Origin of the sequence: Streptomyces sp. NPDC051320 (genome assembly GCF_040682175.1) — a bacterium.
GTDB lineage: Bacteria > Actinomycetota > Actinomycetes > Streptomycetales > Streptomycetaceae > Streptomyces.
Window position 1 is genome coordinate 1 of the sequence record NZ_JBFBAL010000005.1, and the last position, 57,671, is coordinate 57,671.

Consider the following 57,671-nt stretch of genomic DNA (forward strand, 5'->3'; position numbering starts at 1 on the left):
CCCTTTTTTTTATTCACCCCCCCACCCCCTTTAAAAAAACCTAACATTAAAACCTCTCCCCCACCCCCCCCCTCTCCCGTTCCCCATCAACCTCCCCCCCCCCCGGGGCCCCGCCCCCCACGGGCGGGCCGGACACCGGTGCCGGTGCATGCCGGTGCCAGGGCATACCGGTACGCCGCCGCTCAGGCCGGGAGCTGCGCCTCGATGACCGCGACGACCTCCGGCGCGTCCGGCTCGGTACGCGGGCGAATGCGCGAGACGACCTCGCCCTGCGGGGAGATCACGAACTTCTCGAAATTCCACTGGACGTCCCCGGCCTCGCCCCCGGCGTCGGCCACCCGGGTCAGCTCCGCGTACAGCGGATGCCGCCGCTCGCCGTTGACCTCGGTCTTCTCCAGCATCGGGAAGGTCACCCCATAGGTGGCCGAGCAGAAGGTCTGGATGTCCTCCGCGCTGCCCGGCTCCTGGCCGGCGAACTGGTTGCAGGGCACGCCGAGGACGGTGAAGCCGCGGTCGCCGTACGTCTTCTGCAGTCGCTCGAGCCCTGCGTACTGCGGCGTGAGGCCGCACTTGGACGCGACGTTCACCAGCAGCACCGCCCGCCCCCGATAGTCGGCCAGCGAAGTCGGCTCACCGGTCAGGGTCCTCAGCGGGATGTCGTACAGGCTCATCGATGGCTCCTGTCATGGGTCACTGTTGCTCAGCAGTGTTCCAGGACGTGCCGGGCCGGTCGTCACCGGCCGGGCAGCTCGTCCGGCCAGCGACCGAGCGATTTCAGTATCCCGACGAAGGCCCGCTCGGCGGGAGACGGCAGCCGGTCCCGGCGGCGCACCAGATTGACCGGCCGGGACCGCGGCTCGGGTCCCACCGGCACGAGGACCAGCGTCCCGGCACGTACGTGGTCGGCCGCTGCGTGCTCGGAGATCAGCGAGACCCCGAGGCCGGCCGCCACGCACTGCTTGACGGCCTCGGGGCCCCACACATCACTGCGTGAGTAGTCCGTCAACTCCGAGTCCTGCAGCACCTGTTCCTGAAGTTCGCGGGTCTGCGAGCCCGGCTCGCGCAGCAGGAACCGCGAGCCGCGCAAGGCCGCCGGCTCCACCTGCTGCCCACCGGCCAGCGGATGGCCGGGGGCGGCGATCAGCACGAGCCGTTCGGAGAGGACCGTCTCCGAGACGAGCTGCTCGGCGCTGGGCGCGCCCGCGACGACGGCGATGCCGATGCCGCCGGCCAGCAGCCGTTCCAGTACGGCCTCGTTGTTGCCCACGTAGACGTCGCACTCGATTCCCGGATGGTGCTCCTGATAGCGGGCGAGCAACTGCGGCAACAGGTAGGTGCCGACCGTCGTCGTGCCGCCCACCAGCAGCCGTCCCGAGGTGAGTCCGCTGACTTGCTGCACGGCGGCGACCGCCTCGTCGGCGAGGAGGAACACCCGCTTGCCGTACTCGGCCAGGACCTCGCCCTCCGCCGTCGGCCGGATCCGGGCGCCGGAACGGTCGATCAGTGTGACGCGCAGTGACTGCTCGAGCCTGCGTACCTGATTGGAGACGGACGGCTGGCTCATGTAGAGCTTGTGCGCGGCTGCCGAGAACCCCTGGTGCTGGACGACCTGCATAAAGATCCACAAGCGGTGAAGGTTGAGTTCCACACTCCTCCTCCCAGGACCCGTCATGATCGGTTGTCGGGCGATCCTATCCGCGATCAGCCCTGGTGGGGAGGGGCGCGCGGCAGCGTGCATGCGGCTATGACCGCTATAGCAATCCAAGAGGTTCTGCGCCGGCGGCGCCGGGTGTTACCCCTTTGGTACGGGACGGAAGTGGCCGTCCTCGTCTTCAACCTCAAGGGGTGGATCCGTACATGAAGGACTCTCTTACCGGGCGAGCCGAGTACCTCTCCGTGAACGGGCGCGACTACGCATGGCCCCAGCGGCCCGTCGTCGTGGTCTGCATCGACGGCAGTGAGGACGCCTACCACGAACGGGCGGTGGCGGACGGCCGGATGCCTTTCCGGGAGCGGATGCTGGAGCGGGGCAGCGATCTGCGGGGCCACTGCACGATGCCGTCCTTCACCAACCCCAACAACATGTCCATCGCGACGGGTGTGCCGCCGGCCGTGCACGGCATCTGCGGCAACTACTTCTACGACACGGCGACCGGCACCGAGGTCATGATGAACGACCCGGAGCTGCTCCGCGCCCCGACCATCTTCTCGGTGTTCTCCCGGGCCGGCGCCAAGGTCGCGGTCATCACCGCCAAGGACAAACTGCGCCGGCTGCTGGGCAGCGGGCTGAAGGACGGCATGTGCTTCTCCGCGGAGAAGGCCGATCAGCTGATCGAGGAGAACAACGGCATCACCAAGGTGCTGGAGCGGGTCGGCATGGAGCTGCCGTCCGTCTACAGCGCAGAACTCAGTGAGCTGGTGATGGCGGCCGGCGTCGATGTGCTGGAGCAGGAACGGCCGGAGCTGATGTATCTGTCGCTGACCGACTACATCCAGCACAAGCACGCCCCCGGCTCGCCGGCCGCCAACGACTTCTACGCCATGCTCGACATGTACTTCGAGAAGATCGACGCTCTGGGAGCCGTCCTCGTCATCACCGCCGACCACGGCATGAACGCCAAGAGCGACGGCGGGGGCACGGCGCAGGTCGTGTTCCTGCAGGATCTGCTCGACGAGAGGCTCGGTGAGGGCGCGTCGAGGGTGGTCCTGCCGATCACCGATCCGTACACCGTGCACCATGGGGCGCTCGGGTCGTACGCCACCGTGCATCTGCCCGACAGCGCCGACGTACCCGCCGTCGTGGCCGGACTCGCCGCGGAGGACGGCGTGCAGACGGTCCTGACCCGCGCGGAGGCGTGCGAGCGCTTCGAGCTTCCCGGCGACCGGATCGGCGAGATCGTCGTCATCTCCGAGCGCAATGCGGTCCTCGGGACCACCCCGGCGCGCCATGACATCTCCGGCTTCAAGGAGCCCCTGCGCTCGCACGGCGGGTTGACGGAGCAGAAGGTGCCTTTCCTGGTGAACGCGGAGACCGGGGCGCTGCCCCCGGGGCACCGACTGCGGAACTTCGACGCTTTTTGGGTGGGCACTTCGCTCGCCGCGGGACGGTCGCTCACCGACTGACCTCTCGCATCCTGCCGCCGCCGAAGCGTGTACGGGGCCGGGCAGCGCCCGAAAGCCGAAAGGAAGACCGAACCCTGTGCCCGCACCACCCGAACTCTCCCTGTATGCCGAGGACAGGACACCACCATGGCCGACCTCGTACCACAGCAAGAACCGGACAGCCGGACCAGCGCCGCCGTCACCAGCCGCGAAGCGCTCAGTCAGGTTTCGCCCGTACCGCTCTCCGCCCGGGCCACGCACTGGCGTCGGCAGATTTTCGTCATCACCTGGCTCGCCTACGCGGGCTTCTACTCCGCACGCCAGACGTTCTCCGTCGCGAAGCTCGGGATTCTCGACGATCCCACGGTGAACACCATGCTCACCGAGCATGCGCTCGGGGCCATCGATGCCGTCTATCTCGCGGCATACGCGGCCGGCCAGTTCATGTGGGGCATGTGGGCCGACCGGTTCGGCCCCCGCGTCGTGGTGATCGGCGGCATGATCGGCGCCATCACCGCCGCCTGCCTGATGGGGCTGAGCAGCGCCCACCCGTCGTCGCGCGACGGACGGACGGAACTGACGCTCAGCCCCGAGGACGGCGTCACGATCGTCAACGGACTCGGCGGGGCCGGCATGACACTGTCCTTCGGTCTCGCACAGGAGGTCGTCGGCTCCTGACACGCACAGCGGCAGGGCCCGGCGGGAAATCCCGCCGGGCCCTGCCGCTGTTTCGCTGACGAGGGCCGTCAGTAACTGATGCAAGCCGAATGCCACTCGGTGTAGAAGTCCCACACCTCCGGGGAGCACTCCGGCGGCCCGTACTGTGATGCCTTGGAACCGACATGCGGCAGATGCGCGTACGCCCCGACACCCGGCCGGTTGACGTGCAGCATCCCTGCCTCGAAGCGGTCGATGGCCTCGAAGGCCCGCGACTGCGAAACGGTGAAGACGGTGCCCGACATCCCGTACTTCACCGAGTTCGCGATCGTCATCGCCTGGTCGAAACCATCCGCATCGACGACGGCGAGAACAGGACCGAAGACTTCCTCCTGGGCCAGTTCGCTGTCCCATGGGACGTCCCGGATCACCGTCGGCTGGACGTAGCAGCCCTCCGGCAGACCCTCCCGGGTTTCCCGCTCGCCACCGCACAGCACTTTCCCGCCGTCCCGCTGCGCCCTCGTGATCGCGGTCAGCGCCGCTTCCAGCCGGGCGGTGTTGACGACGGGACAGATCTCAGACGCCGGATCGTTGCCCGGACCGACCCGCAGATCCGACACCCGCGCCACGAGCCGGTCCAGGAACTCGTCCCGCACCCTGATGTCGACGACGGCCCGGCTGGTCGCGCTGCACCGCTGCCCGGCCTGCCCGAAGGCACCGAGCAGCACGGCTCCACGGCCCTGCCGATGTCGGCGTCGTCACAGACGATCAGCGCGTTCTTGCCGCCCAGTTCGAGTTGGGTACGCAGCAGCCGCCGCGCGCCGCCCACATGGATGGCGGTGCCCACCGGCAGCGATCCGGTGAAGCTGATCCCGGCGACCGCGGGATTGGCTACCAGCGCCTCGCCCGCCGCGACGTCGCCCTGCACGAGATTCAGCACGCCGTCCGGGACACCCGCCTGCTGCAACACCTCGACCAGCAGCGCCGACGTGAGAGGCGTCAGGGGCGACGGCTTGAGCACGGCCGTACAGCCGGACAGCAGCGCCGGAGCCACCTTCCACATCGGAATGGCCAGCGGGAAGTTCCACGGAGAGACCAGACCGACGACCCCGATCGGCTTACGGAAGGTATAGGCGAAGGTACGTTCCTCCTCGGCCGGCGCCGTCACTCCGCCGAGCAGCCGAGCCTGTCCTGCGGTGAAGTCGAGAATGGCGCGCGCCCGCGACACCTCGCCGCGGGCCTCCGACAGCAGCTTGCCCTGCTCGCGGGTGATGGCCGCGGCGACCTCCTCGGCGCGCTCACCGAGGATGCGGCTCGCCTCCGTCAGATGAGCTCCGCGCCTGATGGGGCCGAGCTGCCGCCAGGCGGGCAGCGCGACGGCTGCCGCGTCGACCGCGTGGTCGATGTCGACCCCACCGGACTCGGCGAACTCGCCGATCACGTCCGAGAAGTCGGCGGGGTTGACGTTCTCGCGGGTCTGTCCGGACTCGGCCGGTACCCACTTCCCGTCGATGAAGTTGAGCCGAAGGTGTGGTGCCATTTACTCCCCCTCGCTGGACTCGCCGGCCCGGTGCCGACTCTGTGGCCAGGCTCGCTCAGCAGGGGGGCCGTCACAATGCGCGATTCACGAATGCGACCGATAGCCGAACCTTATGCGGGAGGCCCGGCGGCCATCAGCCGCCCAGCTTGCGGAACAGCCCCTCCTGGACGACGGAGACCAGCAGCTGTCCCGCCCGGTCGAAGATCCGGCCGCGGGCCAGGCCCCGGCCGCCGGTGGCGATGGGGGACTCCTGGTCGTAGAGGAACCACTCGTCCGCACGGAAAGGCCGGTGGAACCACATGGCGTGGTCCAGCGACGCCATGTCGAAGCCGCGCGGCCCCCACAGCGGTTCGACGGGGATACGGACGGCGTCGAGCAGCGTCATGTCACTGGCGTAGGTGAGCGCACAGGTATGGACGAGCGGGTCGTCGCCGAGCGGCCCGACCGCGCGCATCCACACGGCGCTGCGTGGGTCGGCGCCCGCGATCTCGACCGGGGTCCAGCGCAGCCGGTCCACATAGCGGATGTCGAAGGGTTGCCGACGCGCCATACGCTGCAGCGTCTCCGGCATGGCCCCCAGATGTCCGCGGATCTCCTCGGCCACCGTCGGCAGCGTCTCCGGGTCCGGCGCAGGGTGTGACGGCGGCAACTGGTGCTCGAAGCTGCCCTCCTCGGGCCGGTGGAAGGAGGCCGTCAGATTGAAGATGGTGCGGCCCTGCTGCACGGCGGTGACCCGGCGGGTGGTGAAGGAGCGTCCGTCCCTGACCCGCTCGATCTGGTAGACGATCGGCACACCGGGAGTGCCGGGACGCAGGAAATACGCGTGCAGTGAGTGGACCGGCCGCTGTCCGTCCGTCGTACGGCCGGCGGCGACCAGGGCCTGACCGGCGACCTGCCCGCCGAAGACCCGCTGCAGAGACTCGTCCGGGCTGCGGCCGCGGAAGATGTCGACCTCGATCTGCTCCAGATCGAGCAGATCGATGAGCCGCTCGGCGGGGTTCGTCATGCGTTGTTCTCCTGGTTCACCTCGGCCACCTTCACCACGTGGCCACGTTCACAGCTTCGTCCCCCACGGCGGGGCCGCGTGCACGGATCGGCCCGCTCACAGCTGGCCGACAGCCGTCGTGCGGATCACCGCGCGGCCTTCTTCGTCGGAGGCAGCGAGGTCCACCTCCGCGCTGATGCCCCAGTCGTGATCGCCGTTCGGATCCGCGAAGATCTGCCGGACGCGCCACAGCCCGTGTTCCGCGTCCTCCTCGATGATCAGCAACTTCGGACCGCGGGCGTCCGGGCCCGTACCCAGCGTGTCGTACTCGTCCCAGTAGGCGTCCATGGCGTCGCCCCAGGCGTCCTCGTCCCAGCCGGCGTCAGCGTCGAGTTCGCCGAGCGCGGCCACCTGGTCGAGCGCCGCCAGCTCGACCCGGCGGAACATCGCATTGCGGACCAGCACCCGGAAGGCGCGCGCGTTGGCCGTGATCGGCTTCACCTGGTCGGCGCGCTCGGCGGCCTCCTCGGCGGTCTCCACCTCGGGGTTGGCGAGCTGCTCCCACTCGTCGAGCAGGCTGGAGTCGACCTGGCGGACCAGCTCGCCCAGCCAGGCGATGAGGTCCTGGAGGTCCTCGGACTTCAGATCGTCCGGAATGGTGTGGTCCAGCGCCTTGTAGGCCCCGGCGAGATACCGCAGCACGATGCCCTCGGTGCGCGCGAGCTCGTAGTGCGAGGTGAACTCGGTGAAGGTCATGGCGCGTTCGTACATGTCACGGATGACGGACTTCGGCGAGACCGGGTGGTCGCCGACCCACGGATGACTGGTGCGGTACACGTTGTACGCGTGCACCAGCAGCTCCTCGAGCGGCTTGGGGTACGTCACCTCCTGCAGCCGCTCCATGCGCTCCTCGTACTCCAGCCCGTCGGCCTTCATCTGGCCGATCGCCTCACCGCGCGCCTTGTTCTGCTGGGCGGCCAGGATCTGCCGGGGGTCGTCCAGCGTCGACTCGACGACGGAGACCATGTCCAGAGCGTAGGAAGGCGATTCGGCATCCAGCAGATCGAACGAGGCGAGCGCGAACGTCGACAGCGGCTGGTTGAGCGCGAAGTCCTGCTGCAGGTCCACGGTGAGCCGGATGATGCGGCCCTCCGCGTCCGGGGTGTCCAGCTGCTCCACCACTCCGCCGTCCAGAAGCGAACGGTAGATCGCGATGGCACGGCGGATGTGACGCAGCTGCGCCTTGCGCGGCTCGTGGTTGTCCTCGAGCAGATGGCGCATCGCGTTGAACGCGTTGCCGGGGCGGGCGATCACCGACAGCAGCATGGTGTGGGTGACGCGGAAGCGGGAGGTCAGCGGCTCGGGATCGGAGGCGATCAGCTTCTCGAAGGTGCTGTCGCTCCACGCGATGAAGCCCTCCGGAGCCTTCTTGCGGACCACCTTGCGGCGCTTCTTCGGGTCGTCCCCGGCCTTGGCGAGCGCCTTCTCGTTCTCGACCACGTGCTCGGGCGCCTGCGCGACGACGAAACCCGCGGTGTCGAAACCGGCCCGGCCGGCGCGGCCCGCGATCTGATGGAACTCCCGGGCCCGCAGAGTCCGCACCCGCGTCCCGTCGTACTTCGTCAGAGCCGTGAACAGCACCGTGCGGATGGGGACGTTGACCCCCACGCCGAGCGTGTCCGTACCGCAGATCACCTTCAGCAACCCGGCCTGCGCCAACTTCTCGACCAGGCGTCGGTACTTGGGGAGCATGCCGGCGTGGTGCACACCGATGCCGTGGCGCACATAGCGCGAAAGGTTCTGGCCGAACTTCGTGGTGAAGCGGAAGTTGCCGATCAGGTCGGCGATCCTGTCCTTCTCCTCGCGGGTGCACATGTTGATGCTCATCAGCGACTGCGCACGCTCGACGGCGGCGGCCTGCGTGAAATGCACGATGTAGACGGGTGACTGCTTCGTCTCGAGCAGCTCGGTCAGCGTCTCGGTGATCGGCGTCAGCCGGTACTCGTAGGAGAGGGGCACCGGGCGGCTGGCGGACCGGACGACGGAGGTGGGCAGGCGGGTACGCCGGGTCAGGTCCTCCTCGAAGCGTGAGACGTCGCCGAGGGTCGCTGACATGAGGATGAACTGCGCCTGCGGTAGCTCCAGGATCGGGATCTGCCAGGCCCAGCCGCGATCCGGCTCCGCGTAGAAGTGGAACTCGTCCATCACGACCTGGCCGATGTCCGCGTACTTGCCGTCGCGCAGCGCGATCGAGGCCAGCACCTCTGCCGTGCAGCAGATGACCGGGGCGTCCGCGTTCACCGAGGCGTCGCCGGTGAGCATGCCGACGTTCTCGGTGCCGAAGAGCTTGCACAGGTCGAAGAACTTCTCCGAGACCAGTGCCTTGATCGGAGCGGTGTAGAAGGTGACCTTGTCCTGAGCCAGCGCGGTGAAGTGTGCACCCGCCGCGACCAGGCTCTTCCCCGATCCGGTGGGGGTCGAGAGGATGACGTTCGCACCCGAGACCACCTCGATCAGCGCCTCCTCCTGAGCCGGATAGAGCGTGATGCCCTGATCCTCCGCCCACGACGAGAAAGCCTCGAACAGGGCATCGGGGTCGGCGGTCGGCGGGAGCTGATCGATAAGGGTCACACCCCCATCTTGCCTGCCTTCCGCCTCCAGAGGGGAACCGGCTGCCGCCAGGAAGATCACGGGAGATACGCTGCCCTCTCGACCAGGGCTCAACTGGCCTTCGGCACAAGCAAACGGGGCGGGAACGACCATGATGGGACCGGCACACTCACTGTCAGGGGCAGCAGCCTGGCTGGGGGTGGGTGCGGCGGCCGCGGCATACGGGCATCCCATGCCGTGGCCGGTCCTCGTCGTCGGCGCGCTCATCAGCGCGGGCGCCGCGCTGGCTCCGGACCTGGACCACAAAGCAGCGACCATCTCGACGGCGTTCGGCCCGCTGTCGCACGCGCTCTGCGCGATCGTCGACACGATCGCAGCCGCCGTCTACAAGGCGACCCGCGGCAAGGGGGACCCGCGCAGGTCGGGCGGACACCGCACGCTGACCCACACCTGGCTGTGGGCGGTGCTGCTCGGCGCGGGCGCCGCAGCGGCGGCGGTCTTCGGCGGCCGGTGGGCCGTGCTCGCCATACTCTTCGTCCACATGGTGCTCGCCATCGAGGGGCTGCTGTGGCGGGCGTCCCGCGGCACCAGCAGCGATGTCCTCGTGTGGCTGCTGGGCGCGGCCAGTGCGTGGATCCTGGCCGGCGTGCTGGACCAGCCGGGCAACGGTTCGGACTGGCTCTTCGACGCTCCCGGCCAGGCGTACATGTGGCTGGGACTGCCGATCGTGCTGGGCGCACTGGTCCATGACATCGGGGACGCGCTGACGGTGTCCGGCTGCCCGATACTCTGGCCGATCCCGCTCGGACGCCATCACTGGTATCCGCTGGGTCCGCCGAAGTTCATGCGGTTCCGGGCGGGGAGCTGGGTCGAACTGAAAGTGCTGATGCCGCTGTTCATGGTGGCCGGCGGGGTGGGGGCAGCCGCGGCGATGGGGGTCATCTGAGGTTCGGGTCTGCTGCGTGTCCGTCCCGTTCCCTGCTCGGGCCGGAGGGGCCGGGGGAGCAGGGAACGGAACAGTCCCGCGCCGGGCGCCCTACCCGTGCCATGACCTCCACAGCGCCGCATACGCCCCGTCCGCCGTCACCAGCTCGTCATGGCTGCCCAGCTCGCTGATCCGCCCGTCCTCCACCACCGCGATCACATCCGCATCGTGCGCGGTGTGCAGTCGGTGCGCGATCGCCACCACCGTCCGCCCGTCCAGCACCCGCGCCAGCGACCGCTCGAGATGCCGCGCCGCCCGCGGATCCAGCAGCGAAGTCGCCTCGTCCAGCACCAGCGTGTGCGGATCGGCCAGCACCAGCCGGGCCAGCGCGATCTGCTGGGCCTGCGCGGGCGTCAGGGCAAGGCCGCCCGAGCCGACCTCGGTGTCCAGGGCGTCGTCGAGGGCCCGCGCCCAGCCGTCCGCGTCGACCGCGCCGAGCGCCGCCCACAACTGGGCGTCGTCCGCGTCCGTCCGGGCCAGGAGCAGGTTGTCCCGCAGCGAGCCGACGAAGACGTGGTGTTCCTGATTGACCAGGGCCACGTGCTTGCGGACCTGTTCGGCCGGCATCCTGGCCAGCTCGGCACCGCCGAGCGTGATCTCGCCGGTCCGCGGACCGTAGATCCCCGCGAGCAGCCGGCCCAGTGTCGACTTGCCCGCGCCGGACGGGCCGACCAGTGCCATCCGGGTCCCGGGCGGCACGTCCAGCGTCACCCGATGAAGTACGTCGACGCCTTCGCGGTAGCCGAAGTGCACGTCGTCGGCGCGCACCTCGCGCCCGTCGGGACGCACCTGTTCGTCACCGGCGTCGGGCTCGATCTCCCGGACACCGACGAGCCGGGCCAGCGACACCTGGGCGACCTGCAGCTCGTCGTACCAGCGCAGGATGAGGCCGACGGGGTCGACCATCATCTGGGACAGCAGCGCGCCGGTCGTCAGTTGTCCGACGCTGAGCCAGCCCTGCAGTACGAAGACCCCGCCGAGTATCAGCACGGCGCCCAGGATCGTCACGTAGGTGACATTGATGACCGGGAAGAGCACCGAGCGCAGCCAGAGCGTGTACCGCTCCCAGGCCGTCCATTCCTTCACCCGGCGGTCGGAGAGGGCCACCCGGCGCGCGCCGAGGCGGTGTGCCTCGATGGTCCGCCCGGCGTCGACGGTTTCGGTGAGCATCGCGGCGACAGCCGCGTAGCCGGCGGCCTCCGAACGATACGCGGACGGCGCCCGGCGGAAGTACCAGCGGCAGCCCGTGATCAGCACCGGCAGCGCCACCAGCACGGCCAGCGCCAGGGGCGGCGCGGTGACGGTGAGCGCACCGATCAGCAAACCGGTCCAGACCACCCCGATCGCCAGTTGTGGCACGGCCTCACGCATCGCGTTGGCGAGCCGGTCGATGTCCGTGGTGATACGGGAGAGGAGATCTCCCGTACCGGCCCGCTCCAGGACGCCCGGCGGCAGCGCGACTGATCGTACGAGGAAGTCCTCGCGCAGATCGGCCAGCATCTGCTCGCCGAGCATGGCGCCCCGCAGCCCCATGACGCGGACGAAGACCGTCTGGACGAGCAGGGCCGCCGCGAACACCAGTGCGGTGCGCTCCAGATGGAGATGGTGCGCACCGTCCGAGAGGTCCTCCACCAGCCCGCCGAGCAGGTAGGGGCCGACCAGCGAAGCAATCACGGCGATGGCGTTCGCCCCGATCAGCACGGCGAACGCGCCGCGGTGGCGCTTCAGCAGCCGGCGGACATAGGCCCGTACGGTCGCGGGCGTACCGACGGGCAGGGTGGCCGCCGTCTCCGGTGCCGCCGGGTCGTACGCCGGTGGCGCGACGCCGATCATGCGCTCTCCTCGATGTCTGCGAACGCCTGCGCGTCGTCGGTCAGTTCCACGGTGCTCGACCCTGCTCCGGTCGGCGCTCCTACCGGCCCGGCTCCTACCGGACCGTCACCGGCCGGTTCCTCGTCGGCTTCACGTGTGACGACCGCCCGGTAGTGCGGATCGCTGCGCAGCAGTTCGCGGTGGGTACTGACGGCCGCGACGGCTCCGTCGTGCACGAAGACCACCCGATCGGCATGGTCGAGCAGCAGCGGAGACGAGGTGAAGACCACGGTCGTCCGCTCGGCGCGCAACTCCTTGACGCCCTGCGCGACCCGCGCCTCGGTGTGCGAGTCGACGGCGGATGTCGGCTCGTCGAGTACCAGCGCCTCCGGGTCGGTCACCAGGGAGCGGGCCAGCGCGAGCCGCTGCCGCTGCCCGCCGGACAGCGAACGCCCGCGTTCGGTGATACGGGTCCGCATCGGGTCGCCGTCGGCGTCGACGGACGCCTGGGCGAGCGCCTGCAGGACGTCACCGCACTGCGCGGCGGCCAGCGCGTCCTCGGCCGTCACCTGGCCGGAGGCCGGTACGTCCAGCAGATCGCGCACCGTGCCGGAGAGCAGCACCGGGTCCTTGTCCTGTACCAGGACGGCGGTGCGTGCGGTGTCCAGCGGCAGGTCGTTCAGGGCCACACCGCCGAGCAGTACGGAGGGGGTCTTCTCCTCGGTCGGCGGGTGCCCGCCAAGGCGCTCGGCCAGGGTGCCCGCCGCATCCGGGTCACCGCACACCACCGCGGTGAAGCGGCCGGCGGGTGCGAGCAGCCCGGTGGCCGGATCGTAGAGATCGCCGGCCGGTGTGCCGTCCGCAGTGGTCTCGTAGGAGGTGCGCTCCAGCGCCAGCACCCGGGCCGCCCGCTTCGCGGAGGGCCGGGAGAAGGAGTACGCCATGGCGATCTCCTCGAAGTGCCGCAACGGTGAGAGCAGCAGGGCCACCGCGCTGTAGACGGTGACGAGCTGACCGACCCCGATCCGTCCCTCGCTGGTGAGCTTCGCGCCGTAACAGACCACGCCGATCAGCAGCAGCCCCGGCAGCAGCACCTGGATCCCCGAGATCAGCGACCACATGCGCGCGCTGCGCACCGCCGCCTCGCGGACCTCCTGCGAGGCGCGCCGGTAACGGCCGAGGAAGAGTTCCTCGCCGCCGATACCGCGGAGGACCCGCAAACCGGCGACGGTGTCCGAAGCCAGCTCGGTGGCCCGGCCGGCCTTCTCCCGCTGGATGTCCGCCCGTGCGGTGGCACGGGAGAGCAGCGGCAGGACGGAGAGGGCCAGCACCGGCATGGCGAGCGCCACCACGATGCCGAGCGAGGGGAGATACAGCATCAGGCCGACACAGATGATCACCAGTGCGGCAGCGGCGGCGAGGAAGCGGGAGACCGCCTCCACGAACCAGCCGATCTTCTCCACGTCGCCGGTGGAGACGGCGACGACCTCACCGGCCGCCACCCGGCGGGTCAGCGCCGAACCGAGTTCGGCGGTTCGGCGGGCCAGCAGTTGCTGGACCCGGGCCGCGGCGGTGATCCAGTTGGTGACGGCGGTCCGGTGCAACATGGTGTCCCCGAGCGCGATCACCGCGCCGAGCAGCACCATCAGCCCACCGGACAGGGCCAGGCGACTGCCCGACCGGTCGATGACGGCCTGGACGGCAAAGCCGACAGCCAGCGGAAGACCCGCGATCCCGCACTGGCTCAGCAGCCCCCAGGAGAGCGACTTGAGCTGCCCGGCGAGCTGGTTGCGCCCGAGCCAGTAGAGAAAACGTGGACCTGACCGGACGTCGGGTTCGCCTGGATCTGGATAAGGAAGATCGCGGATCTGCATGGCGTCCCAGGAATCGGAGGTTGGCTCAAACCGTGCAAGGTTCGCGCTTCACCACCGGTCGGGGCAATCGAATTTATTGCTCGGACGTCGGCGGGCAGTCGCCGTTTCGACGGACGGGTGCTCCGTCCATCAGCGTGGACAGCAACTCGCCGAGGGTCTCGCGCTGTTCGGGCGAGAGCGGTGCCAGGATCTCCTCGGCGGCAATCCTGCGCGCGTCGCGCAACGCCCGCAGAGTGGCCCGGCCGTTGTCGGTGAGCTCGATCCGCACCACTCGGCGGTTGGTCGGATCGGGGACGCGGCGGACGCTGCCGCTCTCCTCCAGCGCGTCGACGAGGCTGGTCACGGCGCGTGGCACCACCTCCAGACGATGGGCGAGATCGGCCATCCGCGGCGGTTCGGCGCAGTGCGAGACGGTGCGCAGCAGCCGGGACTGCGCGGGCGTTATCCCGACCGGGGCCAGATGCTGCTTGTGGATACGGAAAAGTCTCCGGGTCACCCGGAAGAGCTGCTCGGCCAGCAGCGCGTCGGCGTCGGGGGGACCGGAAGAGGAGGGCTGCATGCCGGAACAATATCAGGACCCAGTTCATTGTGAGTATAGGTAACAGTGAGCTATGCTCCACGCAGATATGTACCGGACCCCTCCGAAGGAGCTCATGAACCCCGACCGCATCAACTGGACGCCCCCGCCCCGCGAAGCAGGCCAGCCGCCCGCCGAGCTGCGGCGCATCCTCCGGCTCTTCCGCCCGTACCGCGCACGCCTGGCGCTCGTCGGGCTGCTGGTCGGCGCATCGTCGCTGGTTTCGGTTGCCTCGCCTTTCCTGCTCCGAGCCATCCTCGACACCGCGATTCCGCAGGGCCGCACGGGTCTGCTGAGTCTGCTCGCCCTGGGCATGATCGCCACCGCGGTCGTGAACAGCGTCTTCGGCGTCCTGCAGACCCTGATCTCCACGACCGTCGGCCAGCGGGTCATGCACGACCTGCGCACAGCCGTCTACGGCCAACTCCAGCGGATGCCACTCGCGTTCTTCACGAGGACCCGAACCGGAGAGGTTCAGTCCCGCATCGCCAACGACATCGGCGGCATGCAGGCGACCGTCACCTCCACCGCGACCTCCCTGGTCTCCAACCTCACCGCCGTCATCGCCACGGTGGTGGCGATGCTCGCCCTCGACTGGCGGCTGACCGTCGTGTCCCTGCTGCTCCTCCCGGTGTTCGTCTGGATCAGCCGCAGGGTCGGCAGGGAGCGCAAAAGAATCACGACCCAGCGGCAGAAGCAGATGGCGGCGATGGCCGCCACGGTGACCGAGTCGCTGTCGGTCAGCGGAATCCTGCTCGGCCGCACCATGGGCCGCGCCGACTCGCTCACCCGGAGCTTCGCCGAGGAGTCCGAGCAACTCGTCGACCTCGAGGTGCGCTCCAGCATGGCCGGACGCTGGCGGATGTCGACCATCGGCATCGTCATGGCTGCCATGCCGGCCGTCATCTACTGGGCGGCGGGACTGTCGCTCCAGGCCGGCGGTCCCGCCGTTTCGATCGGCACGCTCGTCGCCTTCGTATCGCTTCAGCAGGGTCTGTTCCGGCCTGCTGTGAGTCTGCTGTCGACCGGCGTGCAGATGCAGACCTCGCTCGCGCTCTTCCAGCGGATCTTCGAGTACCTCGACCTGCCGGTGGACATCACCGAACCGGACGACCCGGTGCGGCTCGACAAGGTCCGCGGTGAGGTGCGCTTCCGGAACGTCGACTTCGCCTACGACGAGAAGTCCGGCCGTACTCTGCACGCCATCGACATCGCGGTGCCTCCGGGGGGCAGCCTGGCCGTCGTCGGACCCACCGGATCCGGCAAGTCCACCCTCAGCTACCTGGTGCCCCGGCTCTACGACGTCACCGGTGGCCACGTCACCCTCGACGGAGTCGACGTGCGCGAACTCGACTTCGCCACGCTGGCGCGCGCCGTCGGCGTGGTGTCGCAGGAGACCTATCTCTTCCACGCCTCCGTTGCGGACAACCTGCGCTTCGCCAAACCGGACGCCACCGACGCGGAGCTCGAGGAAGCCACCCGAGCCGCCCAGATCCACGACCACATCGCCGCACTGCCCGACGGATACGACACCCTGGTCGGCGAGCGGGGCTACCGGTTCTCCGGCGGTGAGAAGCAGCGCCTGGCGATCGCCCGTACGATCCTGCGCGACCCACCGGTGCTGGTCCTGGACGAGGCGACCAGCGCGCTCGACACCCGCACCGAACACGCCGTCCAGCAGGCCATCGACGGACTCTCCGCAGGCCGGACCACCATCACCATCGCGCACCGGCTCTCCACCGTGAGGGACGCCGACCAGATCATCGTGCTGGACGAGGGCCGGATCGCCGAGCGCGGCACGCACGAGGAGCTCCTTGCCCTGGACGGACGCTACGCGGCTCTGGTGCGCCGGGACAGCGAGCTGACACCCACCGTGTGATCCCGTTGCCGACGGCTCGGGGGCGCAGCCGGGCCACACGGCAGCGCCGCCGCTCCCGTGGGACGGGAAGCGACGGCGCCAGTCGAGACGGGTGTCAGATGAGCCAACCCACGAAGTGGACGACGCCGGCGAGCAGGTTGGTGAGGAAGTTCATGTGGTGCTTCTCCTTGTGCGTGGTGCATCAGTGGGACTGCGCACATACGGTCTGCAGCCCGTCGCTTGCGCACCGTAAGCATCCGGCTCCGGACGATGAGAAAGCCACGGAACCTCGTACGCTCACGCGTTCGGGGGAACAGGCGATCCCCTGTTCGTCTGTCCGGTTCATGCGGGTGCCGGAGCTCGGTCCAGCAGACGCTTGATATCGCGGACAGCAGCCCGTCCCGCCCGGTTGGCGCCGATGGTGGATGCGGAAGGCCCGTAACCGACCAGGTGAATCCGCTCGTCCCGCGCGGCGCGGGTCCCTTCCATCCGGATGCCACCGCCGGCCTCCCGGAGCTTCAGCGGGGACAGGTGGTCGATGGCCGCGCGGAAACCGGTGGCCCACAGGATGACGTCGGCCGCCACCATGCGTCCGTCGGCCCAGGTCACTCCCTCGGGGGTGATCAGGTCGAACATCGGCAGCCGGTCGAGTGTGCCGTTGGCGAGGGCGGCGCGGACCGCGTCGTTCACCGGCAACCCGGTCACCGAGACCACGCTCTGTGGCGGCAGGCCCCGGCGCACCCGTTCCTCGACCAGGGCGACTGCGGACCGCCCCCACTCCTCGTTGAACCGGCCTTCCCGGAACACCGGAGGCCTGCGCGTCACCCAGGTGGTGGCCTCGGCGGCCTCGGCGATCTCCATCAGATGCTGGGTGCCTGATGCCCCGCCGCCCACCACGACCACCCGCTGTCCGGCGAATTCCTGTGGACCGGGATAGTTCGCCGTGTGCAACTGGCGCCCGGCGAACGTCTCCTGGCCGGCATAACGAGGCCAGAACGGCCGGTCCCAGGTGCCCGTCGCATTGATCACCGCGCGGGCCGGCCACACGCCTTGTGACGTCTCGACCAGCAGCAAGCCGCCGTCCCCCTCCCGCACCGCCGACACCTCGACCGGCCGGTGCACGCGAAGGTCGAAGGCGTCCTCGTACGCCGTGAAGTACCCGGCGATGACCTCGGACGCCGGGCGGCCGCCGTCGGCGTCGGTGAGCTCCATTCCCGGCAGGGCGTGCATGCCGTGGACCTTGGCGTACGTCAGCGACGGCCAGCGGAACTGCCATGCGCCGCCCGGTCGGGGTGCATGGTCGAGCACCACGAAATCGCGGTCCGGAACCAGCCCGGCACGTCGCAAGTGGTGCGCGGCCGACAGGCCTGCCTGCCCGGCGCCTATGACCACCACGTCCACCGGATGTGCCGCAAAGTCGTTCACACCTCACCCAACGGGCCGGAAGGGTGAGATCTTCCCGCCGGAGATCTCCGTCCCATTGGCACAACAGACGCGCGCTTCCGCCACTCGGGAGTGAAAATGGTGCGCATGCCGGACGACAGCTTCACCACACGCATTCTGCATATCGACACGGGAACGGCCGAGCGGGTCGCCGATCTGACCGGGGACTGCGAGCAGTTTCTGCGGGAGACGGCGGCGGGCCGCGACGGCCTGCTCAATGTCTTCGTCCCGCACGCCACGGCCGGTATCGCCCTCATCGAAACCGGAGCGGGCAGTGACGACGATCTCCTCAGCGCGCTGCACGGACTACTGCCCGCCGACGACCGCTGGCAGCACCGCCATGGCAGCCCCGGACACGGCAGGGACCACGTTCTGCCCGCCTTCGTGGCCCCGCACGCGACACTTCCGGTGATCGGCGGCCGCCTTGAACTGGGCACCTGGCAGTCGGTCTGTCTGGTGGACACGAACGTCGATAATACGAACCGTCAGGTGCGGTTGAGTTTCCTCGGCTAGTCAGTCCCTCCGGTGGGACCGTAGAGGGGAAGTCCGGCCGCACCAAATGAATAGCAAGTAGCTCCAGCCTGGTGGGCGAAGGCCAGATGGTTCCGCCGCCTGAGGCGAACGGTAAGCCGATCCCCCGTCGTCCCTGAGTACGGTGCAGCCGCGGCTTCCCGGTCGCGCCTCACGATCGGCTCGTCCGGGAGGCTGTGGCGAGGTCGGCGGCGGTCCAAGCCATGGCGATGGCGCCGTCGATGACGGCGCGGTCGGCGACCGGTGTGATGCACGCGGCGGTGAATTCTGGCTGGTGGTTGACCGCGGGTGCGCAGTCCAGTCCGAGCATGGGATGGATGCTGGCGACGACGTGGGAGACGTTGCCCATGTCGGTGGCGGCTCCGGTGGCTGCGCCGCCGGGCAGGTCCGGGAAGGTTCGGCCGAGGGCTTCTGCGTTGGTCCGGTACAGCGCCAGTAGGCGGGGGTCGGGTCGCAGGTCGGCGTAGTCGGGGCCGGCCGGGGCGATCGACAGTTCACATCCGGTCGCGAGTGCCCCGGCTTCGAAGCAGCGCTGTACGCGTGCCGTGAGCGGTGCGAGCGCCGACAGTGTGTCCGAGCGGACGACCCATCGGCCTCGGCTGGCCTCCGGGATGATGTTCGCCGCGCTGCCGGCTTCAGTGACGATGCCCTGGATACGGTCCCCGCTCGTGGTCTGCTGGCGCATCAGTCCGATGGCCACCTGGGCGACGGTCATGGCGTCGGCGGCGTTGAGGCCGCGTTCGGGATAGGCACCCGCATGCGCGGGCGTACCGCGGTAGGACACGTCGAACATGGAGACCGCCGAGCCGGGCATGGCATCCATCTCGACGGCCGCGGGATGCACCATCATGGCGGCTTCGAGTCCGTCGAAGGCTCCACGTTCGAGCATCAGGACTTTGCCGCCGCCGCCTTCCTCGGCCGGTGTCCCGAGCACGGTGAGCGTGATTCCGAGGTCGTCGGCGAGGCCTGCCAGCCCAAGGCCGGCGCCCACCGCGGCGGCAGCGATCACGTTGTGTCCGCAGGCGTGGCCGATCTGCGGCAGCGCGTCGTATTCCGCGCAGACCGCGATGTGCAGTGGCCCGGAGCCCACGGTGGCACGGACCGCGGTGGGCAGGCCGTAGCAGCCGTGTTCGACCTCGAATCCAGCTTCGCTCAGGTGCTGGGCGACCCAGTCACTGGCTCGGATCTCCTGGAAGGCAAGTTCCGGATGGGCGTGGATCCGGTGGGACAGATCCACCAGTCCGTGTTCCGCTGTCCGGATCCGGCGCTCGATGATGCTCCGGGGATTCACCGGTGTGGTTCTCACCGCGCCGTCTGCGGGGCGATGTGGACGGTGGCCGGTCGGGTGGCGGCGTCATAGGCGGCGGTCGCACCCGTGGCTCCCATGCCGCTGTCGCCTGCGGGTTCGTAGACGCGTTCGGGGCCCCCACCCTGCCACTGATTGATCCAGACGACGCCTGCGGGGATCCGGGCGGCCGCGGCGATGTGGTCGGGGTCGTTGGTGTAGACCGTTGCGGCTAGGCCGAAGCGGGACCGGGAGGCACGCTCGAGGCCCTCTTCGAAGGAGGAGACGACCACGACGGGGGCGAGCGGGCCGAAGGTCTCCTCGTTCATCGCCAGCATTGACTCGTCGACACCGGTCAGAACTGTGGCCGGGTAGAAGAAGCCCTTGACGTCCGGATCGACCCCTCCCGCGCGGACCGTCGCACCGCGCTCGACCGCATCGGTGACGTGCCGCCGGACGATGTCGCGCTGACGCTCGTCGACCAGCGGGCCCATCATGACGCCGTCGTCGTGACCGTCGCCCATGGTGTACGTCCGCGCCGCCTGCACCAAGGCGTCGATGAACTCGTCGGCGATCTCCCGGTGCACGTAGACGCGTTCCATGGACGTGCAGATCTGCCCGGTGTTGACGAAGGCGCCGAACGCGACGGCGGCGGCCGTCGCGGCGGGGTCGACTGCCGCGTCGATGACGACGGGGTCCTTGCCGCCGAGTTCGAGCACCGCGCGGTGCAACAGCCTGCCGGTACCCGCTCCGACTTTCCGGCCGGCCTCGACAGATCCGGTGAAGTGCACGAGCTGGATCTGCTCGTGCTCAGCCAGAGGCGCTCCGGCACGCGCATCGCCGAGGACCAGGTTCACCACCCCCGGCGGCAGGTTCAGCAGCTCGAAGAGCCTCACGGCCGACAGCGGGGAGCGCTCCGAGGGCTTGACGACGACGGTGTTGCCGGCCGCCAGCAGGGGGCCGAGCGCGCCGAGAGCCATGGGAACCGGGAAGTTCCAGGGTGTGATCACCGCGGTGGTGCCCAGCGGATGACGCAGGATCCTCGTCGCGCTGCCGTCCGGGTGGCTGACCGTCTCGTCGAAGCTGTACGACAGCGCCTGGGTTGCCGCAGCCTTGAGGCCGGTCACCGCACCGTCGATGAAGGTGCGGCCGATCCCGGTCGGCTTGCCCATCTCCCGGCACTCGAGTTCGGCGAGTTCATCGGCGTGCTCGGCGATGGTGTCGGCCCAGACGGAGATGTTTGCGACGCGCTCTGCCAAGGGCAGCGCGGCCCATGCGGGCTGTGCCCGCGCGGCTGCGGCTACCGCGCGGTCGATGTCGCCCCGGCAGCCACCGGGAGCGCGGGCGACGACGTCCTCGGTCGCGGGGTTGACGACATCAAGCAGTGCGTCATTCAGGGAGTCCTCCCACATGCCGCCGATATAATTCTGCAAGGTCTTCATCGGGAAGGTCTCCTCCGTGGACAGAGCGGGGACCGTGGCACTGACCGGCCCGCTGAAAAGAATCGGCAAGCGGGGTTGTGTCAGGCGATCCGGTCGGCCATGAGTTCACCGACCATGATCGTGGCGAGATTGGTGTTGGCGCGGGGCACGGTCGGAAAGACCGACGCGTCGACCACGTGAAGGCCGTCCACGCCAAGGACGCGGCACTCGCTGTCGACGACCGTGCCGGGGTCGCTGGTCGCGCCCATGCGGCAGGTGCTGGTGCCGTGCTGCGCGTCCGCGACCGTCGCCAGCAAGTAGTCGTCGAGTCCGGTGTCGCTCTCCAGCACGCGGAACAGAGCCGCGTTCTCCTTCTCGAGCGAGCCAGCTGTGATCTCCGCGACCTCGGGCCGGCAGGCCACGTCGACCAGCGCCCGCACACCGTGGCGCATGCGGGCGAGGTCCGCCTCGTCGGACAACATCCGCTGCTGTACCAGCGGCTGGTCGGAGGGGTCGGCCGAGGCCAGCGTCAGCATGCCGCGGGAGTAGTGCTGGTTCAGCCAGATCCCGAAGGCTCCTGAACTGGTGCCGGTCGAGGCGGTGGCCATGGCCAGCACGTTCTGGTTGAGCGAGACGAACATCAAGTCGTTCTGCGGGGCGCTGGAGCCGCTGGTCCATCGGACGCAGACATTGGTGTGCCGATCGTGCGGCGTCTTGACCGCTGCCGCATCCGTCAGCGGGATCGATACCAGAGCCATCGGGTGGTCCTGCATGCCGCGCCCCACCGGAAGGTCGTGGCGCACGTCGATGCCCACAGAACGTAGGTGCGCCGCGGGGCCGACGCCGGAGCGCATGAGGATCGCAGGGGAGTGGATCACACCGGCACTGAGGACGACCGTGTCGGCCTGCTCGGTCACCACCTGTCCACCGACGAGCAGCCGGACTCCCGCCGCCCGGCTCCCAGCGAAGACCACCTGGTCGACGAGAGCGTCTCCGCGGATGGTGAGGGTGCTCAGTTCCCTGGCCGCCTCCAGGTATGCGTCGTTGACCGTCACCCGTCGACCATGACGCGAGTTGATCGGGTACGGCGAAACGCCGGTCGCCGAAGGCGCATTGACGTCCGGGGCCCAGCCGAAACCGGCCGCGAGAGCGGAACGGGCCAGCGCAGTGTCAACAGCGCCCCACTCGTCCTGCTGCATCCGATGGATCGGCGTCGGCCCACCACGGCCGTGGTACGGCTCGTCACCGAACTCCGTGTCGTCCTCCAGTTTCGCGAAGTAGGGCAGGACATCCTCCGGCGACCAACCCGAACAGCCAAGGGCCGCCCAGTCGTCGAAGTCCGCCATCGGCGGCCGGATCGCGATCTGTCCGTTGATCGACGAGCTGCCGCCGACCCCCCGACCGCGCCAGTAAGGCGCCTGCTGCTGCTTGTCGGTGCGGGAGGACGTCAGCCCCCTCCACATCAGCCCCTTGGCCGCTGTGGGATCCATCAACGCGACCACCGGGTTCGGTGAGCGCCACGCCTCATGCATCTGCGCCGACCGGTAATCGGGGCCCGCCTCCAACAGCAGGACGCGCTTGCCCTTCTCGGCCGAGCGAACCGCAAACGCCGCGCCCGCGGATCCCGCCCCCACCACGATGACGTCCCAGCCGTCGCTCGTCATATCTCGTCTCCCGCCGTAGGGTGATCGGTCGTGGCCTCGGAGGTCCGCAGGCTTGCCCGGTACTCTCCACTCGGGCAGACAGTTCAGTCAATACTGAACGTTCAACTTATTCTGATTCTTGGAGGACCTCGGTGTCCCAGGCAGCCGAGGGCGCCGACGCCCACGAAGCACTTGTCGGGGAGTTCGGCACGCATGTCGGCCGGGCGATGGGCTGGCCACCGATGGCCGGCCGGGCAGCCGGCCTCCTGATGCTGAGCGAGAAGCCGATGACCCTCGCCGAACTCCAGGACGCCCTCGATGCGAGCAAGGGGTCGGTTTCGGAGATGACGCGGCTGCTCGTCACCAACGGCACCGTGGAGCGCTACAAGGAGGCGGGACAGAGGCATTTCGTCTACCGCTGGAGGGACGACGCCTGGGTCGGGTGTCTGCAACACATCGTCGCTTCGACCGCACAACTTCGCGAGCTTGCCGAACGAGCGCAGGTGCGAGGCGCCAGGATGACGGCAGTGCAGCAGTGCCGGCTCAGCGAGATGCAGGAGTACTACCGCTTCATGACGAGCCATCTCGAGTCCCTGCTGTCGCAGTACACCGCCGGACGGGCATCTCGCGGGAAGCAGCCGTAACAGCGGGTCGACCGAGGACGGACTACGGCGCATCCGAGGCGGGTGGTAGCCGTTCGGGCGCCGGGAATAGTGCGCCCATCGCTCGCGGCATCGTCGAGGCGGTGCGCTCCGTGACGGACGGTTTTCGTGCCCACCACCGCGTTGAACCGTTCCGGGTGACGCATCACGTGGACTGCGTGGGGATCCCTGAACCGGCCGCGAAGTCCGCCTGACCTGTGCTGTTGCCGTTCGGATGGGTGATTCGGCCTCTTTCCCGCTGCGTCACATGGAGGGCGCATTCGGGTGGCTCGGGGGTTGTCCCGACGGAGGTTGGTGGATACGAACGTCGACAATACGAACCGTCAGGTGCGGTTGTCGTTTCTCGGGCAGGTATGAGGACATCACGGCTGTAGTGGTGATTTCCGGCCGTACCGAGTGAGGGGCTCGTCCAGCTCTGGTTGGGCCGTGCGAGGGCTCCTGTGCGGCGATGTCTGCCTGGGGCGGAGGGTCGCTGACGGGCCCGTCCCCGCGTGGCACAACAGACTTCACCGTGTGCCAGGCCCGCTTCGTAGGCCCGGACAACTCTCAGGTTGTCCCGCACGCTGGTCGTCCCGCACGCTGTGCGGCTTGTGCCGGAGGACCGCTTGCGCGACGAGCCGGGCCGGCAGGTTCGACTTCCGCCGGCGCAGCTCGGCATCGCGGTCCTCCCGTCCTTTCATGGCGGTGTTGAAATGACGGTCAGCGGGTGAAGGTGAACCAATTGACGTTGACGAAATCGGCGGTGCTCTCCGCGAAGGTGAGGTACACGTCGTGCACGCCGGTCACCCCCCGCGTGATGTTGGCAGGCACCGTGTGCCAGGCCTGCCAGCCGCCGGTGGAGCCGAGGTCGATCTCGGCGATCTGCGGCCCGGTGGCGCTGTCCACGCGCACCCGGATCGCGCCGCTGACGCCGGCGCCCGCACCCGAGGCGACCCGGCCCAGGAATTGGGTGGGGGAGGAGGAGCCGAAGTCCACCGAGGCGTACTTCAGCCAGTCCCCGGCGGCGAGGTACCCCACGTCGCGGCCGCCTCCGGTATCGGTGCAGGTCTCGGTCTGAGTGCCGTTCTGGGCGGCGTAGCTCTCCGCCTGGAGGGTGGAGTACGCACTCGTCCCGCCGCCGCCCGGCGGGTTCGTCGCTGCGCCGCCCGGGCCGAGGGTGACGGACCAGGACGTGGGGGCCGGGTCTTGGAGGTGACCGTCCACCGGGGCCGCACCGGTGGGGCCGACGTCGTCGTACGGGAAGGCGTAGCCGATGCTCGCGTACTGGTGCACCAGGCGGGCATAGTGGTTGGTGGTCGACTCCGTGTAGTACTGGGCGGGCGTGACCCCGTTCGGCTGGGAATCGCCGCCGGAGACCAGGAGGTCGGAGCGGTTGAGGGCGGCGGCGAGGCGAGCTGCGACGGCGGAGCGGGCGTCGGCGCCGGAGTTGTACAGGGGGCCGCTCGCGCAGCCGAAGATGTCGGCCGCGGAAGGTCTGGTGAACGGAACGCCGTTGGTGTTGAGTCCGGAGAAGGTGAGCACGTCGCCGGTGACGGTCCCCGAGTAGGCGCCGATCGAGCCCTGCCCGTCCACGGTGAGGGTGTGGGTGCGGTAGTAGTCCCACACCCGGTCCAGGTACGGGCTCCAGTACGAGCCGAAGTCCGCCGGCGCGTGCGAGGGCGCCAGCACGCGCAGGACGGTGCCCGATGAGTCGGTCGCCACCAGTTGGTCCCAGGGCGCCCCGTCCGCCGCGTGCTGGGCCCGTAGTCCGGAGGCGATGGAGGCCAGGGCCCCCGACGGCAGCGCGGGCACCGACTGGTTCCCGACGGCGCCGGTGGTGGCCATCGAGACCGGCATGGCGACCATGTCGACGTAGCTGATGTTCGCGTACAGGTTCGCCGCGTTGTAGGTGAACTCGCAGAAGGTCCAACCCGTGGTCCAGTTGGGATCCGAGCTGGTGAAGCCGGGCTGCACCAGACCGGGGACGCCGCCGTTGCCGCCCGGCGGGTTGACGAAGAACTGGATCTTGCGCCCCGTCGAGAACCAGACGCGGCCGCCGATCACGTAGTCGCCGAGCGTCAGACGGGCGGGCGCGGAACCCGATGCGCCGAGCGGGATGGCGTAGTCCGGCGCGGGGGTCAGGACCGAGGACGGGCTCGGCAGCCGGTGAAAGACCCCGTCCGCGGTGACGAAGCCGGGCCAGCCTGAGGTGTCGGCGCCGGAGATGTAGGCGTAGACCGGTGCGGAGCTGCCCGAGTTGTTCGCGAGCACGATCGGGAGAGCTGCGGCGAGGACACTCGGCCCCGGGCGGGCGGCGGCGGTGGCGGTGCCGGCTGTGGCCAGGGGAAGAGCGGCCGCGGTGGCCACTGCGGTGGTGAGAAGGGCACGGCGGGATAGCACAACGGACTCCTGGGAGTGTGGGTTTGTTGCCGCAAGGAGTTGGGGGGAACCTTGACGCCCGAGAGTCGACCGGGCGCAACCGGATGGCCGGCGCGGGCCGAGGCGGACCTCAGGAGACCGCGCGAGCCGCGCCGGCCACCGTTCGGGGGGCGGAGGGCGGCGCGGCCGGGAGTGCGTGCGGTCACCTCACGCCGTGGTGAGTGTGAGGTGGTATCGGTTCAGGATCTCGTTGACCGGCTGGTACCAGGTCTCACCGCCGCTGCTGCAGTTGCCCCAGCCGCCGGAGGTGACGCCCTGCGCTTGGTCGCCGCTGATGAAAGAGCCACCGGAGTCGCCGGGTTCGGCGCAGACATTCGTCTTGGTCATCTCATGTACCGCTCCCTCGCTGTAGTTGACGGTTTCGTTCTTGGCGAGCACGGTGCCGCAGTGCCAGTGCGAGGTCGAGCCGGAGCGGCAGATGGAGGCGCCGATGGGTGCCTCGGCCGAGCCGCGCACGAGCTGGTCGGAGACGGTTCCCCAGCCGAGTACGACCGGCACGGTCCACCAGCCGCTGCCGACGTTGACCCAGGAGTAGTCGTTGTCCGGGAAGGAGGAGCCTTGGAAGTTGCCGATGTAGGTGTGGTCCCAGCCGTAGACGGCGGCGCCGGGCTGGGCGCAGTGTCCGGCACTGATGAAACCGCCGGACACGGAGAAGCCTATGGAGCAACGCACGTTGCCCGTGTAATAGGGGTCGCCTCCCACGGTGCCGGCCGCGAGGGTGCGAGGAGTGTGGTCGGTCCGGCTCACGGTGACCGGGCCCGCCTTGCGGGCTCGGGCAACGAAGCTGCGGACATCGTTGTCCTGCTGGTGGGCGGCGACCACGTCCAGGGTGATGGAGTTGTTCCGGGGGTCGACGTGCCAGCCGGCCACCCCGATGGGCGCGTGAAGGGCGTTGACGCGCTTCATCGTCGCGTTCAGTTGCCGTTCGCTGTGCTGGACGAGTGTCACCCGGGCGCCGGTTGCCTCGACGGCTTTACGGGTGCCGGTGCGGGTGAGGGCCACGACGAGCTTTCCGCTCGTCGCGTCGAACCATGACCCCCCGTACGAATGGCCTGCCGCTCGTTTGGCGCTGCGTTCGACCTGGCGGGCCGCCGTTTCGGCGGCGAGCCGGCCGGCCGCCTCGGTCCGAGTGAGCCCGAGGTCGTGCTGCATGGCACTCAGTAGATCGTCCGAGGCAGGGGCCTGACGGGCGGCGGTGGCGGTGGAAGGCGTGGACGTGCCGTCAGCCGCCGCTTCGGTGAGCCCGACGGTCGTGGCGGTCAGGAGAAGGCCTGCCGAAAGCACTGCGCGAAGAACTATTGCTTTTCTCAAGGTGGTTGCCTTTCGTCGATCCGGAGTTCGGTGGGGGTGCGAAGGGCAGAGACTGAGAGCGCTCTCACGGTTGGGCGGTTTCACAGTAGCGCCGTTGATTTGGCAGGTCCATACCATGTTCGTTGGTCATGCCCAGGAGCCCTCCTGGCTTGTCGGCGACGGCGTGCGCGGTCCGAACGTCGCGGGTGCTTGCGCGACCATGTGCGTCCGGCCGCGGTCGAGCACAACCGGAGCATGCGAGAGCTCGGCCGACCTGCCTATCGGCTGGGCCGCTGAGCGAGATGCGCCGGGCGCTTCCTGACGTCGGGGCTCCTCCCAGCTCCTGGACGAGAACCGACAGTTGCCGATCACGTGCGGAGCCGGATGAGGAGGGCAGCAGCGGTGATGGTGCCGAGGAAGATGTAGCCCCGCTTGCACGAGGTGGTAGGTATCGTGGAATCCGTGGGCTGTGACGTCAAAAACGTCCGGCCGGACGAGCGTTTCCTCGTCGGTGACAACGCGTCGGGCTGGAGAGATCCTGCCTCCGAGAACGGCCACCCGACCCAGTTGGGCGGATCGTTCGGGCGACTCACGTTCGCGAATCTGGAGCAAGGCGTATCGTCGAGCTCTTCCATTGCGGCGGTGCCGACGCCAACACCGCGAAAATTTCCGATGGAATATCCGGCGAAGCGGCCCTCCATGGGGCTGTCATGTTTTCAACGGGATTCATGGGCGCCGAGCACGGCACCACCCCGATGGACGGGACCACAGATGTTCTCGCCTCACGGCCCCGTGAGCATGATGACGACATCGGTGGGACGGGCGACCTCACGGGCCGCTTCCTCCTGCCCGCGCTGGCCGCCCTGCCCACGGCGGGACACATCGACGACCGGTTCGGCTTGACGGCCGCCAGCCGGGAGGACTGGGACCGCGAGCGGTACCGGGAGTCGGCCGTGGCCAGCTCGACCAGCAAGGCACCGACCTCCCGGCCGACGCCCGGCGAGCCGTCACGGCGTCGGCGGACTACCGCAGGGCCGATGTCACTGACCCCGCGGACGTGGCCGCGGCGGTCGCCGGTGACGACCCCGTAGCCGTCTACCTCGCCCCCCGGCGCTCTTCCCGGTGACGGTGACCGCGTTGCACGAGGCGAGACTGCCCCGGGGTCGTCGCATCGTCCTGGAGAAACCTTTCGGTGAGGACCTGGTCGGCGCACGGTGAATCGGCTGCTCGCCGATCTCGTCCCGGTTCTTTGTCGATGAACTGTGACTCACTGCTTCAGCGGGTCGTGGCCCCAGTTCATCAATGAGTGACGCCACCGGCTCTCCTGGATGTCACCGGAGGGTCGCTGGGCCAAATGGCGGTGAATGTAGCCATTGACCTTTTGCATGTGCGTGAAGTCGTCCTCCGACAGATCTGCTTTCTTGCTCTGCAGGATGTGCACGATGTGGCGTCCGGAGGCGTGGCCCGTCGACTCGCCACCTTCCTTGTGCTGACCTGCTTCCTCGGATTCCTTCGTGCCCAGCCATTTCTTCAACTCTGTGGCCGTCATGTTGACGAGGCGGCTGAAGTCCTGCCGCACTTGTTCCTGCTCTGATGAGTTCACCGTCAGGTGTCTTTCTTCGGGTGAAGCGCGTCGGGCTTGTGTACTGCGGCCTTGCCAGATTTGGCACTGCGAACCTTGTACTGCGGATCGTCCGACGACGCGTCCACGGTTCGGCCGGCGGCTTCGGTGCGTTCGGTGATTTCTTCCTCGACGCGGCCCTCCGCTTCACTGCCATGGCTCTTCCACCCGACCTTGTCACCCTTGCGTGGTTTCCTCTGCTTGCTCATCTCGCTCCTCCACGTCGTCGCGTCGTTGCGAGCAAGTCGCCCGGGCCGTCCGGTGCCTCAGGGGGTGCTGCCCGGTGGGCCAGATGGCCGTGTGTGCGGCGGTCTTCTCTCATCAGGGCTTCCTAGAGGTGATGTGGGCCGGAGGCGAGCCGGTCGCGGACCTTCTCCTGGGTTCAGGGCTGGTTGCGAGCTTGCTCGCCCGCCTGTGAGGCGGCCTCCTGCTCGGAGCCGGCACCGGCTGTGCTGAGCCTGCCGCCGGCGCTTTCCAGGTGGGCGCGGACGAACCATTGGAACAGTTCGAGGCTGCGCAGGTTCTCGATGAGCAGGTCCTGGGTCACCGGGTCGGGCTCTTCGGTGGCGCGTACGGCGTCGCGGTGGTCCTCAATGAGTTTGCTGTAGACGAGATCGAGAGCGCCGAGGTGCTCGATGGCTTCGGCCCGGCCGACGGTGTAGTCGTTCCAGGAGCGCTCGGCGACCAGGACCCCCGGTGTTCCCGGGGGAGATCCGCCGAGAGTGGAAATCCGCTCGGCGACGTTGTCGATCATTTCCCGCACGGCTTCCACCTGCGGGTCGAGCATCTCGTGCACGGCGATGAAGTGCGGCCCCACCACGTTCCAGTGAATGTGTTTCAACGTGAGAGCGAGGTCGTTGAGGGCGTGCAGACGTACTCGCAGCAGTTGGATGACCTCACTGCCGTTGGTGCTGGACATGCCGGGGACCGTGTACTTGGGTGCGGGCGGGGTGCTGCTCACCAGATGTCTCCCTTACCGTGCGGTCCGCAGGTCTCGATCGGCTCCTGTGCCTCATTCGAGCACCGGCCCGGCTGCGGCGCGCGGTATCGCCGGTCGAGGAACCGCCATCTGGCCCAGGGATTGACTGCCCGCTGCCCGCTGCCCGCGCAGTGTGCGCAGTTCGGCCCTCGACACGCCGCGTCTGAGAGCTGCAAGCCGCTCACCGGCCGGTCCGGCCATGGGTGGACCCTTGGTGACCGGGCACGGGGAGTTGTACGGCCTCTCCTGGTCGGGCGACGACATCAGGGCGGCTCGCCATGCGGGCGCTCATCCGCCGGTGAGCAGGGCGAGGGCACGCATGCCGGCTGAGTGCGGCGAGGTGACGGCAGGGGCGCCACGGCCAACGCCACCCTGACCGGCTGGGGACCTGCACCGCCTCCGCCGACCAGCGGTGGACGACGAACCAAACATTCCGACAGGCGGCACCGGCGGTGCCCGGCGGGTCCGGGATGCCGGACCCGCCGGGCGACAGCGGAGGCGCGTGGCCGGCCGGCGTAGGTCTCGTGGGGTCAGGTTGGGACCGGTCATTGCGGGCTGGGTCCTACGGCTGGCAGCTGCCGTCCGAGACTTGCAGGCCCTTGTCGGCGCCTGCCGTCCGGCTCACGATGTCCGGCACGCAACTGGCCTCGTCGAGGCTGTAGGAGTACGGGATGCTGACCGTGGTGTTGGACTGGGGGTTGGGGCCTGCCGGGTGGTTCTCGCTGCCGGGGCTGGACCAGGTCACGTTGTCGAAGACGTTGCCGCTCACCTGCCAGTAACCGGCCTTGTCGGTGTAGAAGGTGCCCAGGACGTCCTTGGAGTCCTTGAAGTAGTTGTTGTCCACCTTGGCGTGGGCTCCGACCCGGGAGTTGATGCCGGACTTGTTGAGGTCCACGTAGTAGTTGTTGTAGATGTGGGCTGTGCCGCCCCGCAGCAGGGGTGCGCGGGAGTCGAGGTTCTCGTACAGGTTGTGGTGGTACGTGAGGAAGCTGCTCGACAGGTCGCTGTCACTGTGGCCCACGAGGCCGCCGCGGCCGGAGTTGCGCAGGACGCTGTAGGACAGGGTCACGTACTGGGTGTTGTCCTTCACGTCGAAGAGGCTGTCGTACCCTTCCTCCTCGCCGCCCGACGCCTCGAGAGTGGCGTGGTCGACCCAGACGTTGTGAACGTTCCTCTCCATGCCGATGGCGTCTCCGCCGTTGGAGGTGGGGGAGCCGGACTTCTTGACGTTCCGGACGGTGACGTTCTGGACGATGATGTTGCCGGCGTCGCGGATATGGATCCCCAACTGGTCGAATACGGCACCACTGCCGACCCCGACGATCTTGACGTTGCTGACCTGTTTGAGCTCGATCACGTCGTCGGCGGTGCTGCAGCTCTTACCCGACACCTTGCTCGTGTTGCCGTGGTTGATGGTTCCCTCGACTTCGATGGTGATCGGGGTGCTGCTACTGGCCCGGCCGCACAGGGCCGCATTGATGGCGGTTCCCGTCGTGGCCCGCACCGTCTTCCCACCCGCACCGCCGGTGGTGCCACCGTTCTGGGTCGCGTAACCGGTGGCGCCACCGGTCGCCGCCGACGCGTCGGGCACGGACAGAACCGCACCGGTCGCGGCCGCAAGGGCCATCGTGGCCAGCGCCGCATGGAGTCGCAGTACAACTGTTCTCTGCATTCTTGGCTCCTCGTTCAGCTTCGATGCTCGGCACTTGCTTCTGCTGATGTGCTCTCTTCGGCAGGGTGTTGAGGGCGCTGACCTGCCGTCGGACGGCCCCCACACGGAGGTGGCCGGCTGAGGGTTCCGGCGCGCTTCGGCGAGCGGTCGGCCCTCCGGCTGCGTTTGATCGGCGACGCGCTGGGAGACCCGCCCGCGTGATCCGTCACGCGGCGGCCGGGACCGTCGGACACCGCGCTGGACGGCGTCGCCCGGGCGGTTCCGTCAGGGCGCGTTCAGGATGTTGCGTTCCGGGTGACCGGTGCACTCACGGCGTCACCACTTTGCCTCCGAAGGTCACGGCGAGGTGGCCGTCCGAGGCGAAGGACCAGCCCAGAGCGCCGGTGTAGGAGGAGCACCGGGACCCGTTCGTGCCGGTCCAGAACTGGTTCGAACTGTCGGCATTGCCGACGACCTTGTCGTTCGAGCCGCTGGTGCTGCGGCACGAGGTGTTGTTCCGGAACACTGAACTTCCGTCGTCGAACGAGAAGTTGCGCTCACCGTTGCTGATACTGGCGTTGTTCGAGATGGACATCGTGCCGGGGTTGCTGTTGTAGGTGAATCCGTGGTGACCGTTCATGTAGGCGATGCTGTGCCGGACGGTGTGGTTGACCTTGATGTCGTCGCCGCCGAGCTTGTAGCCGTTGCGGTCACCGTTCTTGTTCTGGGTGCCGTTGCTGAGGGTGCCGTTGCCGTAGGAGAGGGAGTACTCGATGGTCACCGGGCCGATGGGGCCAGTGTCTGTCTTCGTGAAGAGGTCCCAGCCGTCGTCGATGTTGTTGTGGGACACGTCGTAGCGGAAGACGTTCCCGCTCCCGGTGGTGAGCTTCGAGGCGAATCCGTCGGCATCCTCGCCGTCGGAGTCGGAGTTGTCATGCGACTCCGAACTCACGATCAGGTTGTTGGAAGGCCACTGGGATGTGGGTGTGCTGGAGGAGATCCGGCCGAGCTGCAGTCCGGTGTCGCGGTTGTACGCCGTCACCGACCGCTCGACGACGTTGTTGCTCCCGCCGACGTAGATTCCGTTGTCCCCGGCATGCTGGACGGCCAGGCCGTACAGGTGCCAGTAGTTGGCGTTCAACTGGATGCCACGGTTGGACGAGCTCTCGCTCTGCGCCGAGAAGTTCAACACCGGTTTCTCGCCCATGTAGGCGGACAGGGTGGTGCGGGCGCTGGAGGTGCCGTTCTTGCCGGCCGGGATGGTGACCGTGGAGGAGTAACTGTACGTTCCACCGCGCAGGTAGATCGTGCCACCGGGGGTGATGCGGCTGATCGCCGAGGTGAGCGTGGTCGGGGCCGACTGGGTTCCGGCCGCGCTGTCCTTGCCGTTCGGCGCGACGTAGAGGACGGCACCCGCGGCCTGCACAGCGCTGACAGCTGTGGGCAGGGCGTTGCTGCGGGCGCCGTGCACCGACACGGCCTGCGCCGTGTTACCGGACAGTGTGAGGAGGGCGCCGGCCAGCAGGCTGACGGATGCTGTTGCGGCTCTCGATTGCATCGCTTGTCTCCAGATTCGTTGTGGGGGGTGCGGTGTCCGCAGGCCCTGTCGTCGGAGGGCGGGCCTTTGGTCCGGCGACGGAAGAGCGGGCGCACGAACTGGTCCCTGTCTGCGGCAGCTCCCCCACTGGCGGGGGAGCTGTTCGACTGCTTGAACGGGCGGGGCGTCACAGACGGGAGAAAGCGCTTTCTCCGACGACGGTAAGGACTTGCCGTGACCGCGTCAATAGAGCGGTCTCTTGAATTCTGTCCACGTAGATGAATCCAGGCGGCGGTCGTATGAGGCGGGCGCACAGGGGGCATGGCAGGCAGTACTCAACCCAGAGGACCGTCCATACCGTCGCCGGACGGACTCCCGGTTCAGGTCGACCCGGCCCCATCGAACTCATGCGGAACCACCGGTCGGTTGAGGCCCAGCGCCACGTCAGCGATCTGACCTGCGGCGAGCACGACAGGCGCGTCGGCACGGATGCGACCTCTGTGCCGACGGGGTTCTGTGTCTTGGAGGGGCCTCGTCGTGTGCGGCACGGGAGCAGCCCTGAGGTCCCTGTTCGTCACCCGCTTTGCTCTGCCGTACTGCCCTGCGGCTAGTTTGTGTGCAGGACAGGTACGCAGGCCCGTGGTGGCAGAGGTGCACGGGGAACGGGAGGGCGGGAAAAAGTGTCGCTGCGCGGAGGTGATCCAGCCGAGATCGGCGGCTATCCGCTTGAGGCGCGGCTCGGCTCGGGTGGCATGGGCACGGTCTATCTGGCCCGTACGAGTTCGGGGCGACCTGTCGCGATCAAACTGATTCACCAGCAGTTCGCGGGGGACGACGAGTTCCGTATCCGTTTCCGGCAGGAGGTAGCGGCGGCGAGGCGGGTGAGCGGCGCATTCACCGCCGCCGTGGTAGACGCTGCCCCTGAGGCGGAGCGGCCGTGGATGGCGACGACTTATATCGAGGGGCACACGCTCGCCCAGCGCATCGCCACGAAGGGTCCGCTGAACGGAGCGGAGCTGAGGAGACTCGCCATCGGGCTGGCTGAGGCGCTGCGGGACATCCACCGGGTGGGGGTCGTCCACCGTGACCTGAAGCCCTCGAACGTCGTGCTCTCACCCGAGGGCCCGCGTGTCATCGACTTCGGCATTTCGCGCGCGGTGGACCAGCAGACGCTGACGATGACCGGGCGGGTCATCGGTACGCCGCCCTTCATGTCGCCGGAGCAGTTGCAGGCGCCGCGTGGTGTGGGGCCGCAGTCCGATGTCTTCTCGCTGGGGACGCTGCTGGTGTACTCGGCGACGGGACACGGGCCCTTCGACGCGGACAGCCCATACATGACGGCGTATCAGGTGGTGCACGAGGAGCCGTCGCTGGGGGCCGTGCCGGTGGCTTTGCGCGCGGTCGTCGAGTCGTGCCTGGTCAAGGAGCCAAAGGGGCGCCCATCGGCGGACGAACTCCTCGTGCTGCTGCGAGACCTGCCGACCGACCTCGGTGGGACCGAAGTGAAGGGGGTTGACGCGGGCCGCACCCGCGACGTGATCACCCAGCATCACGTCGCGACGCGTGCCACCCCGTCGCCGACTGCCCGGGCCACCGGCCAGGACGGTCCCGATACAGGGAGCATCGGCTCCCCCATCGGCCGCCGTCTGCGTCGCCGATGGCGTCCGGTGCTCGCGGCCGCGGTCGCGGTGGCAGCGATCGGCGGTGGAGCCGCCGCGCTGAAGGCGGGCGGCGTTGGCGGGAGCAACGGTGGCGACAAAGGCCACAGCGTTGCGGCGCCGGGTGCCGCACTCCCGGACGGCTTCGAGCCGTGGCGCAAGACCGTGCGGGGTGGTCGCGACGACATCCCCGACGAGCTGCGTTGCGTCGCGCGCGGCGACGCCCTGTTCTGCGGGGGCGGCGGTGTTGTCGCGACCCGTATCAGGGCTCGGGACGGCTCGCGGGTGTGGACGGCGAAGAGCCCGGGCGTCCCCGTCCAGGGCATGCACCTGGTGGGCGCCACCGACGACACGGTGCTCGGTTACCGCTTCGCCGCCGAGGGCGCCTCGCAGGACCCTCCCAGCGAGGTGGTGGCCATCGACGCGCACAATGGCCGGGAGCTGTGGTCCGTGCCGTCCGGCGCCCAGTCGACGGCGATCACGGGTCGGACTCAGGACGCCATGGTGGTCGGCTCCGCCGTCGTGACGGTCGACGCTTCCAACTCCCGCTTTGAAACCCGGGACGCGCACAGCGGTGAGGTCACCTGGACGACGTCGTTCCCCGCGGGCACGCAGTGCGCTCCCGTCTCGGTGGGCCCACAGGTCTTCGCGATGTGCGCGAAGGACGCGGAGATGGATGCCTCAGAGGTGCGCCGCCCCACCCTGTACACGGTCGACCGCGCCTCGGGGACACTGGGCAGGCCCATCGCGGTCAACGGCCCCGTCGTGCCGATGGGCGTCGCCAACGGCAGGCTCGTACTCCTCCGGGAGCACATGGCGGGAACGGCGTTGGACGGCTACGACGGGGTGGCCCGGGTCGACCCGGTCTCCCGGAAGGTCACGTACTCCCGGCTGGCCACGACGTACGCGGGGACGCCCGGCATGGCGGGCGGCACCGTCTACGTGAGCGGGCAGACCGGTCTGGTCACAGCGCTCGACCCATCGACCGGCCGGAAGAAGTGGTCGCGGCAGACGGACGTGGAGGGCGCGTCGGGTCCCGTTGCGGGAGCCGACGCGCTGTACTTCAGCTCCGCCACCGGCCGGGTGGTCGCGCTGTCGCCGTACGATGGCAAACCCCTGTGGACAACAGACCCGCAGGCCGATGGTTTGACGGGCGAGCAGGGCGCAAGCCCGCGCGTGACCCTTGCGGGGCGTGCGGTGATCGTGGCCGCGGCCAAGAACACTCTCTTCGCCTTCGACGCGCAGAAGCCGCCGAAGTCGGGCTGACCCCGGCGGCACCGGACGCCGGCCGTTGCCGTGCCGACACCTCAGCGGCTCACTCGGTTGCTGCGACCGCCCCGGTGAGGCGTGGGAGGTGTTCGGCGGCTGACCAGCAGCACACAGACCGCCCCGCCTGCTTCCAGCGCGTTCCCGCAGGCGAGGTCGTTGAGAATCGGCTGCATCGTGACGTGCGGGTCGCCACCGGACTCTGCGTGACGAGGGCCTCGCCGCACGTGAGGCCGAGTGCGCACGCTGCTCGCTCGGCGCGGTACACGTGCGACCAGTGCGTGCCGATGGCGTCAACGAGTCGCGGCTCCTCATGCAGGACATCGAAGGCCACGAGTTCTGTCTCGACCGAGTGCCCGCGCACGGGGCACCTTCACGAGGAAGTGGCGTGAACGCGCGCTCGGCAGACCGCGCCGCGCTTCCCTCGTATGGCCCTGAGAGCCCCGGTCGACCGCTTGATCGTCCTTGGGCGGGGTAGCGAAGTGGCATGGCCACTGACAACACATCTACTGCTGCGAGCGGTTACGTGCAGCCCGAGATCGACGTCCAGGCACTGACCGAGGTGCTCGACGGCGAGTACGCCGAGATCCGCGACCTCGTCCGAACCAACCTGGTGACGTATGCCTCTGTTCTCGAGGAGGCCGACGAGCTCGGCGTCGACGCGTTTCGCGAGCGGGTGCGTGAGCTCGTGGTCGAGATGGCTGCGACGGGCCAGACGGGCATGGGTTTCCCGAGCAAATACGGCGGGGGAGGCGACATCGGAGCCTCGATCGCCGCCTTCGAGACGCTTGCCTTCGGCGACCTGTCGGTGCTGGTAAAGGTCGGCGTGCAGTTCGGACTCTTCGGTGGCGCGATCCTGCATCTGGGCACCGAACGCCACCACGACGCCTATCTGCCGGACCTGATCACCGGGCAGCTGATGGGATGCTTCGCGATGACCGAGACCGGGCACGGCTCCAATGTCCAGGCGCTCGGCACCCTCGCGAGGTACGACGCCGCCGGCCAGGAGTTCGTCATCACCACTCACGGCGACCAGGCGCGCAAGGACTACATCGGCAACGCGGCCCGCCACGCCGAGCTGGCGGTCGTCTTCGCCCAGCTGGAGGTGGGCGGGAAGTCCGAGGGTGTGCACGCCTTCGTCGTGCCGATCCGTGTCGGCGGCGAGGTGGCGCCCGGCGTCCGGATCGAGGACGACGGCCGCAAGATGGGCCTCAACGGTGTCGACAACGGCCGCATCTGGTTCGATGGCGTGCGGGTGCCGCGCGAGGCGCTCCTCAACCGGTTCGCCGACGTCACCACCGAAGGCGTCTACGAGAGCTCGATCGAGAATCCCGACCGACGCTTCTTCACCATGCTCGGCACGCTGGTGCAGGGCCGGGTCAGCGTCGGCGGCGCCGGGGTCAACGCCGCCAAGGTCGCCCTCGCGATCGCCACGAAGTACGCAGTGCGGCGCCGGCAGTTCCAAGCGATCTCGGATGCAGAGGAGCAACTACTCCTTGACTACGGTATGCATCAGCGTCGCCTGCTGCCGCTCATCGCGCGTACGTATGCGTTGCACTTCGCGCAGGACGTCGTGCGCACCCAACTGCACGAAGTCTTCTCCGGCATCAAGGACGACGCGCACGCCCGGCGCCAGCTGGAGTCACGGGCCGCCGGCACCAAGGCGCTCGGTACCTGGCACGCCACCCGGGTCGTCCAGGAATGCCGCGAGGCGTGCGGCGGCGCCGGTTATCTCACCGTCAACCGGTTTGCCGCCCTCAAGTGCGACAGCGACATCTTCACCACATTCGAGGGCGACAACCACGTCCTGCTGCAGCTCGTGGCCAAGGGCCTGCTCACCCATTACGCAAGTGAGTTCGAGGACCTGGACCAGCTCGGCATGGTCCGTTACGTCACCAGCCTCGCCGTCGAGACGGTCATCGAGAAGACTTCGGTCCACAAGCTGCTCGAGCGGGTGCGTGACCTGCTGCCCGGTGGCGACGAGTGGGACCAGGAAGCCGGCCTGCTGGACTCGGAATACCAGCTCGCCATGCTCCGCTACCGGGAGGAGCACATGCTCGCCGGCGCGGCCCGCCGGCTCAAGCGCGGGATCGACCAGAAGCGCAATCCGGGCGTGGTGTTCTCGCAGGTGCAGGATCACGTCATCGCGGTCGCCCACGCACACGTTGAGCGGCTGGTGCTGGAGGCGTTCGTCGACAAGGTGCGTGCGCTGCCTGAGAGCGGTAACAAGGTCGCGCTGGGCTTGCTGTGCGACCTGTTCGCCCTGTCGACGATCGAGGCGGACCGGGCCTGGTTCATGGAGCACGGCCGGCTGACCATCCAGCGTTCCAAGGCGATCAGCCGTGAGGTGAACGACCTCTGCCGCAAGGTCCGGCCCCTCGCAGAAGGCCTCGTCGACGCCTGGGGCATTCCGCCCGAAATGCTGCGCGCGACGGATCTGGTGGGCTGACCCGAAGACGAGTTACGCTCAGCCACGCCCGGGACGGCGCCGGACTCCGCGCCCACGGCCGGGGAGGCGACTCCCGGGCACATGCGCTCGCCGGCTCGGCCGGTCTTCGACGCCTATGTCGTTCGACTGGCGGAGAGGCAGTATTCATCCTGTGCGCCATGCCCGCGGCGGCGCAGATTGATCGGCGAATCACGGGCTGCCGCTCGGTCATCGTCCTGCGCCTGGACCGCAAAAAAGCCCGCTACCGGGAGGGCACGTTCCGATCGGAGCGGGCCCTCCCGGTCATCAGGACGTCAGACGCGGTCCGCCGCGATGAGGAGGTACTGGAAGGACCCGTCCCGGTAGGAGTTGATGAACGCCTCCTCGATTCCGGTGACCAGCGAAGACGTGGCCCGTAGCTCCCAGTAGGGCAGGGTGTCGGGGGTGAGGTCGACGACGGCCTGTGGTACGAGGCGATGGTCGGCCATGGCGCGCAGGTACTCTCGGCGTGAGTGGATGTTGCACTCGAAGTGCGCGTTGATCTGCGAGACCCACTTCGAGGGCTGGCCGTACCGCGGGTTCCAGCAGCCGGTGATGGTCACGTAGCGACCGCCGACCGCGAGGACGCGGGAGTGTTCGGCGAAGAGGTCCTGCAGGTCGACGTACATGCTCGACTCGTTGTTCCATGAGGCCGCGGCCGACCCGGTCTCGAAAGGCATCGCGAGCATGTTGCAGACGCGGGCGCGGACCTGGTCCTGGAGCCCGAGTTCGCGGGCACGACCGTTGGCGAAGTCGGCCTGCTTGGCCGACAGGGTGACGCCTTCGACCTTGCAGCCGAAGCGCTGGTGCGCCATCACCATCGAACCGCCGCGGCCACAGCCGGCGTCCACCAGCGTGTCACCACGCCCGATGTCGCCCAGGTGCCCCAGAAGGAACTCGGCCTGCGCCGACTCCAGTCGGTGGAGCTCGGCGATCAGCTTTTTCTCGCTTGCGCTGTCCTCGCTGTCGCCGAGTGCGGCGTGGTCTACTTCGCCGATGCCGTAGTGGTGGTGGTAGAGGCCGTCGACATCGCCGAGACGCAGGTTGACGGGCCTGGCCTCCCCGTCCCAGTAGCGGGCGATGTCGCCCTGGTAGGGCGTCGCCGGGCGGGGGATGCGCAGGGTGGTGGACGTGGTGGTGAGTTCGGTGTTGGTCACAGATGAGTCCCTTCTCTTACCAGAAATCGGGCAGGCTGTAGCGGTAGGTGTTGGACCGGTGCCAGTCGTGGTTGCCGTCGACCCATGCGGCCACGCCCCGCAGGAAGCGCTGCACGTTCGGGGCCGGACAGGCGGCGGCCAGAGCCGCGGCTTCGGTCTCGAAGTCGTGCATGAGGTCGTTGTGGACCTCGACCGACTTCAGATAGGCGTCCCGGTCGGAGAGGCCCTCACGTGCGGCGATCACGACGGGGAGGTTCAGGTGCTGGCCCGGAGCGCCGAGTTCTTTGGTGTAGGAGTACAGGTCATTCACGATGGTCGTCGCGTTCCCCGCGAGAGCGATGACCTTCTGCATGCGGGCCTGGGCGTGCAGGTCCGCCGGCAGTTCGTAGCCACCGACGGTGTCGGTGATGGTGGGACAGGGACGGAAGTTGTTGAACTGGCGCATCGCCAGGTACTCCCACACCTCCGGGATCTGGTCCAGCTGCGCCCAGGCTGCTTCGGCGAGGTACCCCATGTGCAGCCGTGCCATGTCGTGCCGGAGCCGGTCCGCCTGGGAAGGGCTGGCCGCTCGGACGAAGTACTCCATGGCAGAGCGGTAGGCACGCCGCGGCGCGTCCTCATGGAGTGACTTCGCCCATTGCGGCTGGTACTCCTCCGTTGTGTGCAGGGCGTCGAGGGCGGTGTGCGCCAGTAGAAGACGTCCGCCGAGGCCGATGGGTGAGCCCCCGTGGTCCTCGCAGTAGCAGTCGTCCACCGCGTTCTCGGCGACCATCAAGCGTGTGGCGAGCATCAGGTGGTCGATGGTGGGCGCGTCCGGATGGCAGCCGACCATGTAGCGGCCCACCGAGAAGCCGTCGAATTCCTCCTCCCAGTCCTCGGGATACAGGGTGACCTCGTCCAATGCCCAGGACTTGATCCTTCGGCTGACCTCCGCGACCCGCACCGGGTCGGGTTCGGGCACCGGGTGGTAGTAGAGGCCCGGGACCGGCGTGCCTTCCGCTGTATCCGCCGACGGGTCCGAAGGCGTCGGCGGCTTTTCCCGCAGGCTCAGGCGCAGGCCCGCCGTGCCCAGGCCGCGGGGGCCACGCAGGATCCGTTCCAGGTCGGCGCCCGGTGCCGGCAGCTCGGCCACCGGGGTGTCTGAGGGAGGCGGGGCGGGGGCGGAAAGCGCAGGCGGGGCGGGCATCGAAGGCGCGCAGGGTGGGCCGCCGATGGCGGCCTTGATATCGCAGGCGCGGGCCGCGGCAGAAGCGAGTACGTGCGCCCCGAAGTGGGAAGCGGCCTCTGGCAGGCTCGACTGTGGCGGTGGCAGCTCAGGCACGGGCATCCATGGCTCCTTGGGGGTGGGCGGCGGTCCCGAAGCCCTGGGGGGCATGCGCGACTGCCCCGGGAGGCTTCGGGGAGTCGCACCAAGCCTTTCGGGCTGGGCCTGTTACTGGGGCCGGCGGGCGATCTGCACGTTTTCCAGTACGCCGACCGCGTCCGGCACGAGGATGGCGGCGGAGTAGTAGGTGCTGACGAGGTAGGACGTGATCGCCTGCTCGTTGAGGCCCATGAAGCGGACCGAGAGACCCGGTTCGTACTCGTCCGGCAGTCCGGTCTGGTGCAGACCGATGACGCCCTGGTTCTGCTCGCCGGTACGCATGACGAGGATCGAGCTGGTTCCTTGCCGGGTGACGGGGATCTTGTTGCAGGGGAGGATCGGGACCCCGCGCCAGGCAGGGACCTGCTCGCCACCGAGATCGACGGGGTCCGGACAGAGCCCACGCGCGTTGAACTCACGCCCGATCGCCGCGATCGTCCGGGGGTGAGCGAGGAAGAACTTGGAGCCGCGGCGCCGACAGAGCAGTTCGTCCATGTCGTCCGGGGCCGGCGGACCGGAGTGCGTCTGGATGCGCTGCTTGAAGTCGGCGTTGTGGAGCAGACCGAACTCCCGGTTGTTGATCAGCTCGTGCTCCTGGCGCTCGCGCAGCGCCTCGATGATGAGCCTGAGCTGTTCCTTGGTCTGGTTCATCGGCCCGTTGTAGAGGTCGGCGACCCTCGTATGGACCCGCAGAACGGTCTGGGCAACCGAAAGTTCGTACTCGCGCGGTTTCACTTCGTAGTCGACGAACGCACCGGGCAACTCGTGCTCGCCGACGTGGCCGGCCGACATCGCGATCTCTGCCTCGCCGCGATGGTTCTGCCGCCGGCGCGAACGCGATGAGAACTCTTCGACGTGGTCCCGGAGGCCCGGCGCTGCGGACAGCACGGCCGCGAAGTCGGAGCGGGACAGGGTAAGCAGTGTGCCCGGGGTCTCGGCGGTGGCGGTGTGCTCCCACCGGGCGTCCTCGTCCAGCAGGGCGTGCTCTCCGAACCGGTCGCCATCGGCGAGTACGTCCAGAGCGACCTCGTCGCCGTAACCGCCGACAGAGGTCTGACTGATACGGCCGTGGGCGATCAAGTGAAGCTGATCCGCGGGCGTCCCGCGCTCGACCAGTGTTTCGCCGATGCGGAAGTCGCGTTGAACGCACCGATCGGCGATGGCAGTCAGCACCTCCACGTCGTCGAAGCCACGCAACAGAGCCAGTTCACCGAGCTCGCGGGGAATCACCCGGACGTCGGCCCCGTCCTGGACGAACTCGACGCTCCCGTCGCCGACGGTGTAGGTCAGGCGGCGGTTCACCCGGTAGGTCCCGCCCTGGGCCTCCACCCAGGGCAGCATGCGCAGCAGCCAGCGAGAAGTGATCTCCTGCATCTGCGGGGGGGACTTGGTCGTGGTGGCAAGTTGGCGGGCAGCCGCCGTGCCCAGGCTGGATTGCCGGGGCAGCTCCGGTCGTGCTTCCGGGCTCGCGTCAACGGTCATCGGGCAAGCTCTCCTTGGTCAGGGCGGTGACGCGCATATACGGACGCCACCGGTCAACAGGAGGGAAAAGCGGTATATGAACGGGAATCCGTCCAGATCCAGAAGAACACTAATGGCCGCTTCACCGCGTTGACCAAGGGAAGTCGCCGAAATTAGCTCGATACGATGATCGCGTCCGCACGATGTTTGTCCCGGTACCGGCTTGATTCGGCCGCGGTCGGCGGCGCGTCCCAGTGAGCGGCCGGTTTGACGTCAACGGTGCGGGGATGGATGCGTCGAGACGCGGCGGAAGTGCCATTCGCCAAGGACATCGCGGGCTATCGGGCCGGGTGGGGCGACCGCCCGCTGACGCCCCCTTTGTACGTGCCACGACCGGACAAGACCGTCGCCGAGATCCGCCGACAGGGTGCCCCGGCATGGTCCACCACGTTGCGGCGGACCCATGTTTCCGTGAGGTTACGCCACCGCCTGACCGCCCTCCGGCGCTCTGACCAGGGGGCGAGTGGAGGGGACGAGCAGTTCCGCCGCCCCGACATCCGACCTGAAAAATACCGTATGTCGGAAGACTTGTTCCGCTTCCTGGAGTAGTTCTAGGGTCGGGCCACCCGGCGCGGTCGACCTCGTATGCCGGTGATTTCCGGCTCCGGCACGTGTGCGGCACACCCGCTGCCTCAGGTGCGCGGACGCCTCTGGAATGTCAGTGGAGACGGACGGAAAGCAGGCGAGCGGGTTGGCGAACGACGGGCAGTGGCAACGGGATCTCTCCAGCGGGGACCCGCGAAGTCCGGGGCAAGGACCGTCCGGCGGGCAGCGGCCGGACGGAAGGGCTGTCACGGGGCGGAGAGGGGGCCAGGGCGGTGTCGGACGGCGCGGGTTCCTCGCCGGGGTCGGACTGACCGGTGCGAGCGGGGTGCTGGAAGCCTCCGCGGCCGCCGGTCCGAGCGCCGCCGCCGAACCTCCCCGGCACGTCCCCGCAGGGGGCGCGGCCCCTGCGGCTCCCGCGGCGGGTTCCGGGGCGGGCGACGCGCGCGAGCTCCGACCGGACCGGTTTTCGGGCAGGCGCGTGCTGCTCGTACCCGAACTGCTGCTCCTTGCGGACGGACCGGTGCGCGGGCAGGCTGTCCTCGTGGAATCCGGGAAATTCCGCGACATAGGTCCGGCCCAGCGGCTCATCGCCGCCCACGGTGACCTGAACCCGGTCCGGCTGGACGGGCACTTGCTCATGCCGGGCTTCATCGACGCCCACCACCATCTGACCCAGAGCTTCGGCAAGGCCAAGTCGTTCGGACAGCCCTCGGAGATCTTCAAGACGATCTGGGAGCCGCTGGAGCACGCGCTGGACGAGGAGACCGCCTACCTCTCCGCGAAGCTGGCCGCGCTGGAAGCGCTGCGTGGCGGCTTCACCACCGTCGCCGACGCGGGGACCCGCGCCCCGGTCGACGTGGGTGCGCTGGCCAAGGGCACCGAGGAGGCCGGAATCCGCTGTGTGCTCTCGAAGATCGTCTCCGATGGGAAGGGCGGACCCGCACACCTCGGACGGTGGGGCGGTCACCCGCTGATCCATCCCTCCCTGGCCATCGCCGTCCCGGAGGACGCGACGGCCGCGGTCATCAAGAAAACCGCTGATATGTGCGCGGAGGCCGACGCGGTGCTCCAGATCCATGTCAACGAACATCTGGCCTCGGTGGAACGCTCGTTGAAGAGCGTGGGCCGACGCCCCGTCGACTATCTGCACCACATCGGCGCGCTCGGCCCGCATCTCCTGGGCGCGCACGCCACTCTGCTCACCCCCACCGAGATGCGTCAGCTCGCGGACTCCGGCTCGGCCATCAGCTACAACCCGGTGGCCAGCGCCTGGAAGGGCAATGCCGTCGCACAGGCCACCATGATGGCCGTGATGGGTGTGCGGTTCGGTACGGGTACCGACGGCACCCGCGGTGACGGGTTCCGGCTGGTCGACGCGGCGGAGTCCGCGCAGCGGCTGACGACCGGCCTGGCGACGGGAGATTCCTCGTGCGGCGCCGGACGGCTGTGGCTCGAACACGCCACGACACTGAGCGCCGACGCCGTCGGGCTGGGCCGCGTCACCGGTGAGATCGCCGTCGGCAAGGCAGCCGACTTCCTCGTCGTGGACGTGAACGTCCCGGAGCTCACCCCGTCCTGGGACATCGGCTGGGAACTGGTCCGCCTCTCGAACCGTGACCAGATCACCGCGGTCGTCGTGGACGGCCGGCTGCGGCTGTGGAACGGCTGGCCACCGGACTGGGACGGGCGCGCGCTGGTGGCCCGGGCCGCCGAGGTCGGCCCCCGGGTGGTGCGTCGCGCCAAGCTGCAGCGCGTCGAATCCACATAGCGGCAAGCGGCTTTGCCTCGCGGCCGGGTGGTCGGCCGGGCCGCCCGCTGGGCCTCGCGCAGCGAGGGCTCCAGCCGGGCGGCCGTCCACGACACTTCGACCGGTGTCAGAGGTACTTCTTCAGCTCGCGCCGGGCCAGCGAGCGCTGGTGGACCTCGTCGGGGCCGTCCGCGAGTCGCAGCGTGCGTGCCCCCGCCCACAGCTCTGCCAGCGGGAAGTCCTGGCTGACGCCACCGGCTCCGTGCAGCTGGACGGCTCGGTCGATGATGTCGACGACCGTGCGCGGTGTCGCGATCTTGATGGCCTGGATCTCCGTGTGGGCGCCCTTGTTGCCGACGGTGTCCATCAGCCAGGCCGTCTTGAGGACGAGGAGGCGCAGTTGCTCCACCGCGACCCGCGCGTCTGCGATCCACTCCTGCACGACGCCCTGCTGGGCCAGCGGTTTGCCGAACGCGGTCCGGGCGACGGCCCGCTTGCACATCAGCTCGATGGCGCGCTCGGCCATGCCGATCAGGCGCATGCAGTGGTGGATACGGCCCGGGCCGAGCCGCGCCTGCGCGATGGCGAAGCCGCCGCCCTCCTCACCGATCAGATTGCTCACCGGCACACGGACGTGGTCGAACACGACCTCGGCATGGCCGCCGTGGTAATGGTCCTCGTACCCGTACACCTGCATGGCACGCCGGACTTCGAGACCGGGGGTGTCGCGAGGGACGAGCACCATGGACTGCTGTCGGCGGATGTCGGAGCCGTCGGGGTCCGTCTTGCCCATCACGATGAAGATCTTGCAGTCCGGGTTCATGGCCCCGGAGATGTACCACTTGCGGCCGGTGATGACGTACTCTCCCGCACCGTCGCGTTCGATCAGGGTGGTGATGTTCGTGGCGTCGGAGGAAGCCACCTCCGGTTCGGTCATAGCGAACGCGGACCGGATCTCCCCGGCGAGCAGCGGCTCCAGCCACTGCTTCTTCTGTTGCTCGTCGCCGAACTGGGAGAGCACCTCCATGTTGCCGGTGTCGGGGGCGGCGCAGTTGAGAGCCGTGGGCGCCAACTGCGGGCTGCCGCCGGTGATTTCGGCCAGCGGCGCGTACTGGAGGTTGGTCAGTCCGGCGCCGTACTCCGCGTCGGGAAGGAAGAGGTTCCACAGGCCCTGCCGCCTGGCCTCGGCCTTCAGCTCCTCGACGACCGCCGGGGTGTCCCACGGGGACGAGAGGTGTGCGCGCTGCTCGTGCGCGACGGTCTCGGCCGGGTACACGTACTCGTCCATGAAGGCGAGAAGTTTCGCCCGCAGTTCCTCGGTGCGCGCGTCGAATGCGAAGTCCATTGCGGTCAGCCTTCCTTGAGGGTGGTCAGGCCGTGTTCGATGAAGACGGGCACGAGTTCGCCGATGCGGTCGAAGCCCTCGCCGACGGTCTGGCCGAGTGTGAAGCGGTAGTGAATGCCTTCGAGGATCACGGCGAGCTTGAACCATGCGAAGGCCGTGTACCAGGAGACGGCGGACACGTCGCGCCCGGAGCGCGCGGCGTACCGCTCGACCAGCTCCGCGGCGTCGGGGTGCCCGGCGGCCGCGGCGGTCGTGGAGACGGGGGAGTCGGGCAGCTCCAGCTTCGCGCTGTACATCACCAGGAGGCCCAGGTCGGTGAGCGGGTCGCCGAGCGTGGACATCTCCCAGTCGAGGACGGCCTTGATCCGGTCGACACCGTCGTCGTCCTGGTCGATGAGGACGTTGTCGAGGCGGTAGTCGCCGTGCACGATCGTGGCGCTGGGTGAGGTGGGCAGCGAGCGTTCCAGCGCCGCGTGCAACGCGTCGACACCGGCGAGCTCACGGTTCCTGGACGCGTCGAGCTGCTTGCCCCAGCGGCGTAGCTGCCGGTCGAGGAACCCGGCGGGTCGCCCGAAGTCCGCGAGGCCGACCTCGCTGGGGTCCACGGCGTGCAGGTCGACGAGCGTGTCCACGAGTCCGAGCACGGCGGCGCGGGTGCGCTCCGGCCCGAGCTGTGCGAGTTGGTCGGCCGTGCGGTAGGGCGTGCCCGCCACGTACTCCATCACGTAGAACGGTGCACCCAGCACGCTGTCGTCCTCGCAGAGCAGCAGCGCCTCGGGCACCGGCACGGGCGTCGGGTGCAGCGCGTTGATCACCCGGTGCTCGCGCTTCATGTCGTGCGCGGTGGCCAGCACATGGCCCAGCGGGGGGCGCCGGACCACCCAGGTCGAGGATCCGTCGCCGACGACGTACGTGAGGTTCGACCGGCCGCCCTCGACGATCCGTCCGGACAGCGGACCGGTCACGACGCCCGGGCGTTCCCGGTCGAGGTGGCCGCGCAGCTGGTCGAGATCGAGACCTCGGGGGTGGCCGACACTCATCATTGCTCCTACGGACGTCTGCACTGGACGGACTCATCATCCTGACTGGTCGGTATGTCGTCCAGTGGGCGCCGCGAAAGTGATCGGAGTCTCAACCCGATCCGGGTCCCGGACCGTACGCAGGAGACCGCTTTGAGGAACCGTGCGCAGGACGGCCCACCGACCGGGGAGCGCCGGAGAGGGTGAGTGGCCGCGACGAGCGGGGGTACGCGCAGCAGGTGGGCGTTGTGGTGATCGGCCAGCTCGGGCGTGACCTGGTGCTGCGCACGGACGGTCTGCCGCAGGCCGGCGGATCGGTGACTGCCGAGACACGGTGGGAGTCGCTCGGCGGCAAAGGCGCCAACCAAGCGGTCGCGCTGGCTCAACTGGACGTACCGGTCTCGCTCGTCGGCGTGGCAGGTGATGACCACCAAGGAGCATCGGTGCTGCGTCAGGCAGGCCGGGACGGTATCGACACCGCCGCGGTCGTTCGGCGCGGGCGCACCGCGTTGCTGGTCGACATCGTGGACGAGTCGGCGAGCCGGCGTCTGCTGGAAGACATTCCGGAGCAGAGCCTGGTGACCGTCGAGGACCTCCGGCAGGCCGAGGCTGTGCTGGGGGAGGCGGACACGGTGTCGATCCAGTTGCAGCAGCCGGCGGCGACCGTGCTGGCCGCGGCGCGGCGGGCCCGCCAGGGCGCCGCGCGCGTGGTGGCCGACGGCGTACCCGAACCGAGCCTGTGCGATGAGCTTCTGGCCTCGGTGGACGTGCTGCGCGCGGACGCCGCGGAGGCGGAACTGCTGGCCGGCGGGCCCATCCGCACCGTGCCGGACGCGCGGGCACTGGGGCATCGGCTGCTCGCCAAGGGCCCCGGACTTGTCGCCCTGGCCATACCCGAAGTCGGCGACCTGCTCGTCCGGCCGGACGGCAGCCATCTGCTGCCTCTGTCGGACGTTCCGGTGGTCGATCCCACGGGAGCGGGTGACGCCTTCACCGCCGGGCTGATCACCGGGCTGCGCGACGGCGCGGACGTCATCTCCGCAGGCCGTTTGGCGTCGGCCGCGGCGAGCGCCACCGTCCAGCGGCTCGGGGGGCGCCCCGACCTGTCCGGCCTGTCCGAAAAGCTGAAAGGTACGACGCGCCGTCCGAAAGCGCTCCCGTAGCGGCACGAGCCCGGTCGCTCAGCGTTTACGTATCTTCGGTGCCGGCACCAGGCGGACAGCCGTGTTGAGCACATGATCGATCGCGTCGCGCGACGGCTTGTCGGTGAGGTTGGTCAGCAGTCGGGCCAGCGTGTTGAGCAGCGCCGGTGAGCCCATCACGTAGCGGTTGAGCACGGGCTGAAAGCCGGAACGGCTGAAGACGAGATCGGCGGCCGCGTTGCCGAGACGGTAGTAGCGACCCCAGCGCCGGTTCATCTCGGCGGGGTAGTTGTGCAGGGCCTGCTCCCGTCGCGGTCCTCGGGGGAGGGCCAGCGCCAGGGCGGCACTATCGGCCGCGACCTCGCCGGCTTCCATGGCCTGGGCGATGCCCTCTCCGTTCCAGGGGCTGACCATGCCTCCCGAGTCCCCGACCAGCAGCAGCCCGCGGGTGTACAGCGGGTGCCGGTTGAAGCCGAGGGGCAGTGCCGCACTGCGGACGGGACCTTCGGCGTTCTCCTCACGCAGCCCCCATGCGTGAGGGGTGCGGGCCAGCCAGCGGTCCAAGGTGGCCCGCAGGTCCGCGGTTCCGTGCCGCCGGTGCGGTAGCGCCCCGAGGCCCACGTTGACACGACCGTCGCCCATGGGGAAGATCCAGCCGTACCCCGGCAGGAAGTGATCGGTCCCCGGGAAGCGGAGATCGGCCCACAACTCCAGGTATTCCTCCTGGGAACGTTCCGGGCTGCGGTAGTAGCGGCGAGCGGCTGTGGCGATCTGCCGGTTCTTGTCGCGCTGCACCCCCATGGCGAGGGCGAGGCGGGCGGAGGCTCCATCGGCGGCGATCACGATCGGTGCGTGGAAGGCCAGGGGTTTCCCGTCCGAGGCGAGGGCGGTGACACCGGTGATACGGCCGGCCCGATCGGTCACCGGCCGGGTGACTTTGACGCCGTTTCGCAGCCGGGCGCCGGCCGCGACGGCGTGGCGGGCCAGGATGTCGTCGAAGTCATGACGGCTGCGTGCCAGGCCGAAGTCCGGATAGCCGCCCAGAGCGGGCCAGTCGATGTGCACCTGATGTTTCCCGGCCACCCAGCGCATTCCGCGGGAGCGCATCCAGCCCGGGCCGGTGATGTCGATGCCCATCCGGATGAGCTGGTGGACCGCCCGCGGGGTCAGACCGTCTCCGCACACCTTCTCCCTGGGGAAGTCGGCCTTCTCCAGGAGCAGCACATCGACGCCCGCTCCGGCGAGGTGAAAGGCGGCCGACGAACCCGCCGGCCCGGCGCCCACCACGATCACCTGCGCCTCTTCGACCGGGCCGTGGTCGGCCCGCTCGTCCTGCGGGGACTGTTCCGGCTTCGTTTCCCGCATCGGGAGCCCTTTCGTGGGGGTGGGATGCCGTGTCGAGAACGGCAGGCAGTCCGGTACATCATCACGGTCCGCACCGGCCGGTGCGGAAGCGGGCCCCGCCCCGGCACCCTGCGAAGGCGAAATGGACAGACAATCAGCGATGTGCTGGATTGGAGGGAACGTACTTCCCTCCGGGAGTCCACCGTGAGCGACGTCGACGTACTGGTTGCGGGGGCGGGCCCGGTGCTGACGGCCGCAGCGGAATTGGGGCGCCGGGGGCTCGGTGCCGCGCCATCGACAGACTCGCGGCTCTGGACGTCCCGGTCGTGGCGGCCCCGCAGGAGGAGATCGACCTCCCGGGCCTGCCCACCGTCCGCGACGACCGCGGCGAGTTCCGGCAGATGTACGGCGCACGTGGCCGAACGGGGTTTCTGGTCCGGCCGGACGGCTACCTGGAACTCCGGGCCGATCCGGCGGCCGGCCCCGGACCCCCGTCACGACTGTCCGCCCACTTGAGCGCGGTCTTCCGGGCACGACCGCCACGTCGAGCCCGTAGCGGGATGCCGCAGAGTGCCTGGGGGGGAGCGGGGCCCTGTCGAGAGCAGGGCCGTCAGGAGATATCTTGATGTCAAGCAATGTTGCAGACGTGGAGCGGAGCACCCGGTGACTGACTCGACCATCATCTATACGCACACCGACGAGGCCCCGGCCCTGGCGACGTATTCGTTCCTGCCGGTGATCGAGGCCTACGCGTCGACGGCCGGTGTCACGGTGGAGAGCCGCGACATCTCCCTGTCGGGACGGATCATCGCTGTCTTCCCCGAGCGTCTGGAGGAGAGCCAGCGGATCGACGACGCGCTCGCCGAGCTCGGCGAGCTGGCCAAGACCCCCGGCGCGAACATCATCAAGCTTCCGAACATCTCGGCCTCCATCCCGCAGCTGAAGGCCGCGATCGCCGAGCTGCAGCAGCTGGGCTACGACCTGCCGGACTACCCGGACGACCCGAAGACCGACGAGGACAAGGACGTCCGCGCCCGCTACGACAAGATCAAGGGCAGCGCCGTCAACCCGGTGCTGCGCGAGGGCAACTCGGACCGCCGCGCCCCCGCCTCGGTCAAGAACTACGCGAAGGCGCACCCACACCGGATGGGCGCGTGGACGGCCGACTCGAAGACGAACGTCGCCACCATGGGCGTCGACGACTTCCGCTCCACCGAGAAGTCCGCCGTCATCCCGGAGGACGGCACGCTGCGCATCGAACTGGCGGGCGACGACGGCAGCACCACCGTGCTGCGCGAGTCGGTACCCGTACTCAAGGACGAGGTCGTCGACGCCTCGGTGATGCGGGTCGCGGCGCTGCGTGAGTTCTTCACGGCGCAGCTCGCGCGGGCCAAGGCCGAGGGCGTGCTGTTCTCGGTGCACCTGAAGGCCACGATGATGAAGGTCTCCGACCCCATCATCTTCGGCCACGTGGTCCGGGCCTTCTTCCCGAAGACGTTCGCGGAGCACGGCGCGGCGCTCGCCGCGGCCGGCCTGACCCCGAACGACGGCCTCGGCGGCATCCTCAAGGGTCTGGAGTCACTTTCCGACGGTGCGAAGATCAAGGCGTCCTTCGAGGCCGAGCTGGCCGAAGGGCCCGAGCTGGCGATGGTCGACTCCGACAAGGGCATCACCAACCTGCACGTACCGAGCGATGTCATCGTCGACGCGTCGATGCCCGCCATGATCCGCACCTCGGGTCACATGTGGGGCCCGGACGGCCAGGAGCACGACACCCTCGCGGTCATCCCGGACAGCAGCTACGCCGGTATCTACCAGGTCGTCATCGACGACTGCCGGGCGAACGGCGCCTACGACCCCGCCACGATGGGCTCGGTCCCGAACGTCGGACTCATGGCCCAGAAGGCCGAGGAGTACGGCAGCCATGACAAGACCTTCGAGATCCCCACCACGGGCACCGTGCGGGTCGTCGACGGCAGCGGCAAGCTCGTGCTCGAGCAGGCGGTGGGCGCCGGCGACATCTTCCGCGTCTGCCAGACCAAGGACCTGCCGATCCAGGACTGGGTCAAGCTCGCCGTCACGCGCGCCCGCGCGACCGGCAACCCCGCTGTCTTCTGGCTCGACGAGGACCGGGCGCACGACGCCGCCCTGATCGCCAAGGTCAAGGCGTACCTGCCGGAGCACGACACCGACGGCCTGCAGATCGAGATCATGAAGCCGAAGGACGCCATCGCGTTCTCGCTGGAGCGCATCCGCCGGGGCGAGGACACCATCTCGGTCACCGGCAACGTGCTGCGCGACTACCTGACCGACCTGTTCCCGATCCTTGAGCTGGGCACCAGCGCCAAGATGCTCTCGGTCGTCCCGCTCATGAACGGCGGCGGGCTGTTCGAGACCGGCGCCGGCGGCTCCGCTCCGAAGCACGTGCAGCAGCTCGTCAGGGAGAACTACCTGCGCTGGGACAGCCTGGGCGAGTTCCTCGCGCTGGCGGTCAGCTTCGAGCACCTCGCGCAGACCACGGGCAACGCGCGCGCCCAGATCCTCGCCGACACGCTCGACCGCGCCACGGGCACCTTCCTCAACGAGGACAAGTCGCCCAGCCGCAAGCTCGGTGGCATCGACAACCGCGGCAGCCACTTCTACCTGGCGCTCTACTGGGCGCAGGAGCTGGCGAAGCAGACCGACGACGCGCAGCTGGCGGAGGCTTTCGCGACTCTCGCCAAGACGCTGACGGAGCAGGAGCAGACCATCGTCGGCGAGCTGATCGCGGTGCAGGGCTCGCCCGCCGACATCGGCAGCTACTACCGTCCCGACGCCACCAAGGCTACGGCCGTGATGCGTCCTTCGACGACCTTCAACGAGGCCATCGCGTCCCTCGGCTGACCGGAGAGCCACCCTTGACCGAGGGGCCCCGGCAGGCCGAGCCTGCCGGGGCCCCTCGGGGTTCAGCGACGGGGTTCAGCGACGGGGTTCAAACGCCTGGAGCTCAACGACTGCCCGACCGCGCCAGCGGAGTCCCGGGCGCTTGGTGGCCTCCGCTGGCGAGCATCCGCACTTCTCCCTGCAGGCTGATCTCGGCGCGGACGATTCCCGTCTCGTCCTCGTACACCGGATTCCCGCCGGCACCGGCGGCCGCGGTACGCCGGACGGTCACCACGTCTTCGGCACCGGTGGGTCCTTCGAAGACGAGTTCATAGCTTCTCGGGTATTCCATGAAGAGCTCCCGGAAAGACGCTATTGGGGCTTTCCATCATTGCTCAGACCGGCGCGGCGCGCCTCGGGAGACGTGCCCGCGGGAAGCGCGGCGGAGGTAAGTGACGGAAGTCCGAAACGGACCGCTACACCGGGCGAATACAGCACACTGACAGGCTCTCCCGCGGGCGGGGACAGCCCTGCCGCCGCCACCAGGCTCTCGTCGCACTCGATCAGCTCGGCCCGGTACAGCGGCCAGCGCGGATGGCTGTTGGGCAGATACAGCGTCCGGCCGGCCACGGCATTGTGCAGGCCCCACCGGGCGGTCAGGAAGTGTTCCAGCTCGGTCGGTTCCGCCACCGGCTCGCCGACCCGTACGGCGATGCGGCTGTGCGCGCCCCGGGGCCCCGGCCAGCGCCGGGAACTGCTGTACGTGAGGATGTCCCCGCGCCGCCGGACCGTCATTCGGGACCACAGGTACGGAAGCCGGAAGACGGTGCGGGCGACGGCCACCGGTATCAGCCGCGAGGCGTCGAGTGAACGGAAGACCACCCCGCGGCGGCCGCCCTCGTCCACCGAGTAGAGCCGGACGTTGGTCTCGTGGAAGCTCCCCAGATACGGGACGCCCGGCAGCCGGAGCCAGCCGACCTGGTGCATACGGAAGGCGATCAATCCCACATAGGTCACCCCGTCGAGGGTGTCGGGGACCGTGCCCGCCGGCAGCAGCGGAGCGACCTTCTCCGGTTCCACGGCCCAGTGCAGGAAGGCCAGATCGAGCCAGGACTGGGTGAGCAGCGGCCGCCCGACGCGGGAGGAGGGGTCGGCTGCTACCGGTTCCGGGACGTGCGGGGTGGACGGCACCGCCTCAGCATGGCACCCCTGCGCACAGCGGCGGAACCCGTAGCTGATGACGTACGGCATGCCGAGCCGCAGCGAGGCGGGTGCGGGGCAGGCTCACTGCATCTGCCGCCGCACCAGCTCGTGCAGTCGTCCGCCGGTGTCAGCGAGCAGTTCCGCGGGCGGGCCCTGCTGGACGATCCGGCCGTCCGACATGACGATCACGCGATCGGCGTCCAGCACCGTGGACAGCCGGTGCGCGATCACCACGCGGGTGGCGTTCAGTGCGCGGGTGCTCTCGATCACCGTGCGCTGGGTCTCGTTGTCCAGTGCGCTGGTGGCCTCGTCGAAGAACAGGATGCGAGGGCGGCGCACCAGGGCCTGGGCGATCATGAGGCGCTGGCGCTGTCCGCCGGAGATCGCGCCGCCGCCGGAGACCATGGTGTGCAGACCCATCGGCATCCGCTTGATGTCCTCGGCCAGGCCCGCCATCGCCGCCGCCTCCCACGCCTCCTCCTGCGTGAAGACCTCCGCGCCGCAGATACAGTCCAGGATCGACCCGGTGAACGGCTGGGCGTTCTGCAGCACCACGCCGCACTGCCGGCGCACCGCCGCCCGGTCGAGGGCGGACAGATCCTGGCTGTCGTAGAGCACGTTGCCGGAGACCGGCTTGTCGAAGCCGATGAGCAGCCTCAGCAGGGTCGACTTGCCGCAGCCGCTGGGCCCGACGATCGCCACGAACTCCCCGGCACGCACCCGCAGCGACACCCCGTCGAGCACCAACGGGCCCTCATCGCTATAGCGGAAGGAAACGTCCCTCGCCTCGATGTCCCCGGACAGCATGCCGGGCTGGGTGCTGCCGGCACGCACCTCGGGGGCCTCGTCCAGCACCGGCCTGATCTGTTCGAACATCGGCAGCGCGGCAGCGGCCGACACGAAGGCCCCGGTGAGCTGGGTGACCGAGGTCAGCAGCATCGTCACCGAGGTGTTGAAGGTCAGAAAGGCGCTGGACGACAGTGATCCGCGGGCCGGTCCTGCCAGCAGCATGAACATGGCCAGCGAGCAGAACGGCAGATACACCGCGTTGAGTACCGTCGTCAGGTTCTTGATCCGCCCCGCCCGCTGCTGCAGCTCCCGGCTGCGGGCGAACTCGCCCGCCCACGCCGCGTAGGCGAAGTTCTCCGCCGCGGCGACCCGCAGTTTGGGGAGCCCGCGCAGCGTCTGGAACGCCTGGTTGTTGAGTTTGTTGCTCAGCTTGATGAGCCGCCGCTGCCAGCGCAGTTCCCACAGCCCCATAGTGAGGAATACCGCGGCGATGACGATCAGCATGGCGATCGCGGTCAGCGCCAGCGGCACGCTGAAGCAGAACAACAGGACCAGGTTCATCGCCCCCACCGTGCCGGCCTGCACGGCCACCGGACCGATGCCGGACAGCACCCGGCGGATGGCACTGATTCCCATCGCGGCGCTCGCCAGCTCTCCGGTGGAGCGCTCGGCGAAGAACTTCGTCGGCAACCGCAGCAGACGGTCCCAGAGGGCCGGCTGGAGGATGCTCTCGATCCGCCCCTCCATGCGCAGAATGGTCAGATTCTGCAGCAGCATGAAAGCCGCCGAGACAACGCTCGTCACGATGACGGCCAGCGAGACCTGCACGATCAGGCTGGTCTCGGCGTTGGGCACATACACGCCGAGCACCTGTCCGGTGGCGAGCGGCACCAGCGCGCCGAGTGCCACCGTCACCAGGCCGGCCAGGATCAGATTGCGCAGGTCGGCGCGGGTACCCCGCAGGCTGAAACGGGCCAGCCGCCACTTGCTCAGCGGCTGCTCCGGCAGCGGGCGGTAGAACATCACGGCGCGTTCCTCGAACTCCGCCGCGCTGCTCCGGCCGATCCGGGCGCGCCGACCGGTCGCCGGGTTCACCGCTTCGTACCCGCCGCGGCGCCAGAGCAGGGCGACCGGCGCACCCGAGGCGCTCCGGTGGCCCACCAGCGGCCCGGCGTTACCCCGCCACCAGCGCCCTTCGAGCCGGACCGGCCGGGTACGGATGCCGGAGGCGACCGCGACCCGTTCCACCGGATCCACCCGCTCGCTCACCGCGCCGCTCGCCGGCGCCTCCGCCAGCGTGATCCCGGCCGCTTCCGCCACCACCCGGCAGGCCGCGTAGGTCGCGTCGTCACCGCCGCCCCCGGTCCGGGCCGCGGGCTTCCCGGACCTGCCGATGGACGCCAGCAGCGCCTGGTCGGCCTCTTCACGGACGGCCCGGCCCGCCTTGATCCCGGCCGCCGTCCGGTCCTCGTGGGCCCGCTCCAGCCGTTCGATCCAGCGGTCAAGGGCAGAGAGCAGCCGGAACTGCTGGTTGACCATGCTCTGCCACATCGCGGGGTCGACGAGTAGGTCCCCCGCCGCCTCCGCGCTGAAGGCGGCGCCGTACTGCACACTGCCCGGGGACACCGGGAGCCAGAGGATGTCGTCGTCGGCCACCGCCTCGTCCATGGTGGTACGGCCGTCCAGCGGAGCCTCGAACAGCACGTGCTGGCTGCGTCCGACGCCGAGCGCGAAGGCGTGCTCCAGCAGGCTGAGCGCGGCGTCCCCGGTGTCGTACTGACTGCGGTACTGGCCTTCGTAGGCATAGCCGTCCGCGTACGCGGCGGTGCGGTAGAGCTCGCGCAACGGGATCCGGCGCAGCACGCACTCCTGCAGTGGCCTGCCGACCAGCGTGTGCTGCGGTCCCTCGACCGGACCGAGCAGCAGCGTGCCCGGCTCGAGGCGGCCGAGGAAGTGCCAGTGGCCCTGCTGCGCCGCGTCGACCGCGAACAGGTCGAGGGCGCCGCCCGCGACCAGCCACAGCACCTGTGGCCCCTCCAGCGCGAGACTGCGCAGACCGGCGCAGTCGACGGGCTCGCCGAGGTGCCCCAGGGCGCCGAGGACCGGATCCTGCGCGATCCCTCCCGGGACGACGTCGTGCACGGATGTCACGTCAGTGCTCCTTGACCAGCTCGGCGTACGGCCCGCCGGCGGCGACCAGGTCCTCGTGCCGTCCGCGTTCCACGACGGAGCCGTGATCGAGAACCACGATCTCGTCGCTGTCGCGGACCGTGCTCAGCCGGTGCGCGATCACCACACAGGCACATCCGCGCCGCCGCAGGTTGTCGATGATGAGCTGCTCGGTCTCCGCGTCCAGGGCACTGGTCACCTCGTCGAGCACCAGAATGCTGGGCCTGCGTACCAGCGCCCTGGCGATCTCGAGACGCTGCCGCTGTCCGCCGGAGAAATTGCGGCCGTCCTGCTCGACCCGGCCGTGCACACCTCCCGGGCGCTTGGCCACGACGTCGTACAGAGCCGCGTCCTGCAGTGCGGCGACGACAGCCTCGTCGGGGATCGACGGGTCCCACAGCGCCACGTTGTCCCGGACGGTGCCCTCGAAGAGGAAGATGTCCTGGTCGACGAAGGACACCGAGGCGGCAAGCGCGCTGCGCGGGATGTCCTCCAGGCGCCGGCCGTCGATACGGATGGTGCCCTCCCACGGGCTGTAGAGCCCCGAGATCAGCCGTGACACCGTCGATTTGCCGCTGCCGGAGCCACCCACCAGCGCTACCTGCTGTCCCGGCCCGACGGACAGCGAGAAGCCGGTGAGCAAGGGTTTGTCGAGTGGGCTGTAGCCGAAGGTGATGTCCTCGAGCGTCACGTGGCCCTTGAGGCGGCGGGTGCTCGCGGCGGGCTCGTGGCGTGAGTACAGCGGGTCCACCGGGAAGTTCTCGACGTCCTTCAGCCGGGCCACGTCCGCGGCGAAGTCCTGGATACGGCCCGCCACTCCGTTGAGCCGGGTGACCGGTGCGGTGAAGCGGACCACCAGCGCCTGGAAGGCGACGAGCAGTCCGATCGAGATGTGCCCCTCGACCGCCCGCAGCCCGCCGATCCAAAGGATCAGCGCACTGTTGAGCGTCGCCAGCGCGGGCGCCACGATCCCCAGCCACGCGCTCGGCACCCCCAGACGCTGCTGTACCTCCAGCGTGGTCGCGTGCTGGCCCGCCCAACGGCGGAAGTAGCCGTTCTCGCCACCGGTGGCCTTCATGGTCTCGATGAGCTGCAGACCGGTGTACGACGTGTTGGTGAGCCGGGCGCTGTCCGCGCGCAGCTTCTGGGTGCCGGTGGCGCGCAGCCGCACCACGATGCGCATCGCGACGACGTTCAGCAGTGCGAGCCCCACGCCGATGACCGTCAACTGCGGGTCGTACGTCCACAGCAGCACCGCGTAGAGCAGGACCACGACCCCGTCGACCCCGGCCGCGGTGAGGTCCCGGGCCAGTGTCTCGGCGACCGCGTCATTGGACTGGAGCCGCTGGACCAGGTCGGCAGGTCCGCGCTGGGCGTAGAAGGTGACCGGCAACCTGAGCAGATGCCGCAGGAAGCGGGCGCTGCTCAGGGTGGAGGAGATGATGCGCCCGCGGAGCAGATTCGCCTGTTGCAGCCACGTCAGCACCGCGGTGAGCGCCACCATGACGCCCATCGCGGTGAACAGCACGCCGAGCAGGGAGGTCTGGTCACCGATCAGGAACATGTCGATATAGGTGCGGCTCAGCGCCGGC

At 69.0% G+C, this 57,671-nt stretch carries 40 protein-coding genes and 3 pseudogenes (1 of these 43 running past the window's edge); 14 read left to right on the forward strand and 29 right to left on the reverse strand.

All coding sequences use genetic code 11. The features are described from left to right. Positions 1 to 182: 182 nt before the first annotated feature. Positions 183 to 671 carry a glutathione peroxidase gene (locus AB0M87_RS12755; protein WP_365851972.1) on the reverse strand — a complete coding sequence of 163 codons (489 nt, stop codon included), beginning with the start codon at positions 669 to 671 and terminating at the stop codon, positions 183 to 185. A 62-nt stretch (positions 672 to 733) separates the two neighbouring features. Continuing rightward, on the reverse strand, positions 734 to 1,648 hold the full coding sequence (locus AB0M87_RS12760) for a LysR family transcriptional regulator (RefSeq protein WP_365851973.1): 915 nt from the start codon (positions 1,646 to 1,648) through the stop codon (positions 734 to 736). A 209-nt stretch (positions 1,649 to 1,857) separates the two neighbouring features. Between AB0M87_RS12760 and phnA the strand changes: the two genes are divergently transcribed. Beyond that, positions 1,858 to 3,123 (forward strand): phosphonoacetate hydrolase, encoded by a 1,266-nt coding sequence (phnA, locus tag AB0M87_RS12765; RefSeq protein WP_365851974.1) that lies wholly within the window; start codon positions 1,858 to 1,860, stop codon positions 3,121 to 3,123. 126 nt (positions 3,124 to 3,249) lie between these two features. Next, positions 3,250 to 3,780, forward strand: coding sequence for an MFS transporter (locus AB0M87_RS12770; protein ID WP_365851975.1), 531 nt, complete (start codon positions 3,250 to 3,252; stop codon positions 3,778 to 3,780). Between the two features lie 68 nt (positions 3,781 to 3,848). Here the strand turns inward: AB0M87_RS12770 and AB0M87_RS12775 are convergent. The 3 genes and pseudogenes from AB0M87_RS12775 to AB0M87_RS12785 form a co-directional block, all read right to left on the reverse strand. After that, a pseudogene (locus tag AB0M87_RS12775) lies at positions 3,849 to 5,299 on the reverse strand (aldehyde dehydrogenase family protein). A gap of 133 nt (positions 5,300 to 5,432) precedes the next feature. After that, positions 5,433 to 6,305 (reverse strand): acyl-CoA thioesterase II, encoded by an 873-nt coding sequence (locus AB0M87_RS12780; protein WP_365851976.1) that lies wholly within the window; start codon positions 6,303 to 6,305, stop codon positions 5,433 to 5,435. A 96-nt stretch (positions 6,306 to 6,401) separates the two neighbouring features. Further along, positions 6,402 to 8,915: a DUF3516 domain-containing protein gene (locus tag AB0M87_RS12785; protein WP_365851977.1), complete on the reverse strand. Its 2,514-nt coding sequence runs from the start codon at positions 8,913 to 8,915 to the stop codon at positions 6,402 to 6,404. 130 nt (positions 8,916 to 9,045) lie between these two features. On the opposite strand from AB0M87_RS12785, the gene AB0M87_RS12790 reads away from it, so the two are divergent. Beyond that, complete coding sequence (locus AB0M87_RS12790) at positions 9,046 to 9,840, forward strand: metal-dependent hydrolase (protein WP_365851978.1); 795 nt, start codon at positions 9,046 to 9,048, stop codon at positions 9,838 to 9,840. A 90-nt stretch (positions 9,841 to 9,930) separates the two neighbouring features. On the opposite strand, the gene AB0M87_RS12795 is transcribed toward AB0M87_RS12790, so the two are convergent. From AB0M87_RS12795 to AB0M87_RS12805, 3 genes are all read right to left on the reverse strand, one after another. Continuing rightward, on the reverse strand, positions 9,931 to 11,712 hold the full coding sequence (locus AB0M87_RS12795) for an ABC transporter ATP-binding protein (protein ID WP_365851979.1): 1,782 nt from the start codon (positions 11,710 to 11,712) through the stop codon (positions 9,931 to 9,933). Further along, positions 11,709 to 13,565 (reverse strand): ABC transporter ATP-binding protein, encoded by a 1,857-nt coding sequence (locus tag AB0M87_RS12800; RefSeq protein WP_365851980.1) that lies wholly within the window; start codon positions 13,563 to 13,565, stop codon positions 11,709 to 11,711. Before AB0M87_RS12800 ends, AB0M87_RS12795 begins: the two co-directional genes overlap by 4 nt. Positions 13,566 to 13,638: 73 nt before the next feature. Further along, positions 13,639 to 14,124 (reverse strand): MarR family transcriptional regulator, encoded by a 486-nt coding sequence (locus tag AB0M87_RS12805; protein ID WP_365851981.1) that lies wholly within the window; start codon positions 14,122 to 14,124, stop codon positions 13,639 to 13,641. Positions 14,125 to 14,218: 94 nt separating this feature from the next. On the opposite strand from AB0M87_RS12805, the gene AB0M87_RS12810 reads away from it, so the two are divergent. Further along, positions 14,219 to 16,021: an ABC transporter ATP-binding protein gene (locus AB0M87_RS12810; RefSeq protein WP_365851982.1), complete on the forward strand. Its 1,803-nt coding sequence runs from the start codon at positions 14,219 to 14,221 to the stop codon at positions 16,019 to 16,021. A gap of 321 nt (positions 16,022 to 16,342) precedes the next feature. Here AB0M87_RS12810 and AB0M87_RS12815 read toward each other — a convergent pair whose 3' ends face one another. Next, a complete protein-coding gene (locus AB0M87_RS12815) occupies positions 16,343 to 17,425 on the reverse strand; it encodes an NAD(P)-binding domain-containing protein (RefSeq protein WP_365851983.1) in 1,083 nt (360 codons plus the stop codon). A gap of 105 nt (positions 17,426 to 17,530) precedes the next feature. Between AB0M87_RS12815 and AB0M87_RS12820 the strand changes: the two genes are divergently transcribed. Then, positions 17,531 to 17,956, forward strand: coding sequence for a YjbQ family protein (locus AB0M87_RS12820; RefSeq protein WP_365851984.1), 426 nt, complete (start codon positions 17,531 to 17,533; stop codon positions 17,954 to 17,956). Between the two features lie 169 nt (positions 17,957 to 18,125). Here AB0M87_RS12820 and AB0M87_RS12825 read toward each other — a convergent pair whose 3' ends face one another. The 3 genes from AB0M87_RS12825 to AB0M87_RS12835 all read right to left on the reverse strand — a co-directional run bounded on the left by AB0M87_RS12825 (position 18,126) and on the right by AB0M87_RS12835 (position 22,344). Beyond that, the gene (locus AB0M87_RS12825; RefSeq protein WP_365851985.1) at positions 18,126 to 19,265 is read right to left on the reverse strand and encodes a M20 family metallopeptidase; all 1,140 of its coding nucleotides are present in this window, start codon (positions 19,263 to 19,265) and stop codon (positions 18,126 to 18,128) included. Positions 19,266 to 19,276: 11 nt separating this feature from the next. After that, entirely contained in the window at positions 19,277 to 20,701 is a 1,425-nt protein-coding gene (locus tag AB0M87_RS12830) for an aldehyde dehydrogenase family protein (protein ID WP_365851986.1), read from the reverse strand. Positions 20,702 to 20,781: 80 nt separating this feature from the next. Further along, entirely contained in the window at positions 20,782 to 22,344 is a 1,563-nt protein-coding gene (locus AB0M87_RS12835; protein ID WP_365851987.1) for a GMC family oxidoreductase N-terminal domain-containing protein, read from the reverse strand. A gap of 131 nt (positions 22,345 to 22,475) precedes the next feature. On the opposite strand from AB0M87_RS12835, the gene AB0M87_RS12840 reads away from it, so the two are divergent. Further along, on the forward strand, positions 22,476 to 22,967 hold the full coding sequence (locus AB0M87_RS12840; RefSeq protein ID WP_365851989.1) for a hypothetical protein: 492 nt from the start codon (positions 22,476 to 22,478) through the stop codon (positions 22,965 to 22,967). 717 nt (positions 22,968 to 23,684) lie between these two features. Here the strand turns inward: AB0M87_RS12840 and AB0M87_RS12845 are convergent. Next, on the reverse strand, positions 23,685 to 25,364 hold the full coding sequence (locus AB0M87_RS12845) for a beta-1,3-glucanase family protein (RefSeq protein ID WP_365851990.1): 1,680 nt from the start codon (positions 25,362 to 25,364) through the stop codon (positions 23,685 to 23,687). Positions 25,365 to 25,550: 186 nt separating this feature from the next. Continuing rightward, positions 25,551 to 26,714: a S1 family peptidase gene (locus AB0M87_RS12850; RefSeq protein WP_365851991.1), complete on the reverse strand. Its 1,164-nt coding sequence runs from the start codon at positions 26,712 to 26,714 to the stop codon at positions 25,551 to 25,553. A 689-nt stretch (positions 26,715 to 27,403) separates the two neighbouring features. On the opposite strand from AB0M87_RS12850, the gene AB0M87_RS12855 reads away from it, so the two are divergent. Together AB0M87_RS12855 and AB0M87_RS12860 are read left to right on the forward strand one after the other, a co-directional pair. Further along, positions 27,404 to 27,784, forward strand: a complete 381-nt coding sequence (locus tag AB0M87_RS12855) for a hypothetical protein (protein WP_365851992.1) — start codon at positions 27,404 to 27,406, stop codon at positions 27,782 to 27,784. A 37-nt stretch (positions 27,785 to 27,821) separates the two neighbouring features. Beyond that, the gene (locus tag AB0M87_RS12860; RefSeq protein ID WP_365852649.1) at positions 27,822 to 27,911 is read left to right on the forward strand and encodes a hypothetical protein; all 90 of its coding nucleotides are present in this window, start codon (positions 27,822 to 27,824) and stop codon (positions 27,909 to 27,911) included. A 49-nt stretch (positions 27,912 to 27,960) separates the two neighbouring features. On the opposite strand, the gene AB0M87_RS12865 is transcribed toward AB0M87_RS12860, so the two are convergent. The 5 genes and pseudogenes from AB0M87_RS12865 to AB0M87_RS12885 form a co-directional block, all read right to left on the reverse strand. Continuing rightward, positions 27,961 to 28,296, reverse strand: coding sequence for a DUF3140 domain-containing protein (locus AB0M87_RS12865; RefSeq protein WP_365851993.1), 336 nt, complete (start codon positions 28,294 to 28,296; stop codon positions 27,961 to 27,963). Positions 28,297 to 28,298: 2 nt separating this feature from the next. Then, positions 28,299 to 28,523, reverse strand: coding sequence for a DUF2945 domain-containing protein (locus tag AB0M87_RS12870; protein ID WP_365851994.1), 225 nt, complete (start codon positions 28,521 to 28,523; stop codon positions 28,299 to 28,301). A gap of 173 nt (positions 28,524 to 28,696) precedes the next feature. After that, entirely contained in the window at positions 28,697 to 29,233 is a 537-nt protein-coding gene (locus AB0M87_RS12875) for a DNA starvation/stationary phase protection protein (protein ID WP_365852651.1), read from the reverse strand. Between the two features lie 631 nt (positions 29,234 to 29,864). Continuing rightward, positions 29,865 to 30,965: pseudogene (locus AB0M87_RS12880) on the reverse strand (pectate lyase); the annotation flags it as partial. A gap of 307 nt (positions 30,966 to 31,272) precedes the next feature. Continuing rightward, positions 31,273 to 32,502 carry a right-handed parallel beta-helix repeat-containing protein gene (locus AB0M87_RS12885; RefSeq protein WP_365851995.1) on the reverse strand — a complete coding sequence of 410 codons (1,230 nt, stop codon included), beginning with the start codon at positions 32,500 to 32,502 and terminating at the stop codon, positions 31,273 to 31,275. A 659-nt stretch (positions 32,503 to 33,161) separates the two neighbouring features. Here AB0M87_RS12885 and AB0M87_RS12890 point away from each other — a divergent pair. From AB0M87_RS12890 to AB0M87_RS12900, 3 genes and pseudogenes are all read left to right on the forward strand, one after another. Beyond that, positions 33,162 to 35,405 (forward strand): PQQ-binding-like beta-propeller repeat protein, encoded by a 2,244-nt coding sequence (locus AB0M87_RS12890; RefSeq protein ID WP_365851996.1) that lies wholly within the window; start codon positions 33,162 to 33,164, stop codon positions 35,403 to 35,405. Positions 35,406 to 35,536: 131 nt separating this feature from the next. Beyond that, a pseudogene (locus AB0M87_RS12895) lies at positions 35,537 to 35,754 on the forward strand (VOC family protein); the annotation flags it as partial. A gap of 138 nt (positions 35,755 to 35,892) precedes the next feature. Continuing rightward, a complete protein-coding gene (locus AB0M87_RS12900; protein ID WP_365851997.1) occupies positions 35,893 to 37,854 on the forward strand; it encodes an acyl-CoA dehydrogenase family protein in 1,962 nt (653 codons plus the stop codon). Between the two features lie 293 nt (positions 37,855 to 38,147). Here AB0M87_RS12900 and AB0M87_RS12905 read toward each other — a convergent pair whose 3' ends face one another. From AB0M87_RS12905 to AB0M87_RS12915, 3 genes are all read right to left on the reverse strand, one after another. Then, positions 38,148 to 39,029, reverse strand: coding sequence for a geranyl diphosphate 2-C-methyltransferase (locus AB0M87_RS12905; RefSeq protein WP_365851998.1), 882 nt, complete (start codon positions 39,027 to 39,029; stop codon positions 38,148 to 38,150). 16 nt (positions 39,030 to 39,045) lie between these two features. Beyond that, the gene (locus AB0M87_RS12910; protein WP_365851999.1) at positions 39,046 to 40,356 is read right to left on the reverse strand and encodes a family 2 encapsulin nanocompartment cargo protein terpene cyclase; all 1,311 of its coding nucleotides are present in this window, start codon (positions 40,354 to 40,356) and stop codon (positions 39,046 to 39,048) included. Positions 40,357 to 40,461: 105 nt separating this feature from the next. Further along, positions 40,462 to 41,874: a family 2B encapsulin nanocompartment shell protein gene (locus AB0M87_RS12915; RefSeq protein ID WP_365852000.1), complete on the reverse strand. Its 1,413-nt coding sequence runs from the start codon at positions 41,872 to 41,874 to the stop codon at positions 40,462 to 40,464. A 1,063-nt stretch (positions 41,875 to 42,937) separates the two neighbouring features. Between AB0M87_RS12915 and AB0M87_RS12920 the strand changes: the two genes are divergently transcribed. After that, positions 42,938 to 44,227 carry an amidohydrolase family protein gene (locus tag AB0M87_RS12920; protein ID WP_365852001.1) on the forward strand — a complete coding sequence of 430 codons (1,290 nt, stop codon included), beginning with the start codon at positions 42,938 to 42,940 and terminating at the stop codon, positions 44,225 to 44,227. Positions 44,228 to 44,333: 106 nt separating this feature from the next. On the opposite strand, the gene AB0M87_RS12925 is transcribed toward AB0M87_RS12920, so the two are convergent. Both AB0M87_RS12925 and AB0M87_RS12930 read right to left on the reverse strand, forming a co-directional pair. Further along, positions 44,334 to 45,551 carry an acyl-CoA dehydrogenase family protein gene (locus AB0M87_RS12925; RefSeq protein WP_365852002.1) on the reverse strand — a complete coding sequence of 406 codons (1,218 nt, stop codon included), beginning with the start codon at positions 45,549 to 45,551 and terminating at the stop codon, positions 44,334 to 44,336. Positions 45,552 to 45,556: 5 nt separating this feature from the next. Further along, positions 45,557 to 46,591 carry a phosphotransferase family protein gene (locus AB0M87_RS12930; protein WP_365852003.1) on the reverse strand — a complete coding sequence of 345 codons (1,035 nt, stop codon included), beginning with the start codon at positions 46,589 to 46,591 and terminating at the stop codon, positions 45,557 to 45,559. A gap of 182 nt (positions 46,592 to 46,773) precedes the next feature. Between AB0M87_RS12930 and AB0M87_RS12935 the strand changes: the two genes are divergently transcribed. Then, positions 46,774 to 47,733, forward strand: a complete 960-nt coding sequence (locus tag AB0M87_RS12935; protein ID WP_365852004.1) for a PfkB family carbohydrate kinase — start codon at positions 46,774 to 46,776, stop codon at positions 47,731 to 47,733. 18 nt (positions 47,734 to 47,751) lie between these two features. Here the strand turns inward: AB0M87_RS12935 and AB0M87_RS12940 are convergent, their stop codons facing one another. Then, entirely contained in the window at positions 47,752 to 49,077 is a 1,326-nt protein-coding gene (locus AB0M87_RS12940) for a geranylgeranyl reductase family protein (protein WP_365852005.1), read from the reverse strand. Positions 49,078 to 49,719: 642 nt separating this feature from the next. Here AB0M87_RS12940 and AB0M87_RS12945 point away from each other — a divergent pair. Further along, a complete protein-coding gene (locus AB0M87_RS12945) occupies positions 49,720 to 51,939 on the forward strand; it encodes an NADP-dependent isocitrate dehydrogenase (RefSeq protein ID WP_365852006.1) in 2,220 nt (739 codons plus the stop codon). 103 nt (positions 51,940 to 52,042) lie between these two features. Here AB0M87_RS12945 and AB0M87_RS12950 read toward each other — a convergent pair whose 3' ends face one another. The 4 genes from AB0M87_RS12950 to AB0M87_RS12965 all read right to left on the reverse strand — a co-directional run. Beyond that, positions 52,043 to 52,270, reverse strand: coding sequence for a DUF6296 family protein (locus tag AB0M87_RS12950; RefSeq protein ID WP_365852007.1), 228 nt, complete (start codon positions 52,268 to 52,270; stop codon positions 52,043 to 52,045). Between the two features lie 20 nt (positions 52,271 to 52,290). Next, complete coding sequence (locus tag AB0M87_RS12955) at positions 52,291 to 53,109, reverse strand: DUF2071 domain-containing protein (RefSeq protein ID WP_365852008.1); 819 nt, start codon at positions 53,107 to 53,109, stop codon at positions 52,291 to 52,293. A gap of 93 nt (positions 53,110 to 53,202) precedes the next feature. Continuing rightward, entirely contained in the window at positions 53,203 to 56,052 is a 2,850-nt protein-coding gene (locus tag AB0M87_RS12960; RefSeq protein WP_365852653.1) for an NHLP bacteriocin export ABC transporter permease/ATPase subunit, read from the reverse strand. A 10-nt stretch (positions 56,053 to 56,062) separates the two neighbouring features. Continuing rightward, positions 56,063 to 57,671: the 3' portion of an NHLP family bacteriocin export ABC transporter peptidase/permease/ATPase subunit gene (locus AB0M87_RS12965; RefSeq protein ID WP_365852009.1), read on the reverse strand. Its footprint extends 671 nt past the window's final position; the window shows 1,609 of its 2,280 coding nt (coding positions 672–2,280); its start codon lies off the right edge, out of view; its stop codon occupies positions 56,063 to 56,065.

Excerpts from the sequence above, each read along its gene's own strand:
- AB0M87_RS12755 (WP_365851972.1), bottom strand. The coding sequence starts at position 671 with ATGAGCCTGTACGACATCCCGCTGAGGACCCTGACCGGTGAGCCGACT.
- AB0M87_RS12915 (WP_365852000.1), bottom strand. The coding sequence starts at position 41,874 with ATGACCGTTGACGCGAGCCCGGAAGCACGACCGGAGCTGCCCCGGCAA.
- AB0M87_RS12790 (WP_365851978.1), top strand. The coding sequence starts at position 9,046 with ATGATGGGACCGGCACACTCACTGTCAGGGGCAGCAGCCTGGCTGGGG.
- AB0M87_RS12795 (WP_365851979.1), bottom strand. The coding sequence starts at position 11,712 with ATGATCGGCGTCGCGCCACCGGCGTACGACCCGGCGGCACCGGAGACG.
- AB0M87_RS12950 (WP_365852007.1), bottom strand. The coding sequence starts at position 52,270 with ATGGAATACCCGAGAAGCTATGAACTCGTCTTCGAAGGACCCACCGGT.
- AB0M87_RS12875 (WP_365852651.1), bottom strand. The coding sequence starts at position 29,233 with ATGTCCAGCACCAACGGCAGTGAGGTCATCCAACTGCTGCGAGTACGT.
- AB0M87_RS12900 (WP_365851997.1), top strand. The coding sequence starts at position 35,893 with ATGGCCACTGACAACACATCTACTGCTGCGAGCGGTTACGTGCAGCCC.
- AB0M87_RS12805 (WP_365851981.1), bottom strand. The coding sequence starts at position 14,124 with ATGCAGCCCTCCTCTTCCGGTCCCCCCGACGCCGACGCGCTGCTGGCC.
- AB0M87_RS12780 (WP_365851976.1), bottom strand. The coding sequence starts at position 6,305 with ATGACGAACCCCGCCGAGCGGCTCATCGATCTGCTCGATCTGGAGCAG.
- AB0M87_RS12770 (WP_365851975.1), top strand. The coding sequence starts at position 3,250 with ATGGCCGACCTCGTACCACAGCAAGAACCGGACAGCCGGACCAGCGCC.
- AB0M87_RS12910 (WP_365851999.1), bottom strand. The coding sequence starts at position 40,356 with ATGCCCGTGCCTGAGCTGCCACCGCCACAGTCGAGCCTGCCAGAGGCC.
- AB0M87_RS12820 (WP_365851984.1), top strand. The coding sequence starts at position 17,531 with ATGCCGGACGACAGCTTCACCACACGCATTCTGCATATCGACACGGGA.
- phnA (WP_365851974.1), top strand. The coding sequence starts at position 1,858 with ATGAAGGACTCTCTTACCGGGCGAGCCGAGTACCTCTCCGTGAACGGG.
- AB0M87_RS12885 (WP_365851995.1), bottom strand. The coding sequence starts at position 32,502 with ATGCAATCGAGAGCCGCAACAGCATCCGTCAGCCTGCTGGCCGGCGCC.
- AB0M87_RS12855 (WP_365851992.1), top strand. The coding sequence starts at position 27,404 with ATGTTTTCAACGGGATTCATGGGCGCCGAGCACGGCACCACCCCGATG.
- AB0M87_RS12870 (WP_365851994.1), bottom strand. The coding sequence starts at position 28,523 with ATGAGCAAGCAGAGGAAACCACGCAAGGGTGACAAGGTCGGGTGGAAG.
- AB0M87_RS12925 (WP_365852002.1), bottom strand. The coding sequence starts at position 45,551 with ATGGACTTCGCATTCGACGCGCGCACCGAGGAACTGCGGGCGAAACTT.
- AB0M87_RS12800 (WP_365851980.1), bottom strand. The coding sequence starts at position 13,565 with ATGCAGATCCGCGATCTTCCTTATCCAGATCCAGGCGAACCCGACGTC.
- AB0M87_RS12835 (WP_365851987.1), bottom strand. The coding sequence starts at position 22,344 with ATGACGAGCGACGGCTGGGACGTCATCGTGGTGGGGGCGGGATCCGCG.
- AB0M87_RS12930 (WP_365852003.1), bottom strand. The coding sequence starts at position 46,591 with ATGAGTGTCGGCCACCCCCGAGGTCTCGATCTCGACCAGCTGCGCGGC.
- AB0M87_RS12810 (WP_365851982.1), top strand. The coding sequence starts at position 14,219 with ATGAACCCCGACCGCATCAACTGGACGCCCCCGCCCCGCGAAGCAGGC.
- AB0M87_RS12830 (WP_365851986.1), bottom strand. The coding sequence starts at position 20,701 with ATGAAGACCTTGCAGAATTATATCGGCGGCATGTGGGAGGACTCCCTG.
- AB0M87_RS12940 (WP_365852005.1), bottom strand. The coding sequence starts at position 49,077 with ATGCGGGAAACGAAGCCGGAACAGTCCCCGCAGGACGAGCGGGCCGAC.